At 43.5% G+C, this 56,017-nt stretch carries 63 protein-coding genes; 36 read left to right on the top strand and 27 right to left on the bottom strand.

The features are described from left to right. Positions 1–11: 11 nt before the first annotated feature. The gene (locus G511_RS0104455) at positions 12–221 is read right to left on the bottom strand and encodes a cold-shock protein (RefSeq protein WP_028468567.1); all 210 of its coding nucleotides are present in this window, start codon (positions 219–221) and stop codon (positions 12–14) included. Between the two features lie 321 nt (positions 222–542). Here G511_RS0104455 and G511_RS24485 point away from each other — a divergent pair, with 321 nt between their 5' ends. Beyond that, positions 543–719: a hypothetical protein gene (locus G511_RS24485; protein WP_090729403.1), complete on the top strand. Its 177-nt coding sequence runs from the start codon at positions 543–545 to the stop codon at positions 717–719. A gap of 281 nt (positions 720–1,000) precedes the next feature. On the opposite strand, the gene G511_RS0104445 is transcribed toward G511_RS24485, so the two are convergent. After that, positions 1,001–2,230 (bottom strand): aspartate aminotransferase family protein, encoded by a 1,230-nt coding sequence (locus tag G511_RS0104445; protein WP_028468566.1) that lies wholly within the window; start codon positions 2,228–2,230, stop codon positions 1,001–1,003. Positions 2,231–2,500: 270 nt separating this feature from the next. Between G511_RS0104445 and G511_RS21775 the strand changes: the two genes are divergently transcribed. Further along, entirely contained in the window at positions 2,501–3,532 is a 1,032-nt protein-coding gene (locus G511_RS21775) for a GlxA family transcriptional regulator (RefSeq protein WP_245573815.1), read from the top strand. Between the two features lie 18 nt (positions 3,533–3,550). Next, complete coding sequence (locus G511_RS0104435; protein ID WP_028468565.1) at positions 3,551–3,931, top strand: VOC family protein; 381 nt, start codon at positions 3,551–3,553, stop codon at positions 3,929–3,931. Between the two features lie 31 nt (positions 3,932–3,962). Here G511_RS0104435 and msrA (G511_RS0104430) read toward each other — a convergent pair whose 3' ends face one another. The 7 genes from msrA (G511_RS0104430) to gatC form a co-directional block, all read right to left on the bottom strand. After that, positions 3,963–4,421: a peptide-methionine (S)-S-oxide reductase MsrA gene (msrA, locus tag G511_RS0104430; RefSeq protein ID WP_028468564.1), complete on the bottom strand. Its 459-nt coding sequence runs from the start codon at positions 4,419–4,421 to the stop codon at positions 3,963–3,965. Continuing rightward, complete coding sequence (locus G511_RS21770; RefSeq protein WP_051221546.1) at positions 4,418–4,945, bottom strand: DNA-deoxyinosine glycosylase; 528 nt, start codon at positions 4,943–4,945, stop codon at positions 4,418–4,420. The genes msrA (G511_RS0104430) and G511_RS21770 overlap by 4 nt, the downstream gene beginning before the upstream one ends. A gap of 9 nt (positions 4,946–4,954) precedes the next feature. After that, positions 4,955–5,347: a hypothetical protein gene (locus G511_RS0104420; protein WP_028468563.1), complete on the bottom strand. Its 393-nt coding sequence runs from the start codon at positions 5,345–5,347 to the stop codon at positions 4,955–4,957. Then, positions 5,322–6,317: a GTP-binding protein gene (locus G511_RS23750; RefSeq protein ID WP_051221544.1), complete on the bottom strand. Its 996-nt coding sequence runs from the start codon at positions 6,315–6,317 to the stop codon at positions 5,322–5,324. The genes G511_RS0104420 and G511_RS23750 overlap by 26 nt, the downstream gene beginning before the upstream one ends. A 322-nt stretch (positions 6,318–6,639) precedes the next feature. Further along, positions 6,640–8,088, bottom strand: coding sequence for an Asp-tRNA(Asn)/Glu-tRNA(Gln) amidotransferase subunit GatB (gene gatB, locus G511_RS0104410; RefSeq protein ID WP_028468562.1), 1,449 nt, complete (start codon positions 8,086–8,088; stop codon positions 6,640–6,642). A gap of 15 nt (positions 8,089–8,103) precedes the next feature. Beyond that, positions 8,104–9,555, bottom strand: coding sequence for an Asp-tRNA(Asn)/Glu-tRNA(Gln) amidotransferase subunit GatA (gene gatA, locus G511_RS0104405; RefSeq protein ID WP_028468561.1), 1,452 nt, complete (start codon positions 9,553–9,555; stop codon positions 8,104–8,106). A 33-nt stretch (positions 9,556–9,588) separates the two neighbouring features. After that, positions 9,589–9,876 carry an Asp-tRNA(Asn)/Glu-tRNA(Gln) amidotransferase subunit GatC gene (gene gatC, locus G511_RS0104400; RefSeq protein WP_028468560.1) on the bottom strand — a complete coding sequence of 96 codons (288 nt, stop codon included), beginning with the start codon at positions 9,874–9,876 and terminating at the stop codon, positions 9,589–9,591. Between the two features lie 148 nt (positions 9,877–10,024). Here gatC and G511_RS0104395 point away from each other — a divergent pair, with 148 nt between their 5' ends. The 7 genes from G511_RS0104395 to G511_RS0104365 all read left to right on the top strand — a co-directional run bounded on the left by G511_RS0104395 (position 10,025) and on the right by G511_RS0104365 (position 19,412). Further along, positions 10,025–11,062: a rod shape-determining protein gene (locus G511_RS0104395; RefSeq protein ID WP_028468559.1), complete on the top strand. Its 1,038-nt coding sequence runs from the start codon at positions 10,025–10,027 to the stop codon at positions 11,060–11,062. Between the two features lie 61 nt (positions 11,063–11,123). Further along, complete coding sequence (gene mreC, locus G511_RS21760) at positions 11,124–12,026, top strand: rod shape-determining protein MreC (protein ID WP_084629007.1); 903 nt, start codon at positions 11,124–11,126, stop codon at positions 12,024–12,026. Continuing rightward, positions 12,019–12,507 (top strand): rod shape-determining protein MreD, encoded by a 489-nt coding sequence (gene mreD / locus G511_RS0104385; RefSeq protein WP_028468558.1) that lies wholly within the window; start codon positions 12,019–12,021, stop codon positions 12,505–12,507. Before mreC ends, mreD begins: the two co-directional genes overlap by 8 nt. 21 nt (positions 12,508–12,528) lie before the next feature. After that, the gene (locus G511_RS0104380) at positions 12,529–13,107 is read left to right on the top strand and encodes a Maf family protein (RefSeq protein WP_028468557.1); all 579 of its coding nucleotides are present in this window, start codon (positions 12,529–12,531) and stop codon (positions 13,105–13,107) included. Positions 13,108–13,137: 30 nt separating this feature from the next. After that, a complete protein-coding gene (gene rng / locus G511_RS0104375) occupies positions 13,138–14,616 on the top strand; it encodes a ribonuclease G (RefSeq protein WP_028468556.1) in 1,479 nt (492 codons plus the stop codon). Positions 14,617–14,724: 108 nt separating this feature from the next. After that, complete coding sequence (locus G511_RS0104370; RefSeq protein ID WP_028468555.1) at positions 14,725–18,606, top strand: YhdP family protein; 3,882 nt, start codon at positions 14,725–14,727, stop codon at positions 18,604–18,606. Beyond that, on the top strand, positions 18,603–19,412 hold the full coding sequence (locus tag G511_RS0104365) for a carbon-nitrogen hydrolase family protein (RefSeq protein ID WP_036551253.1): 810 nt from the start codon (positions 18,603–18,605) through the stop codon (positions 19,410–19,412). The genes G511_RS0104370 and G511_RS0104365 overlap by 4 nt, the downstream gene beginning before the upstream one ends. A 47-nt stretch (positions 19,413–19,459) precedes the next feature. On the opposite strand, the gene yjgA is transcribed toward G511_RS0104365, so the two are convergent. The 12 genes from yjgA to G511_RS0104300 all read right to left on the bottom strand — a co-directional run bounded on the left by yjgA (position 19,460) and on the right by G511_RS0104300 (position 28,938). Then, complete coding sequence (gene yjgA, locus G511_RS0104360; protein ID WP_028468553.1) at positions 19,460–19,987, bottom strand: ribosome biogenesis factor YjgA; 528 nt, start codon at positions 19,985–19,987, stop codon at positions 19,460–19,462. A gap of 3 nt (positions 19,988–19,990) precedes the next feature. Next, on the bottom strand, positions 19,991–21,343 hold the full coding sequence (gene mgtE / locus G511_RS0104355; protein WP_028468552.1) for a magnesium transporter: 1,353 nt from the start codon (positions 21,341–21,343) through the stop codon (positions 19,991–19,993). A 101-nt stretch (positions 21,344–21,444) separates the two neighbouring features. After that, positions 21,445–21,714, bottom strand: coding sequence for an HPr family phosphocarrier protein (locus G511_RS0104350; RefSeq protein WP_028468551.1), 270 nt, complete (start codon positions 21,712–21,714; stop codon positions 21,445–21,447). Between the two features lie 36 nt (positions 21,715–21,750). Continuing rightward, positions 21,751–22,608, bottom strand: coding sequence for an RNase adapter RapZ (rapZ, locus tag G511_RS0104345; RefSeq protein ID WP_028468550.1), 858 nt, complete (start codon positions 22,606–22,608; stop codon positions 21,751–21,753). A gap of 10 nt (positions 22,609–22,618) precedes the next feature. Then, positions 22,619–23,077 (bottom strand): PTS IIA-like nitrogen regulatory protein PtsN, encoded by a 459-nt coding sequence (gene ptsN / locus G511_RS0104340; RefSeq protein ID WP_028468549.1) that lies wholly within the window; start codon positions 23,075–23,077, stop codon positions 22,619–22,621. Positions 23,078–23,096: 19 nt separating this feature from the next. Continuing rightward, on the bottom strand, positions 23,097–23,387 hold the full coding sequence (hpf, locus tag G511_RS0104335) for a ribosome hibernation promoting factor (protein WP_028468548.1): 291 nt from the start codon (positions 23,385–23,387) through the stop codon (positions 23,097–23,099). A 43-nt stretch (positions 23,388–23,430) separates the two neighbouring features. Continuing rightward, complete coding sequence (locus G511_RS0104330) at positions 23,431–24,933, bottom strand: RNA polymerase factor sigma-54 (protein ID WP_028468547.1); 1,503 nt, start codon at positions 24,931–24,933, stop codon at positions 23,431–23,433. 67 nt (positions 24,934–25,000) lie between these two features. Further along, on the bottom strand, positions 25,001–25,729 hold the full coding sequence (gene lptB / locus G511_RS0104325; protein WP_028468546.1) for an LPS export ABC transporter ATP-binding protein: 729 nt from the start codon (positions 25,727–25,729) through the stop codon (positions 25,001–25,003). A gap of 5 nt (positions 25,730–25,734) precedes the next feature. Beyond that, complete coding sequence (gene lptA, locus G511_RS0104320; RefSeq protein WP_028468545.1) at positions 25,735–26,241, bottom strand: lipopolysaccharide transport periplasmic protein LptA; 507 nt, start codon at positions 26,239–26,241, stop codon at positions 25,735–25,737. Further along, complete coding sequence (lptC, locus tag G511_RS0104315) at positions 26,231–26,800, bottom strand: LPS export ABC transporter periplasmic protein LptC (protein WP_028468544.1); 570 nt, start codon at positions 26,798–26,800, stop codon at positions 26,231–26,233. Before lptC ends, lptA begins: the two co-directional genes overlap by 11 nt. Before the next feature lie 178 nt (positions 26,801–26,978). Beyond that, positions 26,979–27,965 carry a KpsF/GutQ family sugar-phosphate isomerase gene (locus G511_RS0104305; protein WP_028468543.1) on the bottom strand — a complete coding sequence of 329 codons (987 nt, stop codon included), beginning with the start codon at positions 27,963–27,965 and terminating at the stop codon, positions 26,979–26,981. 16 nt (positions 27,966–27,981) lie between these two features. Next, positions 27,982–28,938, bottom strand: coding sequence for a calcium/sodium antiporter (locus G511_RS0104300; protein ID WP_028468542.1), 957 nt, complete (start codon positions 28,936–28,938; stop codon positions 27,982–27,984). A gap of 182 nt (positions 28,939–29,120) precedes the next feature. Between G511_RS0104300 and G511_RS0104295 the strand changes: the two genes are divergently transcribed. The 9 genes from G511_RS0104295 to hisD all read left to right on the top strand — a co-directional run bounded on the left by G511_RS0104295 (position 29,121) and on the right by hisD (position 35,741). After that, positions 29,121–29,942, top strand: coding sequence for an ABC transporter ATP-binding protein (locus G511_RS0104295; protein WP_036551249.1), 822 nt, complete (start codon positions 29,121–29,123; stop codon positions 29,940–29,942). Further along, positions 29,942–30,724 (top strand): lipid asymmetry maintenance ABC transporter permease subunit MlaE, encoded by a 783-nt coding sequence (gene mlaE / locus G511_RS0104290; RefSeq protein ID WP_028468540.1) that lies wholly within the window; start codon positions 29,942–29,944, stop codon positions 30,722–30,724. The genes G511_RS0104295 and mlaE overlap by 1 nt, the downstream gene beginning before the upstream one ends. A gap of 3 nt (positions 30,725–30,727) precedes the next feature. Next, entirely contained in the window at positions 30,728–31,186 is a 459-nt protein-coding gene (gene mlaD, locus G511_RS0104285; protein WP_028468539.1) for an outer membrane lipid asymmetry maintenance protein MlaD, read from the top strand. A 14-nt stretch (positions 31,187–31,200) separates the two neighbouring features. Continuing rightward, a complete protein-coding gene (locus G511_RS0104280) occupies positions 31,201–31,830 on the top strand; it encodes an MlaC/ttg2D family ABC transporter substrate-binding protein (protein ID WP_028468538.1) in 630 nt (209 codons plus the stop codon). Positions 31,831–31,833: 3 nt separating this feature from the next. Next, the gene (locus G511_RS21755) at positions 31,834–32,160 is read left to right on the top strand and encodes an STAS domain-containing protein (protein WP_036551246.1); all 327 of its coding nucleotides are present in this window, start codon (positions 31,834–31,836) and stop codon (positions 32,158–32,160) included. Positions 32,161–32,244: 84 nt separating this feature from the next. After that, complete coding sequence (locus G511_RS0104270) at positions 32,245–32,487, top strand: BolA family protein (protein WP_028468537.1); 243 nt, start codon at positions 32,245–32,247, stop codon at positions 32,485–32,487. Positions 32,488–32,508: 21 nt separating this feature from the next. Further along, positions 32,509–33,771, top strand: a complete 1,263-nt coding sequence (murA, locus tag G511_RS0104265; protein WP_028468536.1) for a UDP-N-acetylglucosamine 1-carboxyvinyltransferase — start codon at positions 32,509–32,511, stop codon at positions 33,769–33,771. Positions 33,772–33,783: 12 nt separating this feature from the next. After that, positions 33,784–34,431 (top strand): ATP phosphoribosyltransferase, encoded by a 648-nt coding sequence (gene hisG / locus G511_RS0104260; protein WP_028468535.1) that lies wholly within the window; start codon positions 33,784–33,786, stop codon positions 34,429–34,431. 2 nt (positions 34,432–34,433) lie between these two features. Continuing rightward, positions 34,434–35,741, top strand: coding sequence for a histidinol dehydrogenase (gene hisD / locus G511_RS0104255; protein ID WP_028468534.1), 1,308 nt, complete (start codon positions 34,434–34,436; stop codon positions 35,739–35,741). Positions 35,742–35,814: 73 nt separating this feature from the next. On the opposite strand, the gene G511_RS0104250 is transcribed toward hisD, so the two are convergent. After that, the gene (locus tag G511_RS0104250) at positions 35,815–36,963 is read right to left on the bottom strand and encodes a trypsin-like peptidase domain-containing protein (protein WP_028468533.1); all 1,149 of its coding nucleotides are present in this window, start codon (positions 36,961–36,963) and stop codon (positions 35,815–35,817) included. A 92-nt stretch (positions 36,964–37,055) separates the two neighbouring features. On the opposite strand from G511_RS0104250, the gene G511_RS0104245 reads away from it, so the two are divergent. Further along, a complete protein-coding gene (locus G511_RS0104245) occupies positions 37,056–37,817 on the top strand; it encodes a Nif3-like dinuclear metal center hexameric protein (RefSeq protein WP_028468532.1) in 762 nt (253 codons plus the stop codon). An 80-nt stretch (positions 37,818–37,897) separates the two neighbouring features. Here G511_RS0104245 and G511_RS21750 read toward each other — a convergent pair whose 3' ends face one another. Next, positions 37,898–38,428 carry a Z-ring associated ZapG family protein gene (locus tag G511_RS21750; protein ID WP_051221542.1) on the bottom strand — a complete coding sequence of 177 codons (531 nt, stop codon included), beginning with the start codon at positions 38,426–38,428 and terminating at the stop codon, positions 37,898–37,900. Positions 38,429–38,550: 122 nt separating this feature from the next. Further along, positions 38,551–39,300, bottom strand: a complete 750-nt coding sequence (locus G511_RS21745; RefSeq protein WP_036551243.1) for a FadR/GntR family transcriptional regulator — start codon at positions 39,298–39,300, stop codon at positions 38,551–38,553. Between the two features lie 412 nt (positions 39,301–39,712). Here G511_RS21745 and G511_RS24300 point away from each other — a divergent pair, with 412 nt between their 5' ends. From G511_RS24300 to G511_RS0104175, 12 genes are all read left to right on the top strand, one after another. Further along, a complete protein-coding gene (locus G511_RS24300; RefSeq protein ID WP_028468531.1) occupies positions 39,713–39,997 on the top strand; it encodes a hypothetical protein in 285 nt (94 codons plus the stop codon). Next, on the top strand, positions 39,930–40,091 hold the full coding sequence (locus G511_RS24910; RefSeq protein ID WP_084629006.1) for a PEP-CTERM sorting domain-containing protein: 162 nt from the start codon (positions 39,930–39,932) through the stop codon (positions 40,089–40,091). The genes G511_RS24300 and G511_RS24910 overlap by 68 nt, the downstream gene beginning before the upstream one ends. Positions 40,092–40,229: 138 nt before the next feature. Then, positions 40,230–40,970, top strand: coding sequence for a pseudouridine synthase (locus G511_RS0104220; protein WP_028468530.1), 741 nt, complete (start codon positions 40,230–40,232; stop codon positions 40,968–40,970). A 147-nt stretch (positions 40,971–41,117) separates the two neighbouring features. Next, positions 41,118–42,725 (top strand): NAD(P)/FAD-dependent oxidoreductase, encoded by a 1,608-nt coding sequence (locus tag G511_RS0104215; protein ID WP_028468529.1) that lies wholly within the window; start codon positions 41,118–41,120, stop codon positions 42,723–42,725. 162 nt (positions 42,726–42,887) lie between these two features. Next, entirely contained in the window at positions 42,888–43,193 is a 306-nt protein-coding gene (locus G511_RS0104210) for an MTH1187 family thiamine-binding protein (protein WP_028468528.1), read from the top strand. A gap of 116 nt (positions 43,194–43,309) precedes the next feature. Then, positions 43,310–43,660, top strand: a complete 351-nt coding sequence (locus G511_RS0104205) for a hypothetical protein (RefSeq protein ID WP_028468527.1) — start codon at positions 43,310–43,312, stop codon at positions 43,658–43,660. A 59-nt stretch (positions 43,661–43,719) separates the two neighbouring features. Next, positions 43,720–44,109, top strand: coding sequence for a hypothetical protein (locus G511_RS0104200; RefSeq protein ID WP_028468526.1), 390 nt, complete (start codon positions 43,720–43,722; stop codon positions 44,107–44,109). Positions 44,110–44,112: 3 nt separating this feature from the next. Further along, a complete protein-coding gene (locus G511_RS0104195) occupies positions 44,113–44,553 on the top strand; it encodes a hypothetical protein (RefSeq protein WP_028468525.1) in 441 nt (146 codons plus the stop codon). A 75-nt stretch (positions 44,554–44,628) separates the two neighbouring features. Continuing rightward, positions 44,629–45,132 carry a peptide-methionine (S)-S-oxide reductase MsrA gene (gene msrA / locus G511_RS0104190; protein ID WP_028468524.1) on the top strand — a complete coding sequence of 168 codons (504 nt, stop codon included), beginning with the start codon at positions 44,629–44,631 and terminating at the stop codon, positions 45,130–45,132. Between the two features lie 78 nt (positions 45,133–45,210). After that, positions 45,211–46,194, top strand: coding sequence for an acrylyl-CoA reductase (NADPH) (gene acuI, locus G511_RS0104185; RefSeq protein ID WP_028468523.1), 984 nt, complete (start codon positions 45,211–45,213; stop codon positions 46,192–46,194). A gap of 185 nt (positions 46,195–46,379) precedes the next feature. Continuing rightward, the gene (locus G511_RS0104180; protein ID WP_051221540.1) at positions 46,380–47,246 is read left to right on the top strand and encodes a cobalamin-binding protein; all 867 of its coding nucleotides are present in this window, start codon (positions 46,380–46,382) and stop codon (positions 47,244–47,246) included. A 77-nt stretch (positions 47,247–47,323) separates the two neighbouring features. Further along, the gene (locus G511_RS0104175; RefSeq protein ID WP_028468521.1) at positions 47,324–48,838 is read left to right on the top strand and encodes an HDOD domain-containing protein; all 1,515 of its coding nucleotides are present in this window, start codon (positions 47,324–47,326) and stop codon (positions 48,836–48,838) included. Positions 48,839–48,876: 38 nt separating this feature from the next. Here G511_RS0104175 and G511_RS0104170 read toward each other — a convergent pair whose 3' ends face one another. The 3 genes from G511_RS0104170 to ppk2 form a co-directional block, all read right to left on the bottom strand. Then, complete coding sequence (locus G511_RS0104170) at positions 48,877–49,440, bottom strand: cob(I)yrinic acid a,c-diamide adenosyltransferase (RefSeq protein WP_028468520.1); 564 nt, start codon at positions 49,438–49,440, stop codon at positions 48,877–48,879. Positions 49,441–49,698: 258 nt separating this feature from the next. Then, entirely contained in the window at positions 49,699–49,926 is a 228-nt protein-coding gene (locus G511_RS0104165) for a hypothetical protein (protein WP_028468519.1), read from the bottom strand. Positions 49,927–49,941: 15 nt separating this feature from the next. Beyond that, the gene (gene ppk2, locus G511_RS0104160; RefSeq protein WP_028468518.1) at positions 49,942–50,841 is read right to left on the bottom strand and encodes a polyphosphate kinase 2; all 900 of its coding nucleotides are present in this window, start codon (positions 50,839–50,841) and stop codon (positions 49,942–49,944) included. A 270-nt stretch (positions 50,842–51,111) separates the two neighbouring features. Here ppk2 and G511_RS0104155 point away from each other — a divergent pair, with 270 nt between their 5' ends. The 4 genes from G511_RS0104155 to G511_RS21740 all read left to right on the top strand — a co-directional run. Beyond that, positions 51,112–52,866, top strand: coding sequence for a type I secretion system permease/ATPase (locus tag G511_RS0104155; RefSeq protein WP_036551236.1), 1,755 nt, complete (start codon positions 51,112–51,114; stop codon positions 52,864–52,866). A gap of 2 nt (positions 52,867–52,868) precedes the next feature. After that, the gene (locus tag G511_RS0104150) at positions 52,869–54,212 is read left to right on the top strand and encodes an HlyD family type I secretion periplasmic adaptor subunit (RefSeq protein ID WP_028468516.1); all 1,344 of its coding nucleotides are present in this window, start codon (positions 52,869–52,871) and stop codon (positions 54,210–54,212) included. A 446-nt stretch (positions 54,213–54,658) separates the two neighbouring features. After that, positions 54,659–54,811 (top strand): PEP-CTERM sorting domain-containing protein, encoded by a 153-nt coding sequence (locus G511_RS24150; protein ID WP_084629004.1) that lies wholly within the window; start codon positions 54,659–54,661, stop codon positions 54,809–54,811. A 163-nt stretch (positions 54,812–54,974) separates the two neighbouring features. Continuing rightward, positions 54,975–56,017: SdrD B-like domain-containing protein (locus G511_RS21740; RefSeq protein ID WP_036551233.1), on the top strand; the 1,043-nt coding region annotated here is incomplete at its 3' end.

The raw sequence follows: 56,017 nt of genomic DNA, 5'->3' as shown, positions 1-56,017 counted from the left end.
GAAGAAGTTCTTTATACAGCTTCGATCTGGTCAGCTTGTGGGCCTTTTTCGCCCTGTACTTCTACGAAACGAACAGTCTGTCCTTCGTGAAGAGTTTTGCGGCCTTCTCCGATGATCGAACGGAAGTGAGCAAAAAGATCTTTGCCATTTTCACGCTCAATGAAACCAAAACCTTTCTCATCGTTGAACCACTTAACTGTTCCCGTCTGCTTGTCGGACATATTCAATATTTCTCATAAAAAGTAAGTTAAAAACCGGGAAAACATCTTGTCTTCAAAGCCGGTTGTTCTTGCATGTAATTAATTAGGAGTTGCTGCTAAAAAATCCCTATGAGGAAAAATTTTAAGAGCTACTAAATCAACTACATCAGTTTCACAATACACAACTAGTGTTATAGATACAAGCAACTTACAAGCAATTAAATTGAGGGTAAATCACACCACAAAAAGCTACTATGTTCTTCTGTGGTAGTTTGGCCAAAGCTTATTGCGTGTAAAACTGATATACTCGCTATACATATAATTTCAACAGGACTCTCTACTATGGCAGCCAAGCCTAAGAAAAAAGCAGCAACAGAAACACATGACTCTATTGAAGAACAAACAGCTGCTTTCCTTCGGGCTGGTGGTCAGATTCAGCAAATCGCTAGCGGTGTTACCGGGCAGCAGAATCTTGCCGGACCTCGTCAGATTGTTTTAGGAAAACCTGCAGACAAGTAATATATGATGGGCTCGTTACGCGTTGAAGGAAGCTTTATTCCCAAAGGCGTGCGGCCCGTACCTTTGTTTTATAATTACTTTTCGAAAATATCCCTTCTGTTTTAATTCTTATCTATACCTCCCCCTATAGCAGGTGTGTAAAAAAGCAGTTTGTTTAACCCGGTTAAATCTTACAGAATATTTTTTGCTATTAGCAAAACAAAAAAAAGCCCATACAGAGTATGAGCTTGCTTGGATAGATCGGAGTGTTATTAGGTAACTCACAATCTTAAAGTTAAGCGTTAAGCCGACGCTTTTTCAGCCGTAACAACTTTTGCAATAGCGCTGTCTAATAGCTTCATTCCGTCACGGATATCTTCATCAGGGATAATCAATGAAGGTGTCATACGCAACACATTTGGGCCAGCCATTAAGATCATTAATCCTTCTTCGCGTGCTTTTGCTAGAAATGCTGCCGCTTTACCATGCATGCTGTCGATAAGCTCAACACCTATCAATAAACCGTCGCCTCGAATTTCTTTGAAAATTTCGTGTTTCGCATTTACTTTTTCTAACTCTTCGATAAATACAGCACGTTTATGTGCCACATTGCTCAAGAGTTCAGGCTGGTTGATGAGTTCTAGCGCCTTGTCAGCAACAGCACATGCCAATGGATTACCTCCATAGGTGCTACCGTGAGTGCCAAAGCCAAAACTAGGCGCTACTTTATCAGTGGTGAGCATTGCACCAATAGGGAAACCACCGCCCAATGCTTTTGCACTGGTTAAGATATCAGGCTCTACACCCATTCCCATATAGGCGAATAACTGGCCTGTACGTCCTACACCGGTTTGTATTTCATCAAGAACAAGTAATGCATTGTGCTGGTTACAAAGTTCACGTACGCCTTTAATGAACTCAGGATCAGCAGGAATTACTCCACCTTCACCTTGGATTGGCTCCATCACTACTGCGCAGGTCTTATCAGAAATAGCAGCTTTTAATGCTTCTAAATCGTTAAATGCTACATGTGTTATCCCGCCTGGTGCAGGTTCAAAGCCTTCACGATATTTTGCTTGCCCACCAACGGAAACAGTAAACAGCGTGCGCCCGTGAAAGCCTTGATAAAAAGCGATGATCTCGTGCTTCTCTGGACCGAAGTTGTCGTATGAATATTTACGAGCAAGTTTAAACGCAGCTTCGTTTGCTTCAGCACCTGAGTTGCAGAAAAATACTTTGTCGGCAAATGTTGCATCAGTCAGTTTTTGTGCCAAACGTAAAGCCGGCTCATTGGTAAAGGTGTTACTAAGGTGCCAAAGTGAATCTGCCTGCTCTTTTAGAGTAGAGACTAGTTCAGGGTGCGCATGCCCAAGAGCATTAACGGCGATACCGCCAGCAAAGTCGATATACTCATTATCTTCTTGATCCCATACTCGTGAACCGCGGCCGCGTACCGGTACCATCTGCTGAGGGTTGTAGTTTGGAACCATTACTTCATCAAAAAGTGCGCGATTAACGGGTTGTTGTGACATGGGTGTTCTTCCTCTTATTAATACGGATCTTATTTAGGCGTCCGTTCAGCCATAAAGTCAGGATTATTGTTAGCTAATAAAAACCTGTTGTGTTGTCTATATTCAGTATCAGGAAAAAACGTTTTTGAAAACAGACCTTTAATTTCTGTAGTGCGACATGAAGTTGCGCTAAGCTGACATTTAGCTAAAAGGATAAGGAATTAGGCAGTAAAGATCATTATTGTGAGTTTCGGACTTCATGACTAATAAGCATATGTAGAGGCAGACCCTTTGGCAATATGGAATCAAGGTACGCAAGATAAAAAAACTACTGGGCCTAAAAGGTTTGGCTTTTTATTGCTGCCTAATTTTTCACTGATTGCTTTCTCATCAGCAATAGAACCATTGCGGATGGCAAACTGGGTTGGTGGTGGGGAGCATTATGAAACTGTGTTGGTTAGCCATGATGGGGAAGCGGTTGCTAGCAGTTTAGGCGTTGAGCTTTTAGTTGATTGTAGTCTCAATGATATTCCTTCGCTGGACGCTGTCTTTGTTTGCGGGGCGAGCCCTATCGCGCGAACAGGAAATGAGGCTGTTATTGGTTGGTTGCGTCGTCAAAGCCGCACTAGTATGGCATTAGGCGGTGTTGGTACGGGCTCATACTTGCTTGCCTGTGCTGGGTTATTAAATAATTACCGTGCCACGATTCATTGGTGGGATATCGCTAGCCTTAAAGATGAATTTCCTAATACGCTGGTTACGAACAATCTTTTTGAGATCGACGGTACACGCTATACCTGCAGCGGTGGTACTGCCGCCATGGATATGATGTTGTTTCTTATCGCTAAAGAGCATGGAATGGAGCTCGCGGCGTCGATATCTGAACAGTTTGTTTATGAGCGAATGCGAACGTCAGAGGAACAGCAGCGGATTCCGCTAAAAGCGCGTATTGGTGCTAGTCAGCCGAAGTTGATAGAAGCGGTTACATTAATGGAAATGAACATTGAAGAGCCACTGTCGACGGATGACTTAGCTCATCACGTGGGGGTTTCACGGCGACACCTTGAAAGGCTTTTTAAAAAACATTTGCAAACCGTTCCTTCAAAATACTATTTAGATTTGCGGCTTGAGCATGCGCGGCAGTTGTTACGCCAAAGCGACAAAACTATTCTGCAAATTGGCTTGGCTTGTGGGTTTTCCAGTGCATCTTACTTTAGTACGGCCTATCGTAATCACTATGGTGTAACACCGCGAGAGGAACGGAAAAGAGAACCAGACAGCCCTGATTCGAGCTCTTTGGGGCGCTCTTCGTTGATGGGGTAACATTCGAGGGGGATCTTTATGAAAGTTAATAGGTTGGATCACTTAGTATTAACGGTCCAAAATATCGACGTTAGTGTAGATTTTTATCAACGTGTCTTAGGTATGAAAAAAGAGCTCTTTTCTACAGGACGTATTGCGCTTTCTTTTGGTGATCAGAAAATAAATTTACATGAATCTGGGCATGAGTTTGAACCTAAAGCTGGCTTGGTTCAGGTGGGCAGTGCTGATCTGTGCTTTATTATTGAAGCTCCCTTGCAAGAAGCGGTTATTCATTTGCAAAAATGTAATGTTGAATTACTGGAAGGTCCGGTTAGGCGCACGGGAGCGCTGGGCTCAATTATGTCGTTGTATTTTCGCGACCCTGACATGAATCTCATCGAAGTTTCTAATTATCTTTGAACTGTATAAAAAGGTAATTGTATTGAGGTTGCTAGCTTCTAATACTGTGTTTGGCTAAGTATTGCTGGTGTTCTTCTTCTGCATTCCAAAACGTAGTTACTGGCATTATTTTGCTAATGATAGATGATGCTCTGCTTTCTTCCACTAGGCGTTTGCTTTGCTCTGCTTCAATCTTCTGATTATCACTGTGAAAAAAGATAATAGAGCGGTGTTGTGGGCTTTTGTCTTGCTCTAATTGATTGTTTGATATTGGGTTGTGTATTTCCCAAAATGTACTGAGTAGTTGCTCGTAACTTATTTTTTCTGGGTCATAAGTAATTTGAACAACTTCTGCATGCCCCGTTGTATGATTACATACGTCTTGATAGGTAGGTTCTCTTACTGTGCCTCCCATATAGCCGACACTGGTCTCTTGTATACCATCTAGTGAGGAGAATTTTTCCTCAGCCGTCCAAAAACACCCTGCAGCAAAAGTAGCTAACTGATTCATACGATATTCCCTTTGCTTTCAATACTCTCCTTCACTATATGCCATGCTTTGAGCTTGTCTGCAAATATCATTGATGCGTGAGCGGGGCTGGTTGAGGGGAGAGTAATGTAGGTTATATGAGGCACTGCGAGCAAATCAGGGAAGTGCTGCTTGAATAATTTGGCCGCAGCCTGACCATTAAAACAAATAGTATGAATCTGTGGATGAGCTGTTAAAAGCGCGGGTATTGCATTAGGTATAACGCTCTTTTGATCAATTTTGCTATCAAGACTGCCAGGCCTAATGCATTGCTGAGCAACATCCCAAAGCGCGATACCTTGCGCTTGAATCTTTGAAAGGCGTGATTGGTAACTCAGCTCGTGTGGGAGTGTCCATAACTCACTCATTATTTTCCAGAAGCTATTACGTGGGTGTGCGTAGTATTGTTGCTCCTGAAGTGACTTAACACCGGGTATTGAGCCTAAGATTAGTAATTGAGCATCGGGTGGGGCAATTGAATTAAAGCTGATGACAGGTGTAGGCACGATACTTGTTTAATCCTGAGCTGTTTGTACGGATGAAGTGTCTGCAATTTTTTTGAGGACTGGTAAAGCTCCACGAATGATTTTTTGGGCTTTGTGGATGTCACTGTTTTGCGGGAGTATACAAATATAAAATGTATTCTCCTCAATGCGAAAGCATAATAATCGGCGCTGTCCTAGCTGTAAGTGAGCTTCATCATATGCTTGTATATTTTCACTGCCGGCTGGCTTTAATGCATCTGCTTTGTCGGCTTGCTTGAATATATGAGTAAATGCTTGTTGAGCGAGTTTTAGTATGACAGCTTCATCTTTGTCGAAAGTTGAAGCAATCGGACGTTTGTTGCTCATGATCGCGCTGGAATCTGTTCCAGCCATACCCTCAAGCTTCTTGAGTATTTTCGACATTGTCGCTCCATTGCAGTAGGTCTTCCGCTTGCTGACGGATTTGTTTATGCGTGAGCGCTGGTAGTGTCAATAACCCTAAAGCTTGGTCTGGCTCTAGAAACACTGAAATAGAATCTTTTTGCGGTGCATGTAAAGAAATGTTGCGCACTTGCTCTAGCTGTGGCGCTTTGTTCTCAATAGCCGCAGCTAGCTTGGCTAAAGAAGAGAACAGTTCATTGCATTCTAGTGTATTACTTGATGTATCTAGCAGTTTTTGATTGTTGTCTAGATGAGTAGCACCACTAATGCCACGTACTTGCATGGCCGCTTCTATTATCGAGATTTTTGGAACGTCTCGGGTTTTTCTAAGCCACTCAAATTGAGGTGAGTTTGGGTCAGGGTTACGGTTTTTAAGTTCGGTAACTGCAACTCTATGCGAGATCTCAGCCCAATCTATATCATCTTCTTGGTTCAGTGCAGAGACGACGAGATCCATTACATCCATTGATTTACGGGCATCAATAAAAATGATGGGCGCAAAGATCCCTTTTTCTTTTAAGCGATTTTGGTAATCGGCTTCTGTTGGTTCGGCAGCTAAATCTGAGCGAGTGACTGCAATAATAAAATGCCGTTTGACGATGAAATCCCAAAACTCGCTGAGGTAATAATCGATATCACGAAATGGATAGTTTCGTGTGTTATCCACAAGTAAAATGAGTGCAGATGCGTCGTTAGCTAAATCGCTAACCATTAGGTCCCACATGAACTTGAAGCGTTCTTGTCCAGGGGTTCCATAGAGATGAAGCACCTTGTCTTCACCGAGTGAAAGCTTGCCGTAATCCATGCCTACGGTTGTTGTTCTTTTGCGCTTTATCGTTGAATCAGACACCTTGGTATCAGTGTCGACTACCTCCACATCGCTAATGGTTCTGATGGCGGTGGTTTTTCCCGAACCAGGAGAACCAACAAAAAGCACTTTATATGACTTCATGAAACTCCTTATTACATTCCTTTTTATAAGCTTTGGGCTTGAGATTCAGTATTAGAATCATGCAAGCACTCCATTAGGAAAGTAGACATTATCGGGAAAATGAGTGAACTGACACTGAATTATAGCTTATAAACGCGAGTTTTCATTGAGGCTGTTAATTATAGAGTTATTCAGATAAGCATTACTGAACAGAGAGCGCTTTCTTTAGGTTTTTCAGAGGTGTAGTGGGTTTGGATTTTATGTGGGATAAACAGATCTGGAAGCGGGTAAGTGCTTCCAAATCTGTAGGAGCCTGAGTGAGGCTAGTCGTGTTGAAGCGTGATTAGCAGAGAGCGTCCAGCTTTTGCTTCATCATGCCTTGTACCTGGCCTGGGTTTGCTTTACCACCGGATGCTTTCATGACTTGTCCCATAAAGAAGCCAATCATTTTTCCGCGTTTGTCGGGTTCTGCTGCGGTGTATTGATCAACTTGTTTTTGGTTGTTAGCGATGACTTCATCTACTATTTTCTCGATAGCGCCTGTATCGGTAACCTGTTTAAGGCCTTTGGCTTCGATGATTTCATCAGCACTGCCGCCTTCATTCCACATAGCTTCAAATACTTTCTTGGCAATGTTTCCTGAAATAGTATTGTCTTTAATACGCTGTAATAAACCACCAAGCTGTTGTGCTGAGACAGGGCTGTTTTTGATATCAGTGTCGTGCTGGTTTAAGTGCTTAGACAGCTCGCCCATCACCCAGTTAACGGATAATTTTGCGTCAGTTGAAATAGTAGCAACGGTTTCAAAAAAGTCTGAGAGTGGCTTATAAGCAGATAATACACCGGCGTCGTAAGCAGACAGCTGGTAAGTATCTACAAAGCGCGTTCTGCGTACATCAGGCAGTTCAGGCAGTGCTTTGCGGATGGCATCAATGTATTCGTCATCAATAACAATCGGTAGCAGGTCAGGGCAAGGGAAGTAGCGGTAGTCGTTGGCTTCCTCTTTGCTACGCATCGAACGGGTTTCATCTTTATCGGCATCATACAGGCGTGTTTCTTGTGTGATGCGGCCGCCATCTTCAAGAATATCGATCTGACGTTCTACTTCACCCTTAATGGCTTTTTCGATAAAGCGAAAAGAGTTGATGTTTTTAGTTTCTGTGCGGTTTCCTAACTCTTCACCTTTGTAACGAACAGACACGTTACAGTCACAGCGAAAAGACCCTTCAGCCATGTTACCGTCACAAATGCCTAAGTTGGTCACTAGCGCGTGGATTTTTTTCACGTAGGCAACCGCTTCTTCAGCAGAGCGCATATCTGGCTCAGATACAATCTCTAGCAGTGGTGTGCCTGCGCGGTTTAAATCGATACCTGTTTGGCTAGCAAACTCTTCGTGTAGTGACTTGCCCGCATCTTCTTCAAGATGAGCGCGTGTAACACCAACGCGCTTTGTGGAGCCATCTTCTAGCTCAATATCAATATGCCCTTCGCCAACAATGGGGTAAAAGAGTTGGCTGGTTTGGTAGCCTTTTGGTAAATCCGGGTAAAAATAATTTTTACGATCAAAGACAGAGACTTTGCCAATCTCGGCATCAATAGCTGTACCAAACATGACAGCCATGCGTAATGCGCTTTCGTTGAAAACGGGCAGTGTGCCTGGTAGTGCTAAATCGACAGCGCAGGCTTGGGTATTTGCCTCAGCCCCAAAAGCAGTGCTGGCACCCGAGAAAATTTTAGTATTTGTTGCGAGTTGGGCATGAATTTCTAGCCCTATCACTGTTTCCCATTCCATTATTCGTTATTCCTCTTAAAGACCTGCAGGCTTTTGGGTGTGCCAGTCAGTTGCCTGCTGGAATTTATGAGCGACGTTTAGAAGTTTTTCTTCAGCAAAATAGTTACCAATAATCTGCAAGCCGACAGGCAGGCCGTTATTCATGCCGCAAGGGATAGACATGCCCGGTAAGCCTGCTAGGTTTAGCGATAATGTGAAGATATCTTCCATATACATTTCGACGGGGTCGGATGTTTTTTCGCCCAACTTAAAAGCAGGTGTTGGGGTTGTTGGCCCCATGATGACATCGACTTCAGACAGTACGCGTACAAAATCTTCTTGGATCAGACGTCGAATTTGTTGTGCTTTTTTGTAATAAGCGTCATAAAATCCTTCAGATAGGGCATAGGTGCCTACCATGATACGGCGCTTAACCTCGGTGCCAAACCCTTCGCCGCGCGTACGTTTGTACATATCTTCGAGATCTTTAGGGTCTTCACAACGATAGCCGTAACGCACACCATCAAAACGAGATAAGTTAGACGATGCTTCTGCCGGTGCAATGATGTAATAGGCAGGAACAGATAGTGCTGTATTGGGTAGACTTACTTCTTTAACCGCCGCGCCTAATGCTTCATATTCTTTGACAGCAGCATGAATCAGCGTGGCCATTTCAGGATTAAGGCTTGCAGCAAAAAACTCTTTTGGTAAGCCTATTTTTAAGCCTGCTAGTGGTTTATCTAGATTAGCTGTGTAGTCAGGAACCTGGCGGTCTGCACTGGTGGAGTCTAGAGGGTCAAGACCTGCCATGACATTCATCATCATGGCTGTATCTTCAGCCGTTTGCGCCATTGGGCCGCCTTGGTCTAATGATGATGCATAGGCAATCATGCCGTAACGGGAAACGCGACCATAAGTTGGCTTAAGACCGGTTAGGTTACAAAAGGCAGCGGGCTGGCGAATTGATCCACCCGTATCTGTGCCGGTTGCAGCGGGTGCTAGGCCTGCGGCAATAGCAGCAGCGGAGCCGCCCGATGAGCCGCCAGGTACATGGTCGGTGTTCCAAGGGTTGCGAGATGGGCCGTAAAAGCTAGATTCATTGGATGAACCCATAGCGAACTCGTCCATATTGGTTTTACCCAATGTGACTGCGCCTGCTGCATTAAATTGGCGTATGACTGTTGCATCATAAGGTGAGACAAAGTTATCCAGCATTTTAGAGCCAGCGCTGGTGCGTACACCTTGAGTACAAAAAATATCTTTATGAGCGATGGGTAAGCCGGTCATGAAAGTAGCCTTGCCTGCTGAGCGAGTTTCATCAGCAGCAGTGGCTTGTATTAGTGCTAGCTCTTCGGTGACAGTAATGAAGCTATTGTATTTACTGTCTTCACGTTTAATACGCTCAAGGTATGCCTGAGTTAGTTCAACGCTACTGAATTCGCCTTGATCAAGCCCTTTGGCCAATTCGGCCAGTGTTTTATTCAACATCTTTATTTAGTCCTAATCGTTATGCAGGCGCTGTTATTCAATGACCTTAGGTACAAGAAATAGGCCGCTCTCCACAGACGGAGCTACAGTTTGCAGGTGCTCACGTTGGTTTTCTTCAGTGATACTGTCTGCCCTTAGGCGTTGCACGGCATCAAGTGGATGTGCGAGCGGCTCAACATCTGATGTGTCGATACTCTGCATCTGACTGATTAGATCCAGTATGTTTGATAAGTTTGTCGCATATTCAGGCACATCGTTTTCATCTATTTGCAGACGCGCCAGATGTGCGATTTTTTCTACGTCGGTTCTGTTTAGAGCCATGGGTGATCTCGCTAACTGTCTCGGATTTGGCGAAAAAAAGACTAACTTAACATATTTGCTCCTTGCTCTAAATCCCTGCCGTTGCTAGAGTTACGTGTTTTTAAAATACTTCAGCTATACCTGTAACTCTTTAAGGTTTCCATTCGACATGTTCAAAAAAATACGGGGTCTGTTTTCGAGCGACCTATCAATCGATCTGGGTACAGCAAATACGCTGATTTTTGTGCGCGATAAAGGCATTGTTCTTAACGAACCGTCGGTTGTTGCCATTAGGCAAAGCGGTAATCAGAAGTCTGTCGCTGCTGTGGGTAAAGATGCTAAACGCATGTTGGGCCGTACGCCGGGTAATATTACAGCGATCCGTCCAATGAAGGACGGCGTTATTGCAGACTTTCATGTTACTGAAAAAATGCTGCAATATTTTATTAGCAAAGTACATGACAACAGTTTTTTCTCGCCTAGTCCGCGAGTGCTTGTTTGTGTTCCCTGCAAATCAACGCAGGTAGAGCGCCGTGCTATTAAAGAATCTGCTTTAGGTGCTGGAGCACGTGAAGTCTATCTAATTGAAGAGCCAATGGCCGCTGCAATTGGTGCAGGCTTGCCCGTTGAAGAAGCCAGTGGTTCTATGGTTGTTGATATCGGCGGTGGTACTACTGAGATCGCTGTGATTTCTCTAAACGGTATCGTTTATGCTGAATCTGTGCGCATTGGTGGAGATCGCTTTGATGAAGCGGTTGTGACTTATGTGCGCCGTAACTACGGTAGCTTGATTGGTGAAGCAACAGCTGAGCGTATCAAGCAAGAGATCGGTTCTGCTTATCCAAGCAAGGAAGTGCTTGAAATTGACGTTCGTGGTCGCAACCTTGCAGAAGGTATTCCGCGTAGCTTTACACTCAATAGCAATGAAATCCTTGAAGCACTACAAGATCCGCTTTCTGCTATCGTTCAGGCTGTTAAGAGTGCTCTTGAACAGTGTCCTCCGGAGCTGGCATCTGATATTGCTGAGCAAGGTATTGTCTTGACTGGCGGTGGTTCGATGTTGCGCCATATTGATCGTCTGATCAGTGAGGAAACGGGGCTTCCTGTTATCTTGGCTGAAGACCCTCTTACATGTGTAGCCCGTGGTGGTGGTCGAGCGTTGGAGTTGCTGGATAAGCACGCGTTTGAGCTGCTAACCTTCGAATAACAGCGGTTGTTGTTATGAATAGTTGTCAATCGCCTTCTTTTAGATTGAAGAGGGCGCCTGCGTGAAACCTATATTTAAAGGCGGTATACCCCGCCTTTTTTTCCTTATTCTTGTCATACTTGCCATTATTTTCATGGTGAGTGATCTGAACCCATCTCGCACGCGTGAAGCACGCAGTGTGCTGTCTCTTGTGATGACGCCTGTTCAGTGGCTGGTCGATATGCCCTCGCGAATAGCTGATGACTTATCTGATGTTTTGGTCAGTAGGCGCTCTCTTGTTAAAGATAACATTCAATTGCGATCTGAAGTTATTTTACTAGACGAGCAGGTGCAGCAAATGTCTTCTCTGACAACTGAAAACTTACGGCTCCGAGAGCTGTTAAGTGGTCGCCAGCGTATTAAAAATGACGTGCAACTTGCTGAATTAATTGGCGTAAATCCTGATCCCTTTCAGCATCAAATTATTTTAGGAAAAGGCCAAGAAGATGGTGTTTTTCTTGGTCAGCCGGTATTGGATGCGAGAGGGGTTCTTGGCCAAGTGGTCGATGTGTCGCACTATACTTGCCGAGTCATGCTAATCACCGATGCACGCCATGCTCTTCCTGTTGAGATTAATCGTAATGGATTTCGTGCTATTGCTTTGGGCAAAGGGACATTGGGCGAGCTGGAGTTAGAGCATGTGCCCGATACGGCAGATGTTCGCGTAGGTGATTTGCTGGTTACATCAGGCTTAGGGGGGCGCTTTCCATATGGCTATCCAGTGGCGAAAGTAACCAGCGTAGTTCGTGATCCAGGACGTCCATTCTCCATCGTTAAAGCGACACCGGCAGCTCGTTTGGATAAAAGCAGGCATCTGTTGCTGGTGGAGCCTATTATTGAAAATCGACAAGAACCCATTAGTCTATCTGGAGAAGGGCTTGGCAATGAAGTTGGATCTTCTGAGGTGAACGAGCCAAATGAGTGAGCGACGTAATGGCGGTGTATTGATTGTTATTGGTACTTTAATTGTTGGCTTTATTCTAAGTCAGATGCCGTTACCTGCCATGTTTGTTTGGTGGAGGCCTGAGTGGGTGGCCATGATCGTTATCTATTGGGTCATGGCTTTGCCACATCGTTTTGGTATAGGTATGGCCTGGGTGTCGGGTCTGGCCTTAGATGTATTGAAAGGCAGCTTACTGGGTATGAATGCACTTTCATTAACGATGGTGGCATTTATCACATTGATACTACATAAGCGGCTAAGAATGTATCCTCTGTGGCAGCAAGCGATGATGGTGTTAGTGTTAGTGGGCATTAATCAGTTGATTTTTCATTGGATACAATCTTTATCTGGTAGTACTGGCGATAGTCTTATTTTCTTATTACCTGCCTTGGTCAGCGCCATTTTATGGCCATGGGTATTTGTTGTACTAAGAGGTATAAGGCGTACATTCCACGTTAACTGATTACTTCTTTTAGAGTTTATTATGTGTGAATTCATTCTGGCCTCGGCCTCCCCGCGCCGTAAAGAGCTATTGGCACAGATAGGTGTCGTTTTTAAGCAGAGCAGTGTTGATATTAATGAAGATGTTTTGCCTGGGGAGTTACCAGCAGCTTATGTGCAGCGTTTAGCGTGTGAAAAGTCAAAGGAAGGATTTATTCGCAATGGGCAGCAGTATGCGGTATTAGGTGCAGATACGACAGTCGTTATTGATGGAGAGATATTAGGTAAGCCTGAATCTGAAGATCAAGCAGTCGTAATGTTGCAACAACTATCTGGCCGAACGCACCAGGTTATGACGGGTATCGCATTGACGAATAACGGCTTTACCGATAGCCAGGTTGTTGTTACACATGTTACTTTTAAAACATTAGATGCTGAATTATGCCATCGTTATTGGAAAACCAAAGAACCCTGCGATAAAGCGGGCGGTTATGGTATTCAAGGTTTTGGTGCAATTTTTGTTGAAAAGATAGAAGGGAGTTATTCAAACGTTGTTGGTTTGCCTTTAGCAGAAACGTCGGAACTCTTAGATAAGATCGGAATCAAAGTTTGGCAATATTAACCATTTCATTTTTTAGTTAGGAAGGCTCCTGTGGCAACAAACGTTGGAGAAGAAATACTGATTAATTTCACCCCGATGGAAACCCGAGTTGCTGTTATCGAAAACGGGATGCCTCAGGAAATCTACGTAGAGCGTTCCACAAAGCGCGGTATTGTCGGAAATATTTATAAAGGAAAAGTAGTTCGAGTGCTGCCAGGCATGCAAGCTGCTTTTATAGAAATAGGCTTGGAGCGAGCCGCTTTTATTCATGTTGAAGATGTATTGCCTCAGCAGAGTAGTGGTGAAGAGAAAAATAATATTTCTATCTCTCACGTTCTAAGAGAAGGTCAGGCCCTAGTCGTACAGGTAACTAAAGATCCTATTGGTACTAAAGGGGCGCGCTTAACAACGCATATTTCTATTCCTTCTCGTTATTTAGTGTATATGCCTGGAAATAGTCATATCGGTATTTCCCAACGTATTGAAGATATTGAAGAGCGTGAACGTTTACGCAGTGCATTACAAAAATGTGTTGCCATGGATGAGTCTGATACAGCCGGTTATATTTTACGCACAGTTGCAGAAGGTGCTTCGGAAACCGAGCTGGTTGCAGACGTGCAATTTTTAAAGCGCTTGTGGAAAGCGATAGAAGCTGGAACTGTTACCGCTTCTGTTCCCTCTATTGTTTATGAAGATTTACCGTTGAATATGCGTGCCTTGAGGGATATGGCGCATGCGGGTATTGAACGTATCAGAATCGACTCACGCGAGACTTTTCAAAAGGCTCAATCCTTCTCGAAAGCCTTAGTCCCAGAAATATATGATCATCTTGAGTATTACCCCGGTGAAAGGCCGATCTTCGATCTCTATAACGTAGAAGATGAGATGCAAAGGGCGCTTGGGCGCAAGGTGGACCTGAAGTCCGGTGGGTATTTGATTTTTGACCAAACAGAGGCGATGACAACCGTTGATGTAAATACTGGCGGTTTTGTTGGCCACCGTAATTTGGAAGAAACTATTTTCAAGACGAACCTTGAAGCAGCAACCGCTATCGGAAGGCAGCTGCGTTTAAGAAATCTTGGCGGTATTATTATCATCGATTTTATTGATATGGAGATGGTTGAGCATCAGCAGCAAGTGTTAAGAACGCTTGAGCGAGTATTGGATCGCGATCATGCTAAATGTAAAGTTACTGGTGTGTCAGAGCTAGGACTCGTAGAAATGACACGCAAGCGCACTCGAGAAAGCTTAGAGCATATTCTGTGTGAACCATGTAGTCAGTGCCAGGGCCGAGGTTCTATCAAAACGCCTGTTACTGTGTGTTATGAGATTTTCCGTGAAATTCTACGCCAACATCGTGCCTATGACACCGAAGCGTATTTAGTTCTGGCATCAGCTGGCGTAGTTGAGTATTTAACCGATGATGCTTCAGATCATGTTGCCGAACTTGAAGCGTTTATTAATAAAACGATTCGTTTTCAAGTAGAAGCAATGTATAGCCCAGAGCAGTTTGATGTTGTGTTAAGGTAATATACTACTGCGCTTATTTATAGTTCTATGGTGACAGAGCTTAATTATGCTCTGCTGAAAATTTAAGCGTCAAAATACTCTGCTGATCGGGCGGGTAGGTGAAGTTAAATGCTGAATCGTCTCTTTTGCTGGGTAGGTTGGGTATTGTTGGTGATTTTGCTGTTAGTTGCAATCACAGTGGCCCTTACCCGACAGTTTCTACCATCCATCGCCGAACACAAAGCTGCGATAGAAGAATATATTTCAGACAAAGCAGGTACACCTATTACCATAGAGGAGGTATCTGCACACTGGGATGGGCAATATCCCACTTTTCATTTACAAAACGTCCGTACTTATAGTGATTCTGCTGTAGAGCCTGAAGTTAATTTTAGCATTCATCAGGTAGATGCTGAGATTGATATTTTTGCCTCAATACTTGCTCGCTTTCCTGTATTTTCTATCTTAAATATTGATCAAACGTCTGTGTCTCTTCGCCAGCGCGAGGGGCGATGGGGAGTGCTAGGTACAAGCTCTTCTTCGGTGAGTAGTGATGGCCTTGTTAGGCAAGTTATTAATATGCTAACTCAGCAGCCTGAAGTTTCTTTTACTAATGCGCGTTTATCTTTGTACCCTGAGCAGGGAGCTGTCCAGAAAATATCCCCTATTACCTTCTTATTAAATAATGCGGGTGATCAGCATTACCTATACGGGTCTTTAACGTTAGCACTCGCTGATAGTAATGCATCGAATGTTGAGTTTGCTATTGAAACTGAAAACCTTCCTGCTGATCCTTTGTTGGGTGATTATAAGCTTTATGCAAAAGTTAGTAATTTGGGGCAGCAACTACTGAATCTTGATTTAGTGGACTTACCATTTGATATAAAAGACCTAGATATGGGTACCGAGCTTTGGGGGCGCTGGAGTAATCAGCGTGCTGAAGCTTTGCAAGGGCAATTGAGCATTAAACGTTTATCTTTTGAACAGGAGTCATTGGAAAATATTATTGATAGTACTGTTACTTTTGCGCTTCAACCTACCTTGGCCGAAAAGTTTAAGCTCGTGATTTCGGATCTGTTAGTGCAAAACAGCCAAGCAAGAGTAGAGATACCTTTTGTATCAGCTGATATTGGCCTGAATAAAGGAAAAGTACTACTGCATCAAGTGAATCTTAAAGAGTTAGATTTAGCCATGTGGTCACAATGGTTTCTTGGTAAGCCTTATATGCCTGAGAGCTTGGATGATGCTTTACTTAAGCTAAAACCTCAGGGGAAAATTAAGAACTTAACAGTAGTTTGGGCTGACCCACATAACCTAAAAAAGCTGCAAGGTGAGGGTGATCTTCGTGGGGTTAGTGTTGATGACTATTATGGTGCACCGGTTTTAAAAAATGTGACAGGGCGTATCGTCTTTACTGAAGCCTCTGGTGATATTGATTTAGATACTGAATCATTTGTAATGGGTTTTCCTGGGATATTTTCTGAAAACTGGGAGTATCACGAAGCGCGTGGCCGCGTTAGTTGGATTATAGAAGAAAGAGAGGGGCATTCGAGTCCTGTCGTTACGGTAAATAGCAGCTTATTGAATCTGAAAAATGAATCATTGAGTGCTGCTGGCCGCTTTAGCATGTACCTACCATTAGATCGTACGTATCAGACTGAGCTGACACTGTTAATTGCACTGAAGAATGCGGATGCCAAACAAGCACCTTTATACATACCTCCTGCTGAAGTTGGGGAGTCTTTGCATCGATGGGTATCTGCGGCGATTAAAGAGGGCACTGTTAAAGATGGCATGTTGCTTTTACGCGCTGGTACTCGCAGCTTAGAAGGGCGTGTGCCTCCTACCGTGCAGTTATATTTTGATGTTGAGCGTGCCACGGTGAAGTTTCAGCCAGACTGGCCCGTTGTTAAACAAGTCGATATGACGATCAGCGTGGATGGAGAGGCATTAGATATTACCGCCAGTACAGGGATGCTACTTAATAGCCGTGCAAGCAAGATTCAAGTGCAGTTACCTGCTAGGTCGGATCAGCTGAGTGTCAAAACATCGGTGCTGGGGGATGCTAAAGATATTTTTACTTTGCTTAAAACTACATCACTCCATGATTTAGTAGGTGATGGTCTAGATCCATGGTCGTTGTCAGGTAAGCATAAAACAGACGTTGATGTGCTGGTACCTCTATCAGAAAAGGGGGCTCCAATTGTTAGGGTTTCTTCGCGCCTAGATAGGGGACGTTTTAAAAGTGCATCAGAAAATCTAGTTTTTAGTAACGTATCTGGAGATCTCGACTTCTCGACTAAAAAAGGCCTTTCTAGTAGTAACATCAAGGCTTCTTTTATGAGTGCCCCTGTTGCTGTGAGTATTGAGCCAGTTAAGAAAACGCAGCAGCTTCCTGAAGTGACTCGTGTGTATCTTTCTGGAAAAGTGTCTATAGACGCGTTACAAAAACAAACAGAGCTATCTTTATTAAACAGCGCCGAAGGGGCGGCTGCTATTAACGCTCGTTTGGATCTTTGTTCTGGTGTTGCTACGTGTAACAAGCTAGTGGTTGATTCCAACTTGAAAGGGGTTGAACTACAAGCTCCCGCTCCTTTTGGAAAAACTGCTGATGATATTATGCCGTTGCAGATTGTAGGTCAGCTAGGGAGCGATAGCCCTGTTTGGCGATATAAGTTGGGTAACCAACTGCGCGGTATTACTAAGTCTATTGAGAGCGCTTCAAGAACCCGTCTTAGCTTTGGTGGAGAGCGTCCTCAGGAGCCCAGTGAGGCAGGTTTATGGATTGAAGGCGTTGTTGAGCAAGTTGATCTTACTCAGCTAAAGGCGTTTATGGTTCAAAATAATTGGTGGAGTGGTGAAAGCCTTTCAGACTCACAAGGCGGTTTGAAGCAGTTAGCGCTGCATGTCGGGCGCTTATCGGCAGGCGATATACACGTCAGTAATATTGATTTAGTTGTTAGTGCTGAGGGGGGCAGTCATACCGCTATTGGTTTTGTAAGCCCCAAAGTTGCCGGTGAGATACGCGTTCCTAAAAAGGATAATGCTGCTTATCTTGTGAATTTGGATCACTGGTATTTGGACAAAGGCCAGGAATCATCTAAAGGCGATAAGGCACTAAAACAGGATGTTTTGGATACCAGTGAATGGCCGTTAGTTCAGCTTTCTATTAATAAGTTGTTTCTCGACTCTAAACCTGCAGGGCAATGGAGTATGAAGGTTGAGCCGGATAATGCTGGGCAGCTAACAGTCAAAAACATTGTTGGACGTTTCGGTAAATTCTCCCTCACAGGTGATGCAGGGTGGCGCTTAAAAGGTGGTCAGCCCGCTAGTTATATGAATATAGTGTTACAAGGAGATAATCTAGGTACGCTTTTGAAAAATTTTGGCTATGAGGGAGTCATTGAATCGCAGTCAACAAATATCACCAGTGATGTTACATGGTCAGGGTATCCGTGGAGTTTTGAAACTAGAAACTTAAACGGGAATTTCAAGATGTTGCTGAAGAAAGGGCGAATTATTGAAACAGGGCAGCACAGTAATATCTTGCGTTTATTTGGCATCCTAAATCTCAATACAGTGGTTCGAAGGTTACAGCTTAACTTTACTGATTTGGTAAAAGCTGGCGTAGCGTTTGATCGTGTAAGTGCGCATTACTTGCTTAACAGTGGTATTGCATATAGCCAGGAGCCTTTCTCTCTTGAGGGACCTTCAGCTAATGTGAGTATGCAGGGAAGTATTAACATTGTGGACCAGACGTTGGATAGCGAAATTGATGTAGTCTTACCTTTAACAAGCAACTTGCCTGTTGCGGCAGTGCTGCTGGGAGCTCCCCAAATTGCGGGTGCGGTTTTTTTACTCGATAAGCTTATTGGTGATAAGTTTGAGAGAGTATCCACAATAAAGTACCAGTTATCAGGGCCATGGGTTGAGCCAGATGTTAAATCAATTACTCCTTTAGCGGCTAAATCTTCCAATGACACCTCAGGACAAGAAGGGGATAAAAAATGACCCATTTAGCTGTTGTGCAAATGGTGTCTGGTTCTGATGTTGAAATAAACTTGAATAGAGCCGAAGTTCTTATACGAGAAGCTGCCGCTAAGGGCGCGCAACTTGTGTTGTTGCCGGAAAATTTTGCACTCTTTGATAGTCAGCAGCTTTACTCATTGGCTGAGGATGAAAAGGCGAATAAACCTGTTTTATATTGGTTAAGTGGTCTTTCAAAATCTCTAGGGATTTGGTTGTTTGCAGGGAGCTTTCCTCTGCTTGGTAACAGCGCAGCGAATCGTAAAGTGCGTTCTGCTTTGCAAGTTTTTGATCCTGCCGGTAGGTGTGTTGCTCGTTATGATAAGCGTCATCTGTTTGATGTTGATGTTAGTGATAATCAGGGTGTATATCTAGAATCAGCATTTATTGAGGCGGGAGATGAGTTCGTTGTTGTCGAAACAGAAATGGGCAAGGTCGGATTGAGTATCTGTTATGACCTGCGTTTTCCTAAGCATTTCTGGAAGTTGAGAGAGCTTGGTGCTGATATTATTGTTGTGCCTTCTGCTTTTACTAAGGTTACAGGTGAAGCTCATTGGGAGGTTTTATTGAGAGCTCGCGCTGTTGAAACTCAATGTTATATTCTTGGAGCAAATCAAGGCGGGCAGCATAGCCCCTCTCGTGAAACCTCGGGCGACTCTATGATCATAGACCCGTGGGGTACGGTTGTCTCTCGGTGTTGCATGGGGGAAGGTGTTGCGCTTGCTGAATTAGATTCTAGTCTGTTGAACCGTGTGCGCAAGAGTATGCCTGTGCTGTCACAGCAGCGTTAGAAAGTTGATAGGCTGTTAAGGTTAACAGCCTACTATGTTACTAATGACTATGGGTTTTCTTCTAGTTCTCGTAAGTATTTAAATAGCTTACGTGCAGCGGCCGGCGGTTTGTTTTGCGATACTTCTTTTTGAGCGTTTCTTACTAGTTGTCGTAAATGCTGAATATCCGTGTGAGGGTATTCAGAGATAATGACATCTAGCATTGTATTATCTTTGTTATTCTCAATTAAACGATCACGCCATTTTTCAAGCTTATGAAAAACTTTGTTGTGAGCTTCTTTTGTGACGTCAAAGCGTTCGATAGCGTTTGCTATAGCTTCACCATCTTCATAGCGCATTAACTTCCCGATGTACTGCATTTGTCGGCGTAAGGCGCTGCGGTGTGGTAATTTTTTTGCTTCATCCACGGCATGGCGAAGTGTTTCATCGATAGGGAGTTTATCGAGTTGCCCTGGTTTTAGGTCAACTAGACGCTCGCCTAACTTTTGTAGAGCTTCTGCTTCACGTTTTATCTGAGAGCGACTAATAAAGTCTTCATCATCATTATCTAAGTTGTCGAAATTATCTTCGTTCATTTTTTATCCGTAGAAGTAGGTTGCCAGTCCTAGAAATGCAAAAAATCCCACCACATCAGTAATAGTGGTTAGGAGTACGCTTCCAGCTAAGGCGGGGTCAATGCCCCAAGATTTGAGGGCCAGCGGGAGTACAGTACCAGCCAGTGCTCCAGCAATTAAGTTGATGATGATGGCTAAACCAATTACTAAACCGATGGTGGTATCTTCGAACCAGTATATCGATACCGCCGATACGACAAGTGCCCAAAGTACACCGTTTAAACCGCCGACTAATAATTCACGGTTTAGTAACCAGCCAGCATTTGAGCGCTCAACATGCCCTAGTGCTTGCCCGCGAATCATCAGTGTTAGGGTTTGGCTCCCTGCAATACCGCCCATAGAGGCGACTATCGGCATAAGAACAGCAAGTGCGACCACTTTATCAATCGTGTTTTGAAAAATGCCGATAACAGCGGATGCGGTCAGCGCCGTAATTAGGTTGATGCCTAGCCACACCGCCCTTCGTCGGGTTGTTTTCATCAGTGGCGCAAAGGTGTCTTCATCATCGTCAAGACCTGCCATGCTCATCATGGAGTGGTCAGCGTCTTCACGAATTACATCGACAACATCATCGATGGTGATTCGGCCAAGAAGTTTGCCTTTTTTGTTTACAACAGGTGCCGATACTAAATCATGTTTAGCAAAGAGCGAAGCAACTTCATCATCAGGCATCTCTGCTGGAATCGGCTTAATATCAGTGTTCATTATTTCACGAACAGTAATATTGGGGTCAGATACGAGCAGCTTAGTGAGTGGCAGAATCCCGATATAAGATTCTTTTCTTCGACTGACGACAAATAAGCTGTCTGTCATTTCAGGTATTTCATTATGGCGACGAATATAACGCAATACTGTCTCAACAGTAATGTCTGGACGAATAGTCACCGTGTCTGTATTCATCAACCCGCCGGCAGTATCTTCCGGGTAGGCCAGGACAACTTCTAAGCGCTCACGATTCTGCTGATCCATGATCTTCAGCAGTTCTCTTGTTACTCGCTCTGGTAGCTGCTGTAAAACGTCTGCTACATCATCGGTGTCTAGTGACTCGGTGATAGCCAAGACATGGTCGGTATCCATTTTGCTGAGAATGTCTGCTTGAATATCATCAGCAAGATACTGGAGTACTTTACCTTCGTTGTCGGTATGAATTAGATTCCATAAAATTTCGCGCTCTTTCGGCGGAGACTGCTCTAGTAAGTGTGCGACTTCGGCAGGGCGAAGCGAATTGTTTAGAGTGAAGCGCACCTGTTGAAAGGCACCACTGTCCAGCGCTCGATTGAGTTTGTCCAGTGCTGTAGTTTCGTCATTAGTAGCCATAATACCCTTAACTGCGAAAACGCACGGTACAATATTTTATGTCGCTGTAGTATAGCGGATAGATGAGTTGTATTCAGTAATTGCTATGCGTGAATCTAGGGTTATTCATCTTCATCAAAGCGATTGTTGATAAGTGTTTCAATGGCAGAAATAGCATCATCTTGATCGCTACCCGTAGCAATGACAGTGAGTTCTGTACCCTTGCTTGCAGCCAGCATCATGACCGACATAATACTCTTGCCATCAACCTCGCGGCCCTCTTTAACTAAGCGTACGTCAGAGGCAAATCTAGAAGTCGTATTAATGAGTTTCGCAGCAGCACGCGCATGTAAGCCTAGCTTGTTGATAATAGTGATTTTTAGTTCGAGCATAGCGCTTTATTTCCTCTGTGCAATGGTGGCGAGCGCTCAGTGCAGCTCGCGATGCCTGATGTTCACGCTATCCATATAAGATTTAAAGTGGCTAGCTAGTTGCTCAGTGATATAAACTGAACGGTGTTGGCCGCCTGTGCAGCCGATCCCTACAGTGACATAGCTGCGGTTGTTTTGCATGAAGTGTGGTAGCCATTTATCTAAGTACTCTTGAAGGTCCTTTATCATGGCGTTTACGTCACTTTCTTGGCTAAGGAAGTCGATTACAGGTTGGTCGAGTCCTGTGTGCTTTCTAAGTTCAGCTACCCAGTATGGGTTAGGTAAAATACGCATATCAAAAACAATATCGACATCCATAGGGACGCCATGTTTAAAACCAAATGACTCAAACTGTAAAGAAAGCGATTGTTCTTTTCGTTCAGAAATTCTCAGTTTTATGATGTCACGTAGTTCGTAAATAGACAGTAGTGTTGTATCTATTCGCAGGTCAGCAAGGTCGGCAATGGGTTCTAATAATGTACGTTCATAGTCAATAGAGTCAGGGAGGTTGCTGACTAACTCTGCCATCGGGTGGCGTCGTCTTGTTGAGCTGTATCTTTTTAATAGCGTGTCGTGAGAAGCATCAACATAAAGTAGTTCAACTGTGATTTTCGGGTGCTTTTTGAAGTCTCGCCAAATACTCGGCAATTTTTCTAGGTTACTTGATAGATTACGAGCATCTATGCACACAGCTATACGGTTAAGCTGTGCATCATCTTCCAGCATATGATCAATTAAGTTTGGCAGCAATTTGGCCGGAAGGTTATCAATGCAATAGAAGCCAACATCTTCGAGGGCTTGTAGAGCCGTGCTTTTACCTGAGCCTGATCGCCCACTAATGATCACTAATTTCATAGATCCAACTCTAAATGCGAAACAGTTGAGTAGCAACGTCTAAGAGTTGCTGATTTGAATGTGTATTTCTTAGTTTGTCTCGGAACTCTTCCTGACTGAATACTTCAGCCAATTTCCCGAGCGTACTTAAATGGTCGTCACATGCTTCTTCGGGAACGAGTAGGAAAAATAATAAGTCGACTGGGCGGTTATCTATAGCATCAAAATCAATGGGCTTGGATAAGTATATGAGTGCACCAGTGGCCGTTTTGACGTTGGCAAGGCGACAGTGTGGAATGGCCACACCTTCACCTATGCCGGTACTACCCAAGCGTTCTCTGCCGATGAGGCCGCTAAATACTGCTTCTGCAGAGAGATCATTGTTTGACTCAGCAATGACCTTACTGACAAGCTCAATGATACGTTTTTTGCTTCCTCCTTCAATATTTTGAAGAACTCGCTCTGGTGATAATAGTGACAGAATGGGCATGTGATTTCAGTTTTAAAGGTTACTTGTGGCTTTTAGTTTTTTCTTTGTGTTTGATGACCTGGCGATCTAACTTATCGATCAATCCATCAATGGCAGCATACATATCATCTTGTTCGCTTGTGGCAAAGATTTCGCCGCCGGCGATGTGCATATCCGCTTCAGCTTTTTGACGTTGCTTGTCTATGCTTAGTGTGACTTGTACATTGGTAATGTTATCGAAATGTCGCTCAAGTTTCTCAAATTTCGTATGTACGTATTCAGAAAGCGGTTCAGTAAGCTCTACATGATGACCTGTAATATTGATTTGCATAGGTATCTCCTTTTAAAACGACGTATGTCGTTATAACTTAATATTAAACCAGACACTTCCTTTCATTAGAAGGAGCAATGCCCATCGCTTCTCGGTATTTTGCAACAGTTCTTCTTGCAACTTGAATTCCTTCTTGGTCTAGCAGTTGGGCAATTTTATTATCGCTCAACGGCTTTGCAGTATTTTCAGAAGAAATCATTTTTTTAATAACGGCGCGAATAGCTGTAGAGGATGCTGCGCCACCATCATTGGTGCTTACATGGCTAGAGAAGAAGTATTTCAACTCAAATATGCCGCGCGGGGTGTGCATATACTTTTGTGTAGTAACACGAGAAATAGTCGACTCATGCATTTCTACTGCTTCTGCAATGTCGTGCAACACCATTGGCTTCATGGCTTCATCGCCATGTTCTAAGAACTCTGATTGGCGCTCGATAATCTGACTAGACACTTTTAGTAGTGTTTCATTACGGCTTTGTAGGCTTTTTATAAACCAGCGAGCTTCTTGTAAGTGGTTCTTCAGGTAGGTGTTATCAGCGCTGCTGTCAGCTCGACGGATTAGGTCAGCATAACTTGTATTAATTTTCAGGTTGGGAGATGCTTCTTGATTTAACCGTACAGTCCAAACCCCTTGGAATTTCTCAACATAAACATCAGGGGTGACGTATTCAGCTTTTGAACTAGAAATATGAGAACCGGGATAGGGGTTCAGTGATTGTATTAAGAGAATTATAGCCTGTAGCTGAGGCTCTTTTAACCGCAGTTTTCGTAGTAGCTGTTTATAATCTCGAGTACCTAGCAGGTGAATGTACTGTTTGCACAATGTCAGCGCTTGTGGGAGCAGTGGTGTATCTGACGGTAGTTGGCGTAGTTGAATGCTTAAGCACTCGCCCAAATCACGAGAAGCAACACCAGGAGGATCAAACTGTTGAATTCTGTGTAATACCGCGTCTACTTCATCGAGCTCAGATTCGGCAAATAAAGCAGGTTCGCTCTCTTTAAAATGCTCAAGAATCTCTTCTGTAGAGGAGCGTAAATACCCTTCGTTATCAACACCGTCAATAATTGCTTCAGCAATTAAGCGGTCAGCGGGACCCATTGGCGTTAAGTTTAACTGCCAATTAAGGTGGTCTTGCAGTGTTTCTTCTGCTGAATCGTTAGATTCGAAAAATGAATCGTCATCTCGTTGGTTGCTACTGCTTGTCCCCGTTTGATAAGTATCTTCCCATGAAGAGTCAGTGCTGAGTTCAGTAGGGATGTTGTCGCTCCACTGATCTTCTGCTGAGTTCTCTATATTTTCGTCACTAGAGGCGCTGGGTTGTGAGAGGTTATTATCTTCACTTGGGGTGGTTATTTCTTGCTGTACTTCTGGTTGATGCGTTTCATCAGAATCATCACTAGTTTCGAGCATCGGATTGCTGTCCAATGCTTCCTGTATCTCATGCTGGAGGTCGAGTGTGGACAGCTGCAACAAACGAATAGCTTGCTGTAGTTGAGGGGTCATTGTTAAGTGCTGACCCATTTTGAGTTGCAATGATTGCTTCATATAACTACAAGGTTGCTCCAATAAGGCAGTTCATTTTACTTAGAATGTGAAATTTACAATGTGATATTCAAAGTGTAAATGTATGTCCTAAGTAGGCTGCTTTTACTTGCTCATTTGACAGTATCTCTTCTGGTGTCCCCTGAGCAAGAATAACGCCTTCACTAACAATATAGGCTTTTTCACAAATATCGAGTGTTTCTCTCACATTGTGGTCAGTAATTAAAATACCAATACCTTTAGACTGTAGGTGCTTTATTGTTTGCTTTATGTCATTTACAGATATAGGGTCAACGCCAGCAAATGGTTCATCCAATAGAATAAAGGTAGGTTCAGAGGCCAGCGCTCGGGCTATTTCTACACGCCTACGCTCTCCGCCTGATAAGCTCATGCCTAGGCTGTCGCGCAAATGTGTGATGTGGAACTCGTTCATGAGACTTTCTAGCTTTTCGCTGCGCTGCTCTGTTGATAGTTCTTTACGCATCTCTAATATGCCGAGTAGGTTGTCTTGTACGCTAAGCTTGCGAAAGATAGACGCTTCCTGTGGTAGGTAGCCTATTCCTTTGCGGGCGCGCTCATGCATAGGTAGTTGTGTAACGTCATCGCTATTGATGCGTATAGCGCCTTTATCGGTATTAACTAACCCTACAATCATATAAAAGCATGTGGTTTTTCCTGCACCGTTTGGGCCTAGAAGCCCAACGATTTCACCACTGCTAACTTCCAGGGAGACATCGCGAACTACATGTCTTTTTTTGTATGATTTAGCTAGGTGTAGCGCTTGAAGAAGAGTACTCATCTGTATTAATTGGCCTTAGGCTGAATAATCATTTTTACACGTTGCCCTGAGGACCCAGATCCGCTGTATGCATTGACGATGGCTTTTTTCATTTGGTAAACGATACGTTCACCGCTAAAGGTGTCTCGGTCTTGCTCTACTCGCGCTTGACCCGTAATCGTGACGGTTTGTTCAGCAATTTTATATTCTAATTTTTCGCCAAAAGCGTTAGTGATCGGTTGGTCTTTTGAAGGTCTTTGACGAAAGTTGGCCGGGCTCCCCGTTGCGATGATTAGACTTACATCATCCTTTTTACGATATAGGTCGACCTTTGCTGCTCGAATTTCCATGCTGCCTTGAGTCATTAAGACATTGCCTTTGTATGTTGTTGTACCTGTATTATCGTCAATGCGAGCACTGTCCGCACTTATATGAATAGGCTGCTTGCGATCGGTTGGGAGCGCCAAGCAAAATGAGCTGAACAATACACTGATAAGCATAAAGAGGTGTATTAATGACCTGTTATTTAGCATGGAAAGTGCCTTTTACATCAGAAAGTAATTCAGATGTATTCATTTTATAGTTAATAATCATGCCCGTAGCTGTTGTTGTATTGGATTGTTGGGTGATCTCAACGGGCGCGTTTGTCTTTGCCGTTCCTTGAGCTTGGTATAGGCTCAGGCTTGATGTTTTTAATACACTTGGTATCGGGCTTGTTGGATTATGCGTGACGATAACTTGTTCAACAAGGTCGAAGCGGTCGATATTATCATAAGCAATGCCTGAAAGGCTTTTGCTGTTTAAGCGGACACTATTATCAGCCATTAAAGTAATATGAGGTTGTTTCAGTGTAGTGCGTTTTGCTCTTGGGAAATGGTTAAGCTCGTTTGCACTAAGCGTACGCAGAAGCTCTCCATTTTCATTGAATTCTTTACTGGTAGCTGATTTCATAAAGTAATCAACGCCGCTGATTATTTCAGCGTCAAAGGTGTCTTCTATATTGGAATCGGAGTTGATAATCCAATAAAAAAAGAGAGGCAACAGTAGCAATATTGCCAAAGAAATCCTGGTTTTGCTGCGCGTCAGTAACATGCTTATAAGAACCTCTCATAAGCACTCTCTAATTGGTGTTTAGCCTTAAAAATTGCTTCAAAAAATTCACGAGCTACACCAGTAGTCGTTGAGGCCGTGTGCGCTGTTACTTCCCAAATTTCAGCTGGTGCTCTATTTGAGACTTGCGTTATTGGCGCTGGGACCTCAATTCTTAGCATTAAATAACACCAGCTTTAAGCATGTCGTGCATATTTAATGCGCCGATTGGCCGGTTGTCGTCATCGCATATGATTAGTGCATTGATCTTTTTGTCCTGCATGATTTTTAACGCTTCAGCGGCGAGCAAATCTCCAGAAATTGTGGTGCACTGATGTGTCATCACCTCTTCAATGGGTGTTGTTTTGAGATTGAGTTCTTGATCAAGTGTGCGTCGTAAATCGCCATCTGTGAAGATGCCTATTAGTGCTCCACGTTCGTTTACCACGGTTGTCATACCTAAGCGTTTTTCAGTTACCTCAATAAGTGTTTTATTGATGGTCGTACCATGCTGAACAATAGGGATGTCTATACCAGAGTGCATTATATCTTTGGCTTTCAATAATAGTTTTCTACCTAGGCTTCCGCCTGGGTGTGAAAATGCAAAGTCCTCGGCGCTAAAGCCTTTGGCTTCTAATAAGGCAATCGCTAACGCATCGCCCAATACTAATTGTGCAGTCGTGCTGGATGTTGGTGCCAATCCTAGAGGGCACGCTTCTTTTTCTACACCTATATGTAAATTCGCATTCGCTGCTTGGGAAAGCGTAGATAGTGGATTGGCTGTGATGCTTATAAGGGGGGCTCCCATACGCTTTATTAACGGCAGTATGGTTACAATTTCAGATGTTTCACCTGAGTTAGACAGCGCTAATACCACATCGTTAGAGGTAAACATTCCCATGTCGCCATGGCTCGCCTCGCCAGGGTGTACGTAAAAAGCAGGCGATCCTGTGCTGGCTAGGGTTGCAGCAATTTTATTGCCTATATGTCCAGATTTTCCCATGCCTGTAATAATAATACGGCCAGTGCATTCCATCATGAGGCGACACGCACTTTCAAAATTGTTGTCGAGATAGCTCAATAAATCGTTTACGGCTTCTGCTTCCAGTTTGATGGTGCGTATAGCAGATGCAATAAATGGTTTGATATTGTCATTTGTTTTATTCATTGTTCTCGGCTTCTAATCAGGTTGACATAGTGTATAACACAAACATATATCCCGCATATGCAGCGGTTAATAAGCCGCCTTCTACTCGATTGATTTTAGCTGGTCGTTGTAAAAGGCAGAATACTAGCAGTAATGCAGTTAAACCTAGCATCACCATATAATCGCGATTAAAAGCTATCGAATCAAGTGTGATGGGGCTAACTAAGCCTGGGATTGCCATGACTGCTGCAATATTAAATATATTAGAACCAACAATATTCCCTAGTGCTATATCGTGATGGTTTTTCAGCGCGCTGGCAACTGAGGCTGCTAATTCTGGAAGGCTGGTGCCTATGGCAACGATCGTTAGCCCTATCACTAGCTCTGAAACCCCTATGTAAGTTGCTATCTCTACCGCTCCCCATACCAGCATGCGAGAACTTGCTACGAGTAAGCTTAGGCCGAGTATGAGCCAAAAAAGTGCTTTGCCAGTGCTCATTTCAGGAATTTCTTCGGCTTCGTCAGAGATGTGATCTGTAGGGGGGCTGCTTTTTTGGAACTTGGCAAACATGACAAGGCAAATCGCTAATGAAGCGAGTAATAAAATGCCGTCAAATAATGTGATATTTAGGTTATAAAGTACGGCGCCTGCTAGGAGGGTGATGCTCAGGAGTAGTGGTATTTCTTTGCGCAGAACCGCTGATTTTACAGGAAGGGGCGCGATAATGGCGGTGATTCCTAGTACTAGGCCGATGTTCGCAATATTGGAGCCTAACGCGTTGCCAACGGCTAAACTGCCGGATCCATTAATGGATGCCATAATAGAGACGAGTATTTCAGGGGCTGATGTGCCAAATGAAACGATCGTAAGGCCGATTAACATAGGAGACATTCCCGAGTTCTTTGCTGTTGCAGCAGCCCCTATCACAAAGCGGTCAGCACTCCAGACTAAAATGATTAGCCCAGCGATGATAGATAAAATCGGGAATAACATAGTATTTATTGTGCCTAATAGTTAAAAACGGCTTATTAAATCAGAACCAAAATTTGGTGCAAGTTAAAAGGATGGTCTGTTCATGTTTTGTGCAGTAAATGCTATAGTGCTGCGCGGTATTTCTATATGGGAAATCGGATCATTAACCCCTTCTGATATGGCAGGGAAAAGGCTTTGAAAATATGTCGATTAATAACAGTCTAGAATCAATTATCGATATTCGTGGGTTGGGTTTTAGTCGTGGCGCTCGACAAATTTTTCGTCATGTGGATATGAAAATTCCTCGTGGGAAAATTACAGCTATCATGGGGCCATCAGGAACGGGTAAAACAACGCTACTTAAACTGATTGGTGGTCAGCTTCGCCCAGATGCTGGTTATGTGAAAATAGATGGCTTAGATGTGCATCGGATTTCTCGTCAGCAGTTGTTCACTTTGCGTGAACGAATGGGGATGCTGTTTCAAAGTGGTGCATTGTTTACAGATATGAGCGTCTATGAAAATGTAGCGTTTCCGATCAAGGTGCATACTGAGTTACCAGAAGACATGATACGAGATATTGTATTATTGAAGTTACAGGCTGTTGGGTTGCGCGGTGCCAGAGATTTAATGCCGAGCGAGTTGTCTGGGGGGATGGCAAGACGCGTAGCGCTAGCGCGAGCAATAGCCTTGGATCCAGATATCGTGATGTATGATGAGCCTTTCACTGGACAAGACCCTATTGCTAAAGGTGTTCTTGTTAATCTTATTCGAAAGATAAATCAGGCGTTGGGGCACACAAGCATTATTGTTTCCCATGATATTCAAGAAACAATGAGTATCGCAGATTACATTTATTTATTATCAGATGGGCAAGTGATTGCATCAGGAACACCACAAGCTTTGTTGAGTGATAAGACCGATCAAGTTCAGCAGTTTATGCAAGGGTTGCCCGATGGGCCTGTTCCCTTTCACTTTTCTGATGATGACATGTTAGAAGACCTTTGCGCTCAGGAGAAGCGATAATGCTTAATCAATTTGGCTCGCTTGGGCGTGCTATGTTGGATCGTTTGGCTGGTATAGGGCGTGCAGGTGGTGTTGTTTGGCAATCATTAGTTGCAAAGCCTACACCTGTTGTAATGTTTCCTTTACTGCTTAAGCAAATTTATTTTGTAGGCGTTTTATCACTGGTTATTATTATTGTCTCTGGCCTGTTTATTGGCATGGTGCTAGGTTTGCAGGGCTATACTATTCTTGTTGATTATGGGTCAGAGCAAGCAGTTGGACAGATGGTGGCGCTTAGTTTAGTTCGAGAGTTAGCGCCTGTTGTGACAGCATTGTTGTTTGCTGGTCGAGCAGGGTCAGCGTTAACAGCCGAAATAGGCTTGATGAAGGCCACTGAGCAGTTGTCCAGCCTTGAAATGATAGGTGTAGATCCTTTGCGTCGCATTGTGGCTCCTCGGTTGTGGGCAGGTTTTATCTGTATGCCAGTCTTAGCAATTATTTTTGCAATGGTTGGGATCTGGGGAGGCGCTTTAGTCAGTATTGAATGGCTTGGGATCTTTGAAGGATCTTTTTGGTCAAACATGCAAAATTCTGTAGATTTTTCTGAAGATGTGCTCAATGGTGTGATCAAGGCCATTGTTTTTGGCATCGTTGTAACTTGGATTGCTGTTTTTCAAGGGTATGATTGTGTTCCAACGTCGGAAGGTATTAGTCAGGCAACGACTCGTACCGTTGTTTATTCGTCTTTAGCGGTTCTAGCGCTGGACTTTATTTTAACCGCATTGATGTTTGGGGATTTATAAGAAATGCGTATGCGATGGATAGAAATAATGGTTGGTTTTTTTATGGTGCTAGGAGTGTTGGCACTGTTGGGGCTGGCTCTGAATGTAAGTGGTTTGAAGTTATCGGCTCAACAGGATGATTACACAGTCCATGCACGGTTTGAAAATATTGGTGGGTTGACTTCTCGTGCTAAAGTTACGCTATCAGGCGTGCAGATTGGCGAAGTTAAAAGCATTAAAATTGATACACAGCGCTTAGTTGCTCTTGTTACTATGGATATCTATTCTGACATTGATTACTTGTCTATCGATAGCTCAGCAAAAATTCTGACAGCAGGGTTGTTGGGAGAACAGTATATAGGTATCTCCGTTGGTTTTGAGGAAGATAGCCTTAAAGATGGTGATTATATCGATGACACCCAATCAGCACTTGTTCTAGAAGATCTGATCGGTAAGTTTTTATTTAATAAAGTGAATAACTAGGAGAGGCCCTCTCAATGCAACGCTTTTTTCTAACTTTTTTGCTCGGGATGAGCTTGGCTTTTCAGTCTTTGACAGCTCAGGCTACCTGGCAAGAAGCGAGTGTCGAGGTTCGCCAAACAATTGAAGATATGATTGTTGTTATCGATGAACATCGTGCTCAAGAGCCGGTTGATCTTCAATCAGTGATTCAAGATATAGAGGCAATAGTTGATAGAGATGTAGATTTTGAGTACATCTCGAAGTGGGTTATGGGTAAGTATTACCGCCAAGCTAGTGATGCTCAGCGTAATAAGTTTGCGGTTGTCTTTAAGCAGACGCTGATAAGAACATATGCGAAATCATTGCTTGAGTTTGATGTGGATACCTATGACTTAGTTGGCGCAAATATTGTGAGCCCAGTTGATAGTAAGCAAATTGTTTCTGTTAATGTGGTATCTAAAGCGGGTGTTGGGTATACCTTAGTTAACTATATGGTTAAGTCTGAGGGGTATTGGAAACTAGTGAATGTGATGCTGAATGGCATCAACTTAAGAATTACATTCCAAAATCAGTTTTATGAAATGATGCAGCGCTCAAGATATGATGTAGGGCGTGTTGTTGATTCTTGGGAAGCAAAGATTGATGATAAACGTACAAAGAACTAGCCTGTGATTGAACAAAAGAACACACTAAAAGCAGAATTTAATAACGAGCTAAACCAAATTACATTAACGGGTGATTTGGTTTTTCCTCGTATTGATAGTGTCAGGAAAGTGACTGAAGCAGAGATCTCGGCTAAAGCTGGGGACTGTGTTCTGGATTTTTCAAATGTAAAAAAAGTGGATAGTTCATCTTTGTCCCTCTGTTTATGTTTTTTAAGATTAGCTAAAGAACAAAATAAGAAAATGACATTTATAAACTTACCAAAGGATATGGTAGCGATTGCTGATCTTGTAGGCTTGAGTATTACAGGGTGCTCTTTGACAGACAGCTAGTCGGGTATTAATTTCGCCTTTTAAGCGCTAATTCGTTATCATTGCGCCCCTCAATTACAAACGTAACTTACCCCGGAGCGCTTCATGACCGCTGAAGAAGTAAAACAAATTATTGAATCGCAGCTGCAAGGCTCGCAAGTGATCACTGGAGGGGAAGGTTGTTCCTTCGAAGTTACTGTTATTAATGATAAATTTGCCGGTTTGATGCCAGTTAAAAAGCAGCAGTTGGTATATCAGTGCCTGAATGAATATATTGCTGATGGCACTATTCATGCGCTAACTATTAAAACCTATACACCTGAACAGTGGGCTGCACTGCAAAGCTAACCAACGGTTGGAAATTTTTGAATGGATAAACTCATTATTGAAGGCGGTGCGTGTCTGAACGGCGAAGTTCGTATTTCAGGCGCTAAAAATTCGGCACTACCTATTCTTGCAGCAACACTCTTGGCTGATGAGCCAGTAACTATCTGCAATTTACCGCATTTGCACGATATTACGACAATGCTTGAATTGATTCGTCGTACAGGTGTAGAACTGACTGTTGATGAAAAGCTAAGCGTTGAAGTTGATACGAGCACGATCAAAAATTTTCATGCGCCATATGAGCTGGTAAAAACCATGCGCGCATCAATCTTGGTGCTGGGTCCATTATTGGCTCATTATGGGGAAGCAGAAGTATCGCTTCCTGGAGGGTGTGCTATTGGTAGCCGCCCCGTTGATTTACACATTCGTGGTCTAGAGGCTATGGGTGCTGAAATTACTGTCGATGCCGGTTACATTCACGCACGCAGTGATGGTCGCTTGAAAGGCGCTAAAATATTATTTGATATCGTGACAGTAACCGGAACTGAAAATATTTTAATGGCTGCTGCTTTGGCTGAAGGGCAAAGTATTATTGAAAATGCTGCCCGTGAGCCGGAAATTGTCGATCTGGCGAATTGCCTTATTGCAATGGGTGCCGATATCCAAGGAGCGGGTACCGATACTATTACCGTAAATGGTGTTGAATCCCTTAAAGGTTGTCGTTACTCGGTTATGCCCGATCGTATTGAAACAGGCACATATTTAGTGGCTGCTGCTGCGACTCGTGGTTATGTTAAGACTAAAAATACACGTGCAGATATTTTGGATGCCGTGTTATTGAAGCTGACAGAAGCGGGTGCAAAGATTGAAACAGGCGACGACTGGATCTCTCTGGACATGGAGGGCCGCCGTCCTAAAGCTGTGAATATTACTACTGCCCCTTATCCTGCTTTCCCGACTGACATGCAAGCGCAATTTGCTGCACTAAATGCAGTCGCTGAAGGTGTTGGGCATATTAAAGAAACGATTTTTGAAAATCGATTTATGCATATGCAAGAGATGATTCGATTAGGGGCAAATATCCTAATTGATGGTAACTCTGCCAGCATTGAAGGTGGTGAGCATCTTAAGGGCGCAGAGGTGATGGCAACCGACTTAAGAGCCTCTGCCAGCTTAGTGATTGCTGGACTAGTAGCGAGTGGCGAGACCACAATTGATCGTATTTATCACATCGATCGTGGTTATGAGTGTATTGAAGAGAAATTGCAGATGATGGGGGCGAAAATTCGCCGCATTCCAGGTTAAGTGAATAAAATGATGAAGAAACAACAGCTTACAATTGCGCTGTCTAAAGGCCGTATCCTTGAAGAAACGCTGCCCTTGTTAGAAGCGGCGAATATAATTCCAGCTGAGAATATATTTAAAAGTCGTAAGCTGATCTTCGACACTAATCATGACAACATTAAATTTGTTGTGATACGCGCGACTGATGTTCCAACCTATGTTGAGTATGGCGGTGCGGATATGGGTATTGCTGGTAAAGATGTTTTGATGGAGCACGGAGGCAAAGGCCTCTATGAGCCATTAGATCTAGAAATTGCTAAATGCAAGCTCATGGTTGCAGGGCTTACAGATGCATCGCCTGTTGAAGGGCGTATGCGTATCGCTACAAAATTTGTCAATATTGCTAAGCAGTACTTCGCTCAGCAGGGTTGTCAGGTTGATATCGTTAAGTTGTATGGTGCTATGGAGCTGGCTCCTATTATGGGTTTGGCTGATCGTATAGTTGATATCGTCGACACCGGTAATACCTTGCGTGCGAATGGTTTGGAGCCAATGGATTTTATCGCCAACATTAGTTCACGGCTCGTTGTGGGGCAGCCTGCATTAAAAATGAAGCATCGCCAAATCCAGCCTATTATCGACATGATGTCTGAAGCCGTTGTGAAAAGAAGGGAGGGGTAGTGATGACCGAGTTGTCAATTACTCGTTTAAGTAGCTCTCAGGAAGACTTCGATCTCCAATTAGAGAAACTGCTTGCATGGGAAAGTGTTTCCGATGCGAAAGTTAATCAAATAGTTGATGATATCTTGTCTGAAGTTAAGCAGCAGGGTGATGCAGCTGTCGTTACTTATACCAATCGCTTTGACTTGACTTCGGTCGATACTATGCAAGAGTTGGAATTGAGCTCTGAACGCCTTGCACAAGCACTTGCAGGACTTCCTGAGGTTCAGCGTAGTGCGCTTGAAAAGGCGGCGAACCGTATTCGTCACTATCACGAAAAGCAAAAATCTGACTCGTGGCAGTATACTGAAGAAGATGGCACTATGCTGGGTCAAAAAGTGACTCCGCTAGACCGCGTAGGCTTATATGTCCCGGGTGGAAAGGCTGCTTATCCTTCATCTGTATTGATGAATGCTATCCCTGCAAAAGTAGCAGGTGTTGCTGAAATTATAATGGTTGTACCCACGCCGCGTGGAGAGCTAAATCAGCTAGTACTCGCGGCCGCCTCTTTAGCAGGTGTTGATCGAGTGTTTACTATCGGCGGGGCGCAAGCTGTTGCCGCATTGGCTTATGGTACTGAAACCGTACCTAAAGTTGATAAAATAGTGGGGCCAGGCAATATTTTTGTGGCCACTGCTAAGCGCGCAGTATTTGGTGCAGTCGGTATCGATATGATAGCAGGGCCTTCAGAGATTTTGGTTGTGTGTGATGGCCAAACGGATCCTGACTGGGTTGCTATGGATCTGTTCTCGCAAGCGGAACATGATGAAGATGCGCAACCAATACTGGTAACGCCTGATGCAGGTTTTATTGATCAGGTCGAAGATAGCATTCGTAAGCTATTACCAACGATGGAGCGTAAGGAAATTATTGAAGTTTCTTTACGAAATCGTGCGGCACTCATTCTCGTTGAAGATATGCAGCAGGCGATTGAAATTAGTAATCGTATAGCCCCCGAACATTTAGAGCTTTCAGTAGAAGACCCAGAAGTTCTATTGCCTTTGGTTCGTCATGCCGGTGCTATCTTTATGGGGCGTCACACGGCAGAAGCGCTGGGTGATTACTGTGCAGGACCTAATCATGTTTTACCAACATCAGGCACTGCACGATTCTCTTCCCCGTTAGGCGTTTACGATTTTCAAAAGCGCTCTTCGTTGATTATGTTCTCTGCAGATGGTGCTTCTGATATTGGAGGAGTGGCTTCAGTGTTGGCAAGAGGTGAAGGGCTTACTGCTCATGCGCGCTCTGCAGAGTACCGCATTAAGAACTAAGCATATTTGTTGTGAGAAGGCCTCATGAGAGGCCTTTTTTGTAAGCTTGTTTTCAAATATTAAACATCCAGACTTAAGAACTCGGGCGAGTTAACGGTCTTTCTCCTACAGTTACTTTTGCAGTAAACTGTTTTCCTTCTCGTAAATACTCAACCTCTAATGGTTCACCTGGGGTGAAATCAGCAATACCAATCATTGAGCGTCGTCCCTCAACCGGTTTGCCATTCAATGAAAGCATAATGTCGCCGGGTTGTAAGCCGGCTTTGTGTGCGGGTCCATCTCGGTAAATTCCGGCAACAATTAAGCCACTCATCTCCTGAAGACCAAAAGATTCAGCCAAGTTTGCGGTTAACTCCTGAATCTCGACACCCATCCATCCACGAACCACTCGACCTTGAGTAATGAGGTCGGTCATGACTTTTTTTGCAAGATTGGAGGGGATAGCGAACCCTATTCCTTGGGATCCGCCTGATTTTGAAAAAATGGCAGAGTTGATGCCAATCAGATTGCCGTGAGCGTCTACTAAAGCGCCGCCGGAGTTACCAGGATTAATAGCAGCGTCAGTTTGTAAAAAGTCTTCATAAGTGTTCAGGCCCAGGCTGTTCCTTCCTGTCGCACTGACAATACCCATAGTTACTGTTTGGCCAACCCCAAATGGGTTGCCAATAGCGAGTACGACATCACCTACGAGTAGTGAATCAGAAGGTGATAGTGTAACGCTTGGTAAGTTATCCATATTGGTCTTGAGGATGGCTAGATCAGTTTCAGGATCTGTTCCGATAATTTCAGCAGGTGCCTCGCGACCATCTTTCAGAACAATAACGATGCTGTCAGCACCTGCGATGACATGGTTGTTGGTAATAATGTAGCCGTGAGCATTAAGAATGACACCCGAGCCTAGGCTTGACTGAATACGCTCTCGTTGAGGCATGTCACCCAGTTCATAAAACTTCTTAAACAAAGGGTCTTTTATTACGTGATGTCTTTTTTGCTCAATGAGTGTTCGCGTATATATGTTCACAACAGCAGGTGCTGCCTTTTCTACAGCCTCGGCGTAGGAAACGGGGCCGCTTTTTCCTGGGACATGAGTCGATAATTGGGTTTCTCTAATTTCGACAGTTGTCACAGGTGGTGAAAGTAGTTGGGGGAAAAACTGCAACAGGATGATTGCTATAAGCACACCTGTAATAATCGGCCAACCAAGAAAACTGAGTTTGCGCATTAAAATAAATTCCGGAAATACTGGTGAAAACAAAATCACACCGTAGAATTATACGATTTGTGCCACATGGTTGCTAATGAGGATCTAATTATATGTCTGTTTTATTGCCAAAGCTGGTTCAATATTGCAAAGATTTGTTAAGTGTAGATATGTTTAAAGACTATTGCCCTAACGGCTTGCAGGTAGAGGGTAAACCAGTTGTTAAGAAAATCATCTCAGGTGTGACTGCTTCTCAAGCCTTGCTAGATGCTGCTGTGGATATGCAGGCTGATCTTATACTGGTGCATCATGGTTATTTTTGGAAAGGCGAAAACGAGAGAATAACAGGTATAAAAAAACGTCGTCTGAGCACCTTGCTCAGTAATGATATGAGTTTGTTAGCATTTCACTTACCTTTGGATGCTCATCCTGAATTGGGCAACAATGCACAGCTGGCTATAAAAATGAATTGGAAGATCATATCCGGGCTTGATGGCGATCTGGGGCACGCGATTGGAATGGTCGGTGAATTGCCTGAACAGCAGACAGCTGAACAGTTATCTGCAGAACTTGTACAGGTTCTTGGCCGGCCAACGCAGCATATTCAAGGTATCAATCGTCCTATTAAGAAGATCGCATGGTGCACGGGAGGCGCGCAGGGTTATATTGAAAAAGCGCTTGAAGAAGGCGTTGATGCTTATATCTCAGGTGAGATATCTGAGCAAACAGTCCATATCGCGCGAGAGGCGGGTATAGATTACTTTGCTGCGGGTCATCATGCGACTGAGCGTTACGGTGTGCAGGCATTGGGGGAGCATTTGGCGGCCCATTTTGGGATTGAGCACCATTATGTTGAAATAGACAATCCGGTGTAGTTGCGAGGGCTGAGTATCTGTAAAAACACACAGTAGAAACTAAAAAGGCCTCACGAAGAGGCCTTTTTAAAACATAAAAGCTATGCTTTTTTAGCGGTTTCTTCTGTGCTTGGTTCAGCATCAGTTATGCCGGCGTCATCTGTCGTCTCTTTTAATCCAAATGATTCAGACAGTGTACCTTCTTCATCTGGTTGTTTGGGAGCGTAATCACGTGGTGGCTCAACGGCTGATATTGTCTCAGTCTCAGTATTAGCGACAGTATCACTCTCATTTGATTCAGTGCTTTCGACTTCGACTTCTTTCTGAGCGGTTAGCTGTGGGGTCATGCTAGACTCAATAGAGCGCGCTGTATCCGCATCACATAGAGCTTGAGCACCCGTCGCCAAGTGTTGGTAAACACCGCGGTAAGATTCAGTCATTTTGTTAACAAGGTCAGCGGTCTCTTCAAAATGCCCAGCTACCTGAGTTTTGTAATTTTCGAGCTCTTTTTTAGCGTCTTCCAGCTTCTCTTGCTCGTCTGAGCCTCCACCAGAACGGCCCATCAGGAAGCCAATTAATCCACCAATTGCTAATGCTACAACACCGATGATCCAAATATTACTCTCTTCCACAGTTAGTCCTCACTGCATAAATCACATTATTTTTTGATATCGTCTTAGGATAATAGAAACTTGCTTTAAAGCCTATCAACCATAATCAATAACAGACAACATAACATGCATTTAGTTTTTGTTTAACACGATTGTTTGTCATGTTGCTTATCGGACTGGGCTGCGTTGTGCTGTTCATTAAGGTAATGCACTTGCTCGGACAGTATCTGGACGCAAAGCTCAGCATCTTGATTAGATAACGCAACAAATAACCGCTCATGCTGATTATAGATGACTGCCTTCTCTCGGTAGCGGTGAGCGACCATGTTGGCTACGGGTTGTAAGGCTTCTATTACGGTATGCATGACAAAGGCGAGCATACGGTTGCCGGTTGCATTGGCGATTAAGCGGTGAAAGTTAACATCAGAAGCACAAAACTCTTCTGCAGTGAGGCTAGGGTCTTTTTGTGTTTTGAGTTCGACTAGTAATGCATCCAAGTCCTCTTTGGAGCGGTTTTGTGAAGCAAGTTTGCAGCAGATGGTTTCAAGCTCAAGGCGTGTCTGTGTTATCTCCTCTAATGAGAAGGCATTCAAACCCATCAAAAGCGTAGTTGCGCCAGCTAAAGAGTCGCTTAAATCGCTAATACTGGGACGATTTACAAAAGTACCTCCTGTCGGGCCGCGTTTTGAGCGAACAAGGTTTTGTGCGGCGAGTCGTTTGAGGGCTTCACGGATAGTGGGGCGTGAAACACTGAAGCGGGCTGCGAGTTCATCCTCAGTGGGTAAGCGATCATCGGCTGCTAAAGATCCGTCGATAATCGCTTGGCGAATTTGATCCGCGATCTGGCGAGATAGGCTTTTCTGGCTGACGGGTTCAAAATCTATAGATTTCACACGCTTTTACTCACAATAAATAGAGTGTGAGTATTTCATAGTTTAGGTTTGTTGTTAAATTGTAACGCGCATTGAATACTTTGCTGGTGTAGATTTGTTTTTTCAAATAGAAAAGTGAACCGTAGCTTTAAAAATTTCGTTGTAATTAATTGATTTTAAAGTGCTTATTTTCAGTAAATCTTACATCTAATATGTTTTTGTATATTAACCTCTTTTTTAGCTTATTCTTTTTATACGGTTGTATTAATCGGCGTAAGCTTTGCATGCTGAGCTAAAATGATTTGTTGCCTTCATTGTATGAAAGCGCAAAGGTCATGTTATTAAAAATTATAAAAATCAATGGTTTGGTAATACGATCTGCAAATTTTAAAATGTAATTTTGTTGAAAAAGAAGTGTGTACTGAAGAACTTAATGCTTATATTTGCTGGGAGCCTATTTACAGCGCAAGCTGGCTTGATCGAAATTGATGGGTTTAATGTCGGTTTGGAGCAGATGATAACTTTGAGTGGCACAGATACGTATGCAATAGGTACAAATGCGGTGCGTACCTTAAGTGCAGAGCTTTTGGCTTCCTCTGATCCTATGCAAAGTAGTGTTGAAGTAAGCTTTGGTTTTTTAACGGATACAAATGGTTCTGCCGAAGATTCAGAAGTACGAGTTTCTTGGGATTTTGATGCGGATTTGTTTGTTGTATGATGGACCTATTGAGCACAGTGTTTCTGAACCTTCAACTGTTGCTTTGTTTTCGTTAGGTTTATTGGGTGCTGGGGCTGCTCGCCGTTGTGCCTAGTTGTCATCGATAAGCTAAAACCACTTTCGAGTGGTTTTTTTATGTCAGGGTTTGGTTGATGTGCTGCTTGTCTTAATAAAGGGGCAATACTAGGGCTTCACTGTATAATCATTTACTGAATAGTTGAGGAGTTCCGCCATGCAGTCAAAGCGCGGCCGCTTGGATCGGTTTCTAAGTAATCATTTAAGTATGAACCGTAAAGATGTCAGGCTTTTTCTAGCCCAAAAACGCGTAAGTGTAGATGGTGTGGTTGCTCTGAATATTGATCAGCCTGTTGATGAGTTTTCTCGTATTGTTTTGGATGCTCATCGGGTATTACAGGCGAATAAACCTGTTTATATCATGATGCATAAACCCATTGGTGTGGTAAGTGCTACTGAGGATGATCAGCATCGTACCGTGATTGATCTACTTGATAGGCCAGATAAAGCTACGCTGCACATAGTAGGGCGCTTAGATCTGAATACGTCAGGTTTACTGTTACTAACCAATGATGGGCGTTGGTCTCGTCAACTAACATCACCTGAAAACAAAGTAACAAAGTCTTATAAAGTTACTCTGCAAAATAGCCTTGCAGAAGAATATATAAAGGCCTTTGCACAAGGCATGTATTTTTCCTATGAAGATATTAAAACTGAACCAGCAATGCTTGAAATTGTCTCTGAGTATGTTGCACATGTGGATCTGACTGAAGGACGTTATCACCAGATCAAACGGATGTTTGGCCGGTTTCGTAACCCTGTGTTGCAACTGCATCGAATGTCTATTGGGTGCCTATCGCTTGATTCGGCTTTGCTGCCTGGTGAGAGCCGTACCTTAACGCCTCAAGAGGTTGAGAGTATTCATCGTTCACATCTGAATTGGGCAATTAGCCAGTAGAGATAAATAGAAAAATAACAGTGTGTGATGGCCAATTTTGCGACACATCATAAATAAGTGCGTAAACTGCACTCTTTACTATAACTAAGTAACTCTCGGCGGCCTTTTATAATTTTTCATAGGCCTTCGGTTTTCTGGAATCCTCACATGATACGCCTTACGAATATCCAATTACCGCTAGATCATGATGATCAGGCTATTGCCAATGCTGTTGTGGCCCGCTTATCTATTAAGGCTGATGATCTCGTTAGCTACCACGTACATCGGCGCGGATATGATGCCCGAAAAAAAGCTAACATCGTGCTTATCTATACATTGGATGTTGAGACGAAAAGTAATGAAGCGCTTCTCGAAAAGTTTGCAGATGAACAGCTCATTAAAGCTACTCCAGACATGAGCTATCAGTTTGTGGCACAAGCGCCAGTAGATTTGCAGGAACGCCCTGTTGTTATTGGTTTTGGCCCCTGTGGCTTGTTAACGGGGCTAGTCTTGGCACAAATGGGCTATAAGCCGATTATCCTTGATCGCGGTAAAGAAGTGCGTGAGCGTACTAAAGATACGTTTGGCTTCTGGCGTAAGAAAATATTAAACACTGAGTCTAACGTGCAGTTTGGTGAAGGCGGAGCAGGTACATTCTCCGATGGTAAGTTGTATAGCCAAGTGAAAGATCCGCATCATTATGGTCGTAAAGTACTTACTGAGTTCGTCGCAGCGGGCGCACCCGATGAAATTATGTTTGTGAGTAAGCCGCATATTGGTACATTCCGTTTGGTATCGATGGTAGAAAAAATGCGTGCGAAAATCATAGAGCTGGGCGGTGAAATTCGCTTTAGTGCGCGCGTTGATGATGTACAGATAGAAGCAGGGCAGATTACCGGCGTTGCTTTGGCAGATGGCGAAGTTATTAAGTCTAAGCATATCGCCTTAGCGATTGGCCATAGTGCTCGTGATACTTTTCAGATGCTTTACGACAAAAACGTATATATCGAAGCGAAGCCTTTTTCTGTTGGTTTTAGAATCGAACATCAACAGTCACTCATTGATGAAGCGCGCTTTGGCGCAAATGCGGGTAACGAAATCCTAGGTGCTGCTGACTACAAGCTAGTTCATCACTGTAAAGGCGGTCGTTCTGTTTACAGCTTCTGTATGTGTCCTGGAGGTACTGTTGTGGCAGCAACGTCTGAAGAGCACCGTGTCGTTACTAATGGTATGAGCCAGTATTCACGAGCAGAGCGTAACGCTAATAGTGCAATTGTAGTAGGCATTGATCCAACGGATTATCCAGGTGGTCCATTGGCCGGCATTGATTTTCAGCGAGAACTCGAAAGCAATGCTTACCTGTTAGGGGGCGAAAATTACGGTGCACCTGCGCAAAAGGTTGGCGACTTCTTAAAAGGAGTATCCTCCGAGACTATCGGCAGTGTAGAGCCATCATTTAAACCGGGTATCAAACTAACAGATCTATCCAAAGCGCTACCAGACTTCTGTATTGAAGCTATTCGAGAAGCGATACCTGCTTTTAACAGAAAGATAAAAGGGTTTGCTTTAGAGGACGCGCTGCTCACGGGTGTTGAAACTAGAACCTCGGCTCCTATCTGTATAAAACGTGGTAAAGACTTTCAGAGTATTAATACTCAAGGCTTGTTCCCAGCAGGTGAAGGTGCGGGTTACGCGGGTGGCATTATGTCGGCAGCGATTGATGGTATCAAGGTTGCTGAAGCGATGGCATTGAGCATTAATAACGCTAATAAATAGAAGAATTGGTCGGGTGTAGTAATAACCAGTATCAGTATCAACTCAATTGATAAGTTTTGTGAAAAGGGCTGGCCAATCTAAAAAAGTTGGTTGGCCCTTGATACATTGCACTAAGGATTGTGGAATACAGCCATATAACAGCCAAAATTGAGGATAAGCACAATGTACGTATTGATGGATATAATGGTTTCACCTGGCGGCGTAGGCACTTCTGTATCACCTTATATAGCTATGTGCCAAAAGATTTTTGAAGATGCAGGCTTAACGCATACAATGCATGGCTACGGTACTAACGTAGAAGGTGAGTGGGAAGGTGTAATGGCCGCAGTGAAACGTTGTCACGAAGTTCTTCATGCGGAGGGTGCGGTGCGTATTACAAGCCATATGAAATTAGGCACACGCATAGACAAAGATCAGACGATGGCCGACAAAGTCATTAGCGTACAAGAAAAAATGATCGCTAAATAACTGCTATACTCTTTACAAAGATCGACTGGCTCATAAACCAACTCGTTCTATAGACCATCAGGCCTGTTATCCACAGGCCTTCATAATTTGCTTTGAAATACGGATATTTCAACACAGTGAAAACACCCCATTTTTTAGCCCTGTTTTTTATCATCACGTTGGCCGTTACTTGCGGCAACCTCTTATCTAACTACATTGCCGCTCAGTTTGCTGCGTCTGAATTGCGTGAAGTGAACGCAATTATCGATTTAACGCGAGAGCAATTAATAGAGCAAAAACAGGCAGATGCTGCGGTAAGACAAAATACGGCTAAAAAACAGCGAGCACGTAGTGAGAAAGGAAAAGCGATGTGGCGCTCATGTATTGATTGGTCGGCCATGCACCAAAAAAAGCAAACCTATACAACCGAAAAAGAAAGTAAAAGACAGTGTGCTATCTATCACCACTATGTAGAGAGCGGATTGTAGTTGGTAGTACGAAATACTGCAGGACAGCATAATACAATGACATTTCAAGGAATGATTGAATGAAAAATATACTAGTAATTATGATTTTAGCAGGTAGTGGGTACTGGTATTACAATAATAATTTACCTTCACCATTGCTAGGAAAGTGGGCTCCAGATGAAGAGGCACTTTTGAACATGGCATATAAAAACGGAATGCCTCCAAGTCAGGCAAATAGTATAAAAAAGCTTGTTAATAATAGCCGTATGGTAGTTAAAAATGACGGAAAAATAACCTATAAGTTTGGTGAGGTTGGTGGGGATTTTTTGTATGAATCTACTCCAAGAAGTGATGGGTGTTTTGATTTAGATATTGCTCAGCTTGGCTATTTTAAAGCTTGTGTAGAAAATGGAATGTTAGCAATGCACTCTAATAAAGATGGAGGCGTTGAGCACTACAGAAAGATGTAACAAATGTGTGCGGGGCGTTTCTCTAAAATATTTGAAAGGAGTTCAAATGAGCCTTATACCGATAAAGGGCGTTGTTCTCGGTACACTAAAGTCTTTAATACTTGGTTTGTGGCTTATTTAGTAATGGCCGTTATTGGTATGTACCTAAATGGGTTGGGAAAAACTCGCGATACCGAATCATTAGAGATTATCAATCAGTTTCTAAACTCCCAAGAGGTTTATCTTTTACGTTTTCCTATAACTATGGCATTGATGGGTGTTGTCGGTTATTTCGGAGCTAAAAAATCTATTGCTTGGCCTTTTTTATCCGTTGTTTTAATCTCGCTCTTAGTCTGTATTTCAATGAGTCTTGGGATGACTATTTATAAAAATCATATACCGGTAATCTTGGGCTGTTTCATGGGTGGGTATATGTGGGTCCTAAAACAGAAATTGAACCAATGACACTAGCTAAGCCTCCAACCATAATGCCGTTAGGCTTAGAGCCTTTAAATATTAGTTTTTAATGGAGATACCAACATGTCACAAGAGCGTGCAGTGCTGGCAGGTGGTTGTTTTTGGGGTATGCAGGATCTAATTCGTAAGTTGCCGGGAGTTGATGCAACGCGGGTCGGGTATACCGGTGGCGATGTGCCTAATGCCACGTATCGTAATCACGGAACTCATGCTGAAGGTATCGAGATTCTATTTGATCCTGCTCAGTTGTCTTATCGTCGTATTCTTGAACTGTTTTTTCAAATTCATGATCCAACAACACCTAATCGGCAGGGGAATGATCAGGGGATGTCTTATCGCTCGGCGATTTATTATGTGAGCGATGATCAAAAAAAGATGGCGTTGGATACCATCGCCGATGTTAATGCCTCAGGTTTATGGCCGGCTAAAGTGGTTACTGAGCTAGAGCCAGTGAGTGATTTCTGGGAAGCTGAGCTTGAGCATCAGGATTATTTGGAGCATTTCCCTAATGGTTACACCTGTCATTTTCCACGCCCGAATTGGGTACTGCCAAAGTCTTCTGCTTAAAAATTGAACAACGCTGTAGAATTTTTATAAGCACCGATGTTATGATTTGTTAAATTGTAAGACAAATAGGGGTTTGTGATGTTTAAAGCACTGGTTCTGGATCAAGTAGACGGTAAAACTGTTGCCGAAATTAAAACGTTGGATGTCAGCGATCTGCCTGATGAAGATGTATTAGTTGATGTCGATTACTCATCCATTAACTTTAAAGATGGTTTGGCTATTACCGGAACAGGCAAAATTGTTAGCAAATTCCCAATGGTGCCGGGTATCGATCTAGTCGGTACTGTGGCAGAAAGTAACAGTGATGCTTATAAAGCTGGCGATCAAGTTGTACTCACAGGTTGGAGCGTGGGCGAGCGTTTCTGGGGTGGCTTGTCACAAAAAGCACGTCTTAAATCTGAATGGCTAGTGCCGTTACCAGCAGGTATGGCGCCTGAAGTGTCTATGTCTATCGGAACGGCAGGCCTAACGGCGATGTTGTGTGTGATGGCACTTGAAGAAGGGGGTGTTACACCAGATAAAGGGCCGGTTGTTGTGTCGGGTGCTGCGGGTGGTGTGGGCTCAGTTGCTGTGGCTATTTTGGCAAAGCTGGGTTACGAAGTAGCAGCGATTACTGGCCGATCAGAAACCGAAGGTTACCTGCGTGGCTTGGGGGCAACGACTATTTTAACGCGTGAAGAGATGAGTGAAAAAGCCCGTCCACTTGAGCGCCAACGTTGGGCGGCTGGTATTGATACTGTCGGTGACGCCATGCTGGCAAGAATACTGGCTGAAGCTGATTATAACGCTACGGTTGCCGCTTGTGGCTTAGCGGGAGGCTTTAAGCTGCCAACAACAGTCATGCCATTTATTTTACGTAATGTACGTTTGCAAGGTGTCGATTCAGTGATGTGTCCTATCGAGCGTAGAACACAAGCATGGAATCGCTTACAAACAGATTTACCCGCTGTAGCGCTGGGTGAAATCAGCCAGGTTATTGGCTTGGATGATGTGCCTGAATACGCCGAGAAAATTGTTAATGGTAAGATTCAAGGGCGAACTATTGTGAATCTTAATAAGTAGTCGATCTAAGCAAGTAGAGCTGAGCAATTAGTAGCGCGGCTGAAATATAACGTGTTAAGGAAAGCTGTTTATCGTGATGTCGGTTGATAATTATCTTTGTCGATAGTTATAACTGGAGTAGCGCTAGGCGGCTTTGTCAGTTCTAGGTTATTCTTCTAATTCAATCATCTATGAGTTGGGTCATCGTGTTTTATCCATTTGCTATGCTTGTGTTAATTCTCGTTTCGTTCACTGCGCAAGCGTTGTCGGTTGAGGATGATGCCGGGCGGCAAGTATCGCTAGAACAACCTGCCAGGCGAATTGTTACGTTAGCGCCTCATTTAACAGAGCAGCTGTTTTCGCTCGGTGTAGGTGAAAGGGTTATCGCGACGGTTGAATACAGCGACTACCCTAAAGAAGCGCTATCCATTCCTCGTATTGGTGGCGCTGAGGAGATGAGTGCTGAAGTTATTTTGGCACTGCAGCCTGACTTAGTCGTGGCGTGGGATAGTGGGAGCCCTGTCGAAGTTCTCGCTTTGTTGGAGTCTTTAGGTGTGGTTGTTTATCGGGCGTCTAGCCAGTCATTACTGGGTGTGAGTAAGACGCTGTCTGATTTAGCGGTATTAACGCAGCAGTCGGAGGTGGCCACTCCGCTCATTGCTGCATTTGATGCAGATATTGAGAAAGTGGTTTCGCTTTATCGGAATAAGCGCACTGTCTCTGTTTTCTATCAGTTGTGGTACGAACCATTGATGACAGCTAATAAGCAACAGATGATTAATGAGATGATCACTTTGTGTGGTGGCCGCAATCTTTTTGCTAACCAGAGGGAGGTTGTCCCGCAAACGAGTGTTGAGAGTATTGTCGTATTGAGCCCCGAGGTTATTTTAGCGCCGGAGCAGGGGACACCGATTAATTGGCAAGAACGTTGGCTGGCATGGCCAGAAATCTCAGCTGTTCGTCAGCAGCATTTGTATACACTCAATGCTGACCTAGTTAATCGCCCTACATTGCGAAGCGTTCAAGGGTTGCGGCAGGTATGTCACTTGTTGGATAAAGTGCGTACGCGTTAGCTAGTTTTTCTGTGTGGATTTCCCTTACCCGTTGTTATTGACTACTCTATTAATACATCGCTCGTAGTAGGGTTATTGTGATCAAATATCAAGAAACATTAAAGAACATCCATACACAGTTAGGCCATGGAGGGGACCTGCCTGTATTCAGTGCCACACTGAACCGTATTCAAGAACTCAGCCGTTCACCAGAAAGTGATGCGATGGTGCTGGCTATGGCAGTTATGAAAGATGCTAACTTATCTGCCAAATTACTACGTATCGCTAATACGCCAGAGTTTAACCGAGGTATGGGGAACGTAACGGTTATCTCTCGTGCTGTAGTGCTTCTTGGATTTAACCGAATCAAAAATCTGTGTATCTCACTTAAGTTAATCGAGAGTTTTACAGAGGCTTATCCCGATTCAAATATAGAAAAACTATTGTTGCGTGCTTTTCTTAATGCGTCGATGGCAAGAGAGTTAGCGGCTAAAGCCGGCGTGAGAGATATTGAAGAAACCTTTTTGTGCGGTTTGCTGTTCAACCTTGGTGAAATCATTATTGCCAGTACGATGCCGGCTGTTTATCAAGAGATGTGTGCCGCCAGAGTAGCTGGAGAGAAGTCTTGGAGCAGTATTCAATTATCAACGCTGGGTGGACAGTTCAGTGATATTGGGCAGGATCTTGCGCAAAGTTGGGGGTTTCCTCCTTCGGTAGTAAAAACCATGGATGAGATGACAGCTGAAGAGTCTGACCATCTAATACATAAGCAACATTTACTGGTTTCTTTCAGTCACACGTTAATTGAAAAGATATACGGTGAACTGAGCCATGAACAAAGCATTGAGCAGTTGAGTACAGCGTTAAGAGATGACTTTTCATTGCAGGATCAGGATGTGGAAAGCTGTTTTGAAGATGCCTGTAAGCTCTCTGCAAATATGGTTGAAGAATACGGTATTGATTTGCAGGGACTTGTACCTGTCATGCAAGAAACTGGCGAACCTCGTTTAGATGAGTGTATTCGCCGTACGGCTTATTTCTTTCATTCGCGTAATCAGTTGGTTGAATCAGAACATACTGGTGTGAAAGCGCCTAAGAGAAGAGATGAGAGTTCGGGTAAGCAGCTTTACTTCTTAAACCGCTTGGCTGAACTAACAGCAGAGAAAGGGTCGGCCCACGATATTTTGTCGCTCGTAATTGAGGGGATTAAGGCGTGTACTTCTTATGAGCGTGTTATGTTTTGCCTTTACCGCCAGTCGCCTCCTATGCTGAGTATGAAAATTGCCGAAGGTGATTCATTGGAATCATTAGAGCAGTTTTTTACTCCACAGAGAAAAGAATCAGACTTGCGATTGTTTTATCATGTGATTAAGAAGGAGATGACACTGCTGGTGTCTGATTTAAACGAACCGGGCTGGAAAGAGCGTTTACCCGCGGCGTTTATAAAAGAGGTTGGGCCTAGTGGGATGGTTATTGCGCCTGTGGTGATACGCGGCAAAGCTATTGGTTTATTTTATGCTGACCGCGTAGATAAACCCCTTGAAGACAAGGATTTCACTTGTTTTAACCAGTTTGTGATTCAATCCAAAATAGCCCTGTCCCATAAGGCATAGCGCTGCTAGTAAGTCTTTAATAATACAATCTTAGGCTGCTATTTTGGTTTGTTTCTCGGCTGCCAAAGTACTTCTGTTGCTCCTGCTCTGCGAGCTAAGATTCTGGCGCAGACAAAGAGCAGGTCTGATAAGCGGTTAAGATAGATTGCTCCTGCCGAGTTCTGTTCTTCAGCATTGCATAAGCGAATCATTTGGCGCTCTGCACGACGGCAGATGCTTCTTCCTTGGTGGCAGTAGGCTGCGCTACGACTGCCGCCTGGCAGTATGAATTCTGTTAATGGTGGTAATTGCTCATTTAAGTCGTCAAGGTGGCTTTCTAGTTCACCGATCATCTCAGGTGTTATCGCTTGATAATCGGGATTAGCCATAGCTATCTCACCGCCCAAGTCGAAGAGGTCATTCTGCAATTGGAAAAAGATGACAGACAGTGGGTCCTCAGCGACTAGCTCTGCCCGCAGTACGCCCAAAACAGAATTGAGTTCATCAATGTCTCCCAGCGTTTCAATACGCTCTGATGTTTTAGAGACACGGCGCCCATCTGCCAGTCCCGTTGAACCCTTGTCGCCTGTGCGTGTGTAAATCCGAGTTAATCTGTCAGCCATTACTGTTTTCCCATTGCTCTATTTTTGAGAGTTGAGGGCTTTAGCCTAACCTAGCTTAGAGAGCATGTTTTCAATGTGTTAAAACGAGTGCGTTATTGAGTATTGTAGCCAGAGTAATGCACTCTATTCTTCCCGTTTACCTTTTTATAGGCATGTGAGTAACGAGAAGAGAAGTTTACAGGGTGGTTTTTTGTGATGCAATTAGAGGAGGGAGGGCTGAGCACGAGTGGTTTGTGAGCAGCCCCCTTTTTCTAACGTCTAGCTATCATAGCTTTCTGCAAAATTACGGATATCATGTGATAGTTTTTCGACACGATCGGCTGCTTTTTCAAGCTCTTCAAGCACAGCGGTGCTGATAGCTGATTCTACAATCAATTCTAATGCTGAAAAATTCGATTCGCCAATCTGGCTTTGCAGCTCTGTTGATAATTTTCCTTTAAAGGATTCAACAACATTATGCGAGTGCTGAGTTTGCTTCTGAGACATGATACTACCTCCGTGTTATGTATTGTCAGGCAAGAAAATATGTTCATCTTGCTCATGAATATCGCGCGCATTACCAACAATAAGTGGATCAGGTGTTAGATCGATATCTGGATTTTTGTTGGGGTAAGGGAGCGAGTTCAAGACAAAGCGCATGGCATTAATGCGTGCGCGTTTTTTATCATCTGATTTGATAACAGTCCACGGTGCATCTGCGGTATCAGAGTAAAAGAACATCGCTTCTTTGGCTTCTGTGTATGCATCCCACTTATCAAGTGATGCAAGATCAATCGGGGATAATTTCCATTGCTTCAGTGGGGCAACTTTACGAGCCTGAAATCGTTCGAATTGCTCATCTCGGCTAACTGAAAACCAGAACTTATAAAGTCTTATGCCGCTACGAACCAGCATGCGTTCAAAGTCAGGTGTTTGGCGCATAAATTCAAGATACTCGGCTGGAGAGCAAAAATTCATAACTCTTTCAACGCCTGCCCGGTTATACCAAGAGCGGTCAAACAGAAGAATATCTCCCTTGGTTGGGAGGTGTTTAACATAGCGCTGGTAGTACCACTGTCCTTTCTCTTCTTCGGTTGGTTTTTCTAGAGCGATAACTCGAGCACCACGAGGGTTTAAGTGTTCCATAAAGCGCTTAATTGTTCCCCCTTTACCTGCGGCATCACGACCTTCAAATAGGATGACAATTCGCTCCCCGGTTTCACGCGCCCAGCTCTGCATTTTGAGTAGCTCAATTTGTAGGTCTTTTTTAGTGGCTTCGTACTCTTTTCGGGAGATTCGCTCTTGAGTATTGGCTTTCTTTTTTTCTTTCTTTTTTGCTGATGCTGAGTCATTCAGCTCAGATGCAGTCTCAAGTGTTTCAATAGCTTCTTGCGGGGGTGCTTTTACCAGATCATCCATCATTGTCTCCTTTGAAGGTTGTTTATAATTAATAATTATCCTCTCTCTAGTGACAAATCCTTTGATCCGAGTCACTCATTTAGTGATATTTGATATAAATGTTACGAAATGTCATTTTTTATAGGTAAATGTAGAAATATTTTTGTATTCAGTTCCAGTCTCGATATAGTTTGTTTTTTTGTTGGTGCTAAGCTGTTTATAAAAAGTACCGAGTAAATATATGTTTATAGTAATTTGCACTCATCTGACCAAAGCATGGAATCCAGTTAAGCTATGAAATCACAGTCACACAACTCAAAAGAATCTGTGGAAAAATCTGAGTTATATCAGGCATTATCGGCTTCTCGTACTTCCTTTATATCAACAGGGATTTTTAGCTTTTGCATTAACATTTTGATGTTAGCGCCTGTTATCTACATGCTCGAAGTTTATGATCGTGTTTTAACGAGTAACAGTGAATCAACACTGCTAATGCTGACGCTTTTATTGGTGTTTCTGTTTCTGGTGATGGGAACGCTTGAATGGGTTAGGTCACAGGTATTGATAGTGACGGGTAATCGCTTAGAAAAAACGTTAGGGCCACGCGTATTTGATTCTTTGTTTCATCAGGCGTTGGCTTCTGGCGGCAGTGTTGCTACTGCGCAGCCTTTGTCAGATTTATTGACACTGCGTCAATTCTTGGGTGGCGCTAGCCTTTTAACGCTGTTTGATGCGCCTTGGCTGCCTATTTACCTTGGTGTTGTTTATCTTTTTCATCCTTTAATGGGAAGCATTGCGCTAGCTGCTGCTATCTTTTTGATTATTCTTGCTGTCGTTAATGAGCGAATTACACGCGGTGATATTCAAGATGCTAATAAACTCAATATTGAAAACACACAAGAAACGCAGCTGAACTTGCGTAATTCAGAAGTTATTGAAGCCATGGGGATGCTTCCACGGTTACGTGCGCGTTGGCAGCAAAAACAGGACCAGCTACTTGAATTACAAACTAAGGCGAGCCGTCAAGGCGGGTTGATTACAACAATATCCAAGACCTTTAGAACCACTATGCAGTCTTTAATGCTGGGTTTAGGTGCGTATTTGGCGATTCAGGGAGATATCTCTAGCGGAACAGTGATTGCCGGTTCTATTTTGTTAGGGCGAGCTCTGGCTCCGATAGATCAGCTTATCAATTCGTGGAAAAGCTTTTTGGGTGCAAGAAGTGCGTATGCGCGTTTAACGAGCCTGCTTGAGGACTCTAAAGCGATAGAGCCTCCGATGCCACTTCCTCCTCCTCAGGGGTTGGTGGAATTTAAGAAAGTCGTTGTTGCGCTTGGTACTAGTACAGAGCCTGTTTTGCAGGATATTAGCTTCAAAATTGAGCCTGGGACATCGGTTGCTGTTATTGGCCCAAGTGCGGCGGGGAAGTCGACACTGATCCGTGCCATGTTAGGTATATACCCAACAACAAGAGGCGCTATTCGCCTTGATGGTGCTGAGATGAACCAGTGGGACCGTGAAGTTTTAGGTGAGCACATTGGTTATCTTCCTCAAGATATAGAGCTGCTCGAAGGTACTGTGAGTGAGAATATTGCTCGTTTTGGTCAGGTTGACTCAGACAAAGTGGTTGCCGCTGCTATGGCTGCGGGTGTACATCAAATGATTTTACAGCTGGCTGATGGGTATGCCACAAAAATAACAGCACACTTATTGTCGGCAGGGCAGCGTCAACGTGTCGCATTAGCGAGGGCATTGTATGGAGAGCCAAAATTAGTTGTGCTGGATGAACCTAACTCAAACCTTGATACGGAGGGTGATTCGGCCTTGGCAAATGCTATCCGTAGTCTTAAAGCTATTGGTTCAACATTGGTGGTTGTGACGCATCGTAATAACTTATTACAGCTGGTGGATAAGGTGATGGTGCTTTCAAACGGTAGCTTGGTTGCATTTGATAATGCTGCTGTTGTTATGGAAAAACTCAGTACGCCGCAGCCTGCGGCTAAAGTTTTGGCTAAGCCTGTATCTGAAAATGCGGTTCTCGAGAATTAATTATGAATGATGTAAAGCAGACAGAAGCAACAACACAGTATCTAGAAAAAGCTGTCGATGATAGCCGCTTTCTTTTTATCGGGTACCTTATCATTGCTGTCGTATTTGTTGGTATGGGGACATGGGCTGCTGTTGCGCCGATTGCCAGTGCAGCGCATGCACAAGGTAAAGTTCGTGTAGAGAATAACAAGAAGACAGTCCAGCATTTGCAAGGCGGCATTGTTAAGTCGGTCTTGGTGCGCGATGGGGATTCTGTTGAAAAGGGCCAGGTCTTGATGGTGCTTGATGATACTCAGGCTAAGGCTCAGTTAGAAGTTGTTCAAGGGCAGTATATTCTTTCGCGTGCGCGTGAAGCTCGCTTGATTGCTCAGCGTGATCAGTTGAATGAAGTCATATACCCTCAAGATTTGATGGACCTTCAAGAGGATCGACGTGTTCAAGAAGCGGTAGGGGTACAGCGTCAAATTTTTAACGTGCGTAAAGAGTCCTATGAAAATGAACTCGCTTTATATGCTCAACAAGCAGAGCAATTAGAGTCGCAGCTAACAGGGCTCGAAGCTCAGAAAAAAAGCCGTCAACGCTTGGTGTATTCTTATTCAAACCAGTTGAAAGATTTGAAGTCGTTAGAGAAAAAAGGCTTTGCTGAAAAAGGCAGAGAGCGTGAAATTTACCGTGAAGTGGCGCAAAGCCGTGGTGAGCTTGGTGAGTTGCTTGCAAGTATAGCCTCAACAAAATCTGAAGTAGTGGCTTCTAAGCTGCAGGCTCTGCAGTTGCAAAAAGAGTTACAAAGAGAAGTTGCTTCAGAGGTTGATGAGGTACAAGAGCGTCTATTTCAGTTGGTTGAGCAGCGTCAGGCTCTGGTGGATACTTTGTCGCGTACGCAGATTCGTTCTCCCCAGACAGGGACCGTTTTAGAGCTTGCCGTGCATACGGTGGGCGGAGTCATAGGTGAAGGTGAAACGCTTATGGATATCGTGCCTGAAGGCGTCAGGTTGATAATAGAAGCTAAAGTTTCTCCGATTGATATTGATAGATTGTCTATTGGGCAAGTTGTTGATGTTCGCTTCTCAGCGTTCAAGATGAGAGAGACGCCACGGATTGATGGAAAGTTAATTAATATTTCAGCGGATAGCATACTAGATCCAAATGATTCGACTCAGGCACCCTATTATCTTGCCATTATTGAGTTAACGGATGAAGGATTGCAGCACTTAATAGGCAATGATTTGAAACTTATTGCAGGAATGCCCGCTGAGGTTTTTGTGCAGACCGGTGAACGGACGTTATTCCAGTACTTATCTGATCCTCTTGTAGACACAGTGGCGCGCTCATTTATAGAAGAGTAGCTAGCCTTTTTCCTTTCTTAAAGGCCTGAATATTCATTCTGAATCAGGCCGATAAATAAAACGTCTGTTTTAAACATTATTATTATTTCGCCTTCATTGAGAATGCTTGACTGTTCTGTCAGGTTTTTTTACATCTGCAGTTTTCGCATAAAATCTTCATATTATTAATGATTTTTGTTTGAAAGTTTATTTAAATAAAACGTTCGTTTTTATTTGTAAGTAATTGTTTTTAAAAGTTAATATTATGTTAATGTTGCTTGTTTATGTTGTGTTAAGGTTCTTTGTATTGTTTGGTACGGAACTTGCTTTAGTCAGCATAGTTTAATTCTTGTTTGTGGTGGTTCGCTTTCAGGAGCCAGGTTTATATCAAATTGAACCTTGGATACAAACCTCGCAGCCGTTTGACTGTAGGTGATAAATACTCAACTTAATAAAGGTGTTTTAACATGAAAAAATTGATCGCTGGATCTGCTTTAATGCTTACTTCTGTTTCTGTAATTGCTGCTCCTGTTTTTAACCAGGTACCTGAACCAGGTATGTTGCCGTTGTTAGGTGCTGGTGTAGTTGCAATGATTATTGCTCGTCGCTTGAAAAAATAAAGTACACAACAAAGTGAGGCTTTCGGCCTCACTTTATTATCTCGCTCTGGTTCAGAGGTATCTGCACTAGAGAGCATGCGACTGGCTTGTGAAGCTGTAATGTTCAAATAGTGCTAACACCCAGATCGGACTTGCTAAAACTTTAAAGATAAGGAATTTTGTTATGTCTACTATGACAATCCGAGTAACCTCTTCAGCTGTGAATGAAGAAGGAACTGGTTTTGGTGAACAGCCGGATCTTGGAGCTCCCAGTTTCTGGGATGTAATTATTACAGATAGCACGAACCCAAATTTAGCTAATGGGACTTATGACGGTTATTGCTTGCATCCTGAGATACCTATTGCTTTTTCTCCTAGTGAATATCAAGGTGATGCTGGCGATGGGCAAGATATCAATAATTATCTGGCTGCCGATGTTACTAGTAGCATAACTGATACACAGATAGCGCAAATAAACTGGCTATTATCGCAGAACTTCACCTCAGATTCGAAATATGCTGGCCAATTTAATTATGGCGAAATGCAAGCAGCAATTTGGGAAGTTATGGGGTTTACTCCTGCCGAATATAATGTCGGTATTAACCCAGGTGTGTTGTCCGATAATGGTCGTCAAGTCGTAGAACAAAGCGATGTAGCTTTTCTTGTTGCTCAATCTCAGTCGGCAGTAGATAGCGGCATTAATGTTGTTCCTTCTGATACTTTCTTTTCTATGGTTGTTGACCCTGATGGTGTACAGCAACCACTTATCATCCAGCTGCAGTCCGCTAAATTAGGCAACTATGTTTGGTTGGATGCTGATTTAGACGGCATTCAAGACACTAACGAGTTAGGTGTTGATGGTGTCGTTGTAGAGTTATACGATGCTGCCGGTACTTTGATATCAAGCACGGTAACAGGTGACGATTACAGCACTGTAGAAGTAGAAACAGGCTATTACCAATTTACAGGCCTTAAAGCAGGTGACTACTCAGTTAAGTTTTTAACACCTGAAGATATGGTGTTAACTATTGCTGATGCCGCAGCTAATTCACAAGATGATTCTGACAGCGATGCCAATGCTCTTACGGGTATGACGGCAACAATTACCTTGGCTGAAGGCGAATCAAATCAGAGTGTTGATGCGGGACTCGTGGCGCTAGCAAGCATTGGCGATAAAGTCTTTGAAGATAGCAATGCTAACGGCATTCAAGATGCAGGCGAAGCCGG

The sequence above is a fragment of the Neptunomonas japonica DSM 18939 genome (genome assembly GCF_000422765.1).
In the GTDB taxonomy this organism is placed as follows: domain Bacteria; phylum Pseudomonadota; class Gammaproteobacteria; order Pseudomonadales; family Balneatricaceae; genus Neptunomonas; species Neptunomonas japonica.
This window is presented reverse-complemented; position numbering and strand designations above follow the sequence as displayed.

Excerpts from the sequence above, each read along its gene's own strand:
- murA (WP_028468536.1), top strand. The coding sequence starts at position 32,509 with ATGGATAAACTCATTATTGAAGGCGGTGCGTGTCTGAACGGCGAAGTT.
- G511_RS0104150 (WP_028468516.1), top strand. The coding sequence starts at position 52,869 with ATGAATGATGTAAAGCAGACAGAAGCAACAACACAGTATCTAGAAAAA.
- rapZ (WP_028468550.1), bottom strand. The coding sequence starts at position 22,608 with ATGAAATTAGTGATCATTAGTGGGCGATCAGGCTCAGGTAAAAGCACG.
- mgtE (WP_028468552.1), bottom strand. The coding sequence starts at position 21,343 with ATGGCTACTAATGACGAAACTACAGCACTGGACAAACTCAATCGAGCG.
- msrA (WP_028468564.1), bottom strand. The coding sequence starts at position 4,421 with ATGAATCAGTTAGCTACTTTTGCTGCAGGGTGTTTTTGGACGGCTGAG.
- G511_RS0104200 (WP_028468526.1), top strand. The coding sequence starts at position 43,720 with ATGAAAAATATACTAGTAATTATGATTTTAGCAGGTAGTGGGTACTGG.
- G511_RS0104195 (WP_028468525.1), top strand. The coding sequence starts at position 44,113 with ATGTGTGCGGGGCGTTTCTCTAAAATATTTGAAAGGAGTTCAAATGAG.
- ppk2 (WP_028468518.1), bottom strand. The coding sequence starts at position 50,841 with ATGATGGATGATCTGGTAAAAGCACCCCCGCAAGAAGCTATTGAAACA.
- G511_RS0104155 (WP_036551236.1), top strand. The coding sequence starts at position 51,112 with ATGAAATCACAGTCACACAACTCAAAAGAATCTGTGGAAAAATCTGAG.
- G511_RS0104445 (WP_028468566.1), bottom strand. The coding sequence starts at position 2,230 with ATGTCACAACAACCCGTTAATCGCGCACTTTTTGATGAAGTAATGGTT.
- gatA (WP_028468561.1), bottom strand. The coding sequence starts at position 9,555 with ATGTTGAATAAAACACTGGCCGAATTGGCCAAAGGGCTTGATCAAGGC.
- hpf (WP_028468548.1), bottom strand. The coding sequence starts at position 23,387 with ATGCAAATCAATATTACAGGTCATCATGTAGAGCTTACTGAACCGCTT.
- G511_RS0104305 (WP_028468543.1), bottom strand. The coding sequence starts at position 27,965 with ATGAATAAAACAAATGACAATATCAAACCATTTATTGCATCTGCTATA.
- G511_RS0104300 (WP_028468542.1), bottom strand. The coding sequence starts at position 28,938 with ATGTTATTCCCGATTTTATCTATCATCGCTGGGCTAATCATTTTAGTC.
- G511_RS0104370 (WP_028468555.1), top strand. The coding sequence starts at position 14,725 with ATGCTGAATCGTCTCTTTTGCTGGGTAGGTTGGGTATTGTTGGTGATT.
- mreD (WP_028468558.1), top strand. The coding sequence starts at position 12,019 with ATGAGTGAGCGACGTAATGGCGGTGTATTGATTGTTATTGGTACTTTA.
- msrA (WP_028468524.1), top strand. The coding sequence starts at position 44,629 with ATGTCACAAGAGCGTGCAGTGCTGGCAGGTGGTTGTTTTTGGGGTATG.
- G511_RS23750 (WP_051221544.1), bottom strand. The coding sequence starts at position 6,317 with ATGAAGTCATATAAAGTGCTTTTTGTTGGTTCTCCTGGTTCGGGAAAA.
- G511_RS0104250 (WP_028468533.1), bottom strand. The coding sequence starts at position 36,963 with ATGCGCAAACTCAGTTTTCTTGGTTGGCCGATTATTACAGGTGTGCTT.
- G511_RS0104455 (WP_028468567.1), bottom strand. The coding sequence starts at position 221 with ATGTCCGACAAGCAGACGGGAACAGTTAAGTGGTTCAACGATGAGAAA.
- lptA (WP_028468545.1), bottom strand. The coding sequence starts at position 26,241 with ATGCTAAATAACAGGTCATTAATACACCTCTTTATGCTTATCAGTGTA.
- gatC (WP_028468560.1), bottom strand. The coding sequence starts at position 9,876 with ATGGCTCTAAACAGAACCGACGTAGAAAAAATCGCACATCTGGCGCGT.
- G511_RS0104435 (WP_028468565.1), top strand. The coding sequence starts at position 3,551 with ATGAAAGTTAATAGGTTGGATCACTTAGTATTAACGGTCCAAAATATC.
- G511_RS0104215 (WP_028468529.1), top strand. The coding sequence starts at position 41,118 with ATGATACGCCTTACGAATATCCAATTACCGCTAGATCATGATGATCAG.
- G511_RS0104280 (WP_028468538.1), top strand. The coding sequence starts at position 31,201 with ATGCAACGCTTTTTTCTAACTTTTTTGCTCGGGATGAGCTTGGCTTTT.
- G511_RS0104395 (WP_028468559.1), top strand. The coding sequence starts at position 10,025 with ATGTTCAAAAAAATACGGGGTCTGTTTTCGAGCGACCTATCAATCGAT.
- G511_RS24910 (WP_084629006.1), top strand. The coding sequence starts at position 39,930 with ATGGTTCTGCCGAAGATTCAGAAGTACGAGTTTCTTGGGATTTTGATG.
- lptC (WP_028468544.1), bottom strand. The coding sequence starts at position 26,800 with ATGTTACTGACGCGCAGCAAAACCAGGATTTCTTTGGCAATATTGCTA.
- ptsN (WP_028468549.1), bottom strand. The coding sequence starts at position 23,077 with ATGCCCATTCTGTCACTATTATCACCAGAGCGAGTTCTTCAAAATATT.
- G511_RS0104210 (WP_028468528.1), top strand. The coding sequence starts at position 42,888 with ATGTACGTATTGATGGATATAATGGTTTCACCTGGCGGCGTAGGCACT.
- G511_RS24300 (WP_028468531.1), top strand. The coding sequence starts at position 39,713 with ATGCTTATATTTGCTGGGAGCCTATTTACAGCGCAAGCTGGCTTGATC.
- hisD (WP_028468534.1), top strand. The coding sequence starts at position 34,434 with ATGACCGAGTTGTCAATTACTCGTTTAAGTAGCTCTCAGGAAGACTTC.
- mlaE (WP_028468540.1), top strand. The coding sequence starts at position 29,942 with ATGCTTAATCAATTTGGCTCGCTTGGGCGTGCTATGTTGGATCGTTTG.
- acuI (WP_028468523.1), top strand. The coding sequence starts at position 45,211 with ATGTTTAAAGCACTGGTTCTGGATCAAGTAGACGGTAAAACTGTTGCC.
- G511_RS24485 (WP_090729403.1), top strand. The coding sequence starts at position 543 with ATGGCAGCCAAGCCTAAGAAAAAAGCAGCAACAGAAACACATGACTCT.
- G511_RS0104245 (WP_028468532.1), top strand. The coding sequence starts at position 37,056 with ATGTCTGTTTTATTGCCAAAGCTGGTTCAATATTGCAAAGATTTGTTA.
- G511_RS0104295 (WP_036551249.1), top strand. The coding sequence starts at position 29,121 with ATGTCGATTAATAACAGTCTAGAATCAATTATCGATATTCGTGGGTTG.
- G511_RS0104220 (WP_028468530.1), top strand. The coding sequence starts at position 40,230 with ATGCAGTCAAAGCGCGGCCGCTTGGATCGGTTTCTAAGTAATCATTTA.
- G511_RS0104270 (WP_028468537.1), top strand. The coding sequence starts at position 32,245 with ATGACCGCTGAAGAAGTAAAACAAATTATTGAATCGCAGCTGCAAGGC.
- mlaD (WP_028468539.1), top strand. The coding sequence starts at position 30,728 with ATGCGTATGCGATGGATAGAAATAATGGTTGGTTTTTTTATGGTGCTA.
- G511_RS0104170 (WP_028468520.1), bottom strand. The coding sequence starts at position 49,440 with ATGGCTGACAGATTAACTCGGATTTACACACGCACAGGCGACAAGGGT.
- hisG (WP_028468535.1), top strand. The coding sequence starts at position 33,784 with ATGAAGAAACAACAGCTTACAATTGCGCTGTCTAAAGGCCGTATCCTT.
- G511_RS0104420 (WP_028468563.1), bottom strand. The coding sequence starts at position 5,347 with ATGTCGAAAATACTCAAGAAGCTTGAGGGTATGGCTGGAACAGATTCC.
- G511_RS0104365 (WP_036551253.1), top strand. The coding sequence starts at position 18,603 with ATGACCCATTTAGCTGTTGTGCAAATGGTGTCTGGTTCTGATGTTGAA.
- G511_RS0104380 (WP_028468557.1), top strand. The coding sequence starts at position 12,529 with ATGTGTGAATTCATTCTGGCCTCGGCCTCCCCGCGCCGTAAAGAGCTA.
- G511_RS0104330 (WP_028468547.1), bottom strand. The coding sequence starts at position 24,933 with ATGAAGCAATCATTGCAACTCAAAATGGGTCAGCACTTAACAATGACC.
- G511_RS0104350 (WP_028468551.1), bottom strand. The coding sequence starts at position 21,714 with ATGCTCGAACTAAAAATCACTATTATCAACAAGCTAGGCTTACATGCG.
- G511_RS0104165 (WP_028468519.1), bottom strand. The coding sequence starts at position 49,926 with ATGTCTCAGAAGCAAACTCAGCACTCGCATAATGTTGTTGAATCCTTT.
- yjgA (WP_028468553.1), bottom strand. The coding sequence starts at position 19,987 with ATGAACGAAGATAATTTCGACAACTTAGATAATGATGATGAAGACTTT.
- G511_RS24150 (WP_084629004.1), top strand. The coding sequence starts at position 54,659 with ATGAAAAAATTGATCGCTGGATCTGCTTTAATGCTTACTTCTGTTTCT.
- gatB (WP_028468562.1), bottom strand. The coding sequence starts at position 8,088 with ATGGAATGGGAAACAGTGATAGGGCTAGAAATTCATGCCCAACTCGCA.
- lptB (WP_028468546.1), bottom strand. The coding sequence starts at position 25,729 with ATGAGTACTCTTCTTCAAGCGCTACACCTAGCTAAATCATACAAAAAA.